Origin of the sequence: Planotetraspora phitsanulokensis, assembly GCF_016863295.1 — a bacterium.
Lineage (GTDB): Bacteria > Actinomycetota > Actinomycetes > Streptosporangiales > Streptosporangiaceae > Planotetraspora > Planotetraspora phitsanulokensis.
The window spans coordinates 164,904-221,412 of the sequence record NZ_BOOP01000011.1 but is presented as its reverse complement, the minus strand read 5'-3'; the positions used below and the strand labels follow the sequence as shown (position 1 = coordinate 221,412).

The window sequence follows — 56,509 nt, the reverse complement described above, 5'->3', positions numbered from 1 at the left end:
ACCACCGCAAGGTCGACCGGGAGGTCTACGCGATCCGGGGCAAGGTCCAGCCGGGCAACTCGGGAGGCCCGCTGCTCAGCCCGGACGGCAAGGTGTTCGGCGTGATCTTCGCGGCGGCCACCGACCAGCCGGAGACGGGGTACGCGCTCACGGCCGAGGAGGTCCTGCCGGACGCCGAGGACGGCAGTGCCGCGATAGCCCGCGTAGGCACCCAAGAATGCGACTGACCCCCTCACCCCCGGCCGTGATCATGCACAAGCTCGTGGAAAGGCCCGGTGACCAGCGCCGACCTCGGGCGTGATCATGCACAAGCTCGTGGAAAGGCCCGGTGACCAGCGCCGACCTCGGGCGTGATCATGCACAGCCGTCCAGCTCGGGGATCACTTGAGATGTCCCACGATGCGAGATATCGCGCTGTTCGCGTCGGGGCTTCCCGAGTCGATCTCAACGATGATCTGGTCGGCGGCCAGGGTCATCGCCCGGAGATCCAGGTCGAACGGTCTGCGAGAGCCGTACGAGCCGAGACGGGCGGCTCCACGGGTCAGGAGCGCGACGGCGCCGGACGGGTTGCCACGCTGAACATGGGTGAGGCCAACGCATATCTGGGCAAGCCCCTGCCAAAGTTCCCGCTCGTCGGAGGGGCCGGTCTTCCAGCGGGCCTCCAGGACCTCGTGCGCATGGAACGGGTGGCCGCTCTCAAGATAGCGGCGCGCCTCGTCGATCGCCTGCCGGGCGTCCGGGGCGTAGTCGTCCGGAACGCGCGGCACGCCTTCGGTGCCGTACGGCAGGGGCCTGCCGAAGTCGTCCCGGGGACGGGAACTACGTGGTCTGCCTGCTTCATCACGGTCGCGCATGTCTTCTCCGCATCGCATGATCACGAACAGTGGAAAGCCTGTTCATGGTTATTGATCGAGAACTCTTGCATGATCACGAAGGGGGTTTTCGCAGGTCGGGCCGGCTCTTGCCGAACCTGTGCATGATCACGATCGGAGGGCGGTCAGGTCAGGTGGCCTTTCCATGAACTTGTGCATGATCACGCCCAAGGGGGAGGCGGGCTTGGGCACAGTCATCGGTCGGGTTCTGGGTCGGTGAGCCAGGAGATCAACTCGGTGTCGAACTGGTCCGGCCGCTCCTCGTGCGGGAAGTGCCCGGTCCTGTCGATCTGCCGCCACCGGTACGGCGCGGCGACGTACCGGCTGGAACCCTGGGCGGTCCGGGGGAGCACGCACGTGTCGAGCGCCCCGTGCAGTTGCAGGGTGGGCGCCTCGATCTCCTTTCGCATCTGCCTGGCGTAGCGCAGCCCGTCGGGCCGGAGCTGGGAGCGCCCGAACCAGCGGTGGTACTCCAGCGCCGAGTGGGCGACTCCCGGCACGCGGAACGCGTCCTGGTACGTGCGCCGCACGTCGCCGGGAGGCCACTCCGGCCCCGCCCACGCCTCGAGCAGACGCCCTACGAACGCGCCTCCGTCGGCCGTCAGCCGGCGTTCCGGCATTATCGGGACCTGGAACGCCAGGGCGTGCCCGCTGGCCCGTATCTGCCCGAAGATGTCGGTCAGCAGGGCCGCGCGCATCCGCAGGGGATGGGGAGCCCCCACGGGCACCAGGCGGCGAACGACCTTCGGGTCGAGCACGCTCATCGTCCAGGCGAGCAGCCCGCCCCAGTCGTGGCCGACCACGACGGCCCCCGTCTCGCCGAGGGCGCGGATCAGCCCGGCGGCGTCCACGGCGAGCGTGGGCAGGTCGTAGCCGCGGGGAGGCTTGTCGCTCGCGCCGTACCCCCGGAGATCGACCGCGACGGCGCGGTATCCGGCGGCGGGGAGGGACACGAGTTGGTGCCGCCAGGTCCACCAGAACTGGGGGAAGCCGTGGAGCAGCAGCACCAGCGGCCCCTCACCCGCCTCCACGACGTGGAACCGGGTGCCCCCGGCGTGGACGTCGCGATGGGTCCACGGGCCCTCGATCCGGACCACGGACTCGTCAAGTGCCATCGCTGATGGACTCCCGGTGTGCGCCGACCTGCCCGGCGGTGGGGCCGGTGTACGGCGGCGGGGTGGACGTGGACGTCGCGGGGGCGGCCGCCGGGGCCTCGTCCTCCTCCGGGCCACTCGCGAGGGTCTTCAGCGACCGGGCGGTGCGCTTCATCCCCGACAGGCCCTTCAGACGGCGGTACCCGATGAGGCTCATCACCGCGGCGACCACGAGGTAGAAGACCGTGACGATGAGGAACGCCACCCATGTCCACAACCCGAGCGCGACCAGCCCGTACGCGATGGTGAACGAGGCCAGGATGAGGCACAGATGCGCGATGAAGGCGGCGGCCCCGAACAGACCGGCGGCCGTGCCGACTCGCTTCGCGTCGAACCTGAGCTCGGCCTTGGCCAGCTCGATCTCCGAACGGACGAGGGTCGAGATTTGATTGCTGGCCTGGGCGACCAGGGCACCGAGCGATTCGTCCTCGGGCATCTGCGATCTCCTATCTGCGTCTACGGGACATCATGTCGTGTTCGCGCCTGTACGCGCACGTGAAGAAGGGCGGACGCGAGGGCCGCGGCGATCAGGCTGGAGGTCAGCACCGCCGTCGTCACACGATCGGAGCCCGGGTAGGCCCGGTCGCCGATGAGCAGGGAGACCGTGAAACCGATCCCGGCGAGGACCGACACCGCCGCGAGGTCGCGCCAGCGCAGGTCGTCGCTGATCCGCGCGAACCCGAGGCGGACCGACAGCCAGGCCCCTCCGAACACCCCGGCGAACTTGCCGGCGACCAGCCCGACCACGACGCCCAAGGCGATCCTGTCAGTGAAGACCGAGCCGAGCGACGCCGGGTCCAGTCTCACCCCCGCCGCGAGGAACGCGAACACGGGCACCGCCAGCCCGGCGGAGAGGGGGCGCGCGAAGTGGGCGGCACGTCCCGCGGGCGAGGGTGAGCCGTCCGTTTCGCCGCCGGTCCTGGTCAGCAGCCCGCACACCACCCCGGCGACCGTCGCGTGGACGCCGCTCTCGTGCATGAGGCTCCAGGCGGCGAGGCCGAGCGCCACGTAGACGGCCACGTTGCGGAACCGCCGCCGCTGGAGGAACCCGTACACGGCCAGGAGGGCCGCCGATCCGAGCAACGGCAGGACGTGGACCTTCTCGCTGTAGAACAGGGCGATCACCGTGATCGCGCCGAGATCGTCCACGACGGCCAGCGTGAGGAGGAAGACGCGCAGCGCGGCGGGCATGGCCGAGGCCGTCACGGCGAGGACGGCGAGGGCGAACGCGATGTCGGTGGCCATCGGGATCGCCCAGCCTCGGGCGGCTCCGGGAACGCCCCAGCTCACCGCCAGGTAGAACAGCGCCGGTACGGCCATGCCCGCGAAGGCGGCGAGCACCGGCAGCGCGGCTCTTTTGAGGGTTCTCAGCTCGCCGTGTACGAACTCTTCCTTGACCTCGATACCGGCGACGAAGAAGAAGATCGCGAGCAGGCCCTCAGCCGACCACTGGTAGAGCGTCAGGTCCATCGGACCGACGACGGCGTTCCTGAGCGCGTCGTACGACGGACCCCAGGGGGAGTTCGCCCAGATCAGCGCCATGGCGGTGGCGACGAGGACCACGACTCCGCCGATGGTCTCCGTTCGCAGCGCCTCGGCCATCCGCTGGGCGTAGGCGACCGCGGACCTGGGCGGCCGTCCCTGGGTGGGTCGGTCCATCGTCTCCCCCGCGGATCGGCTGCTGTCAGTTCGCCGACCAGACTTCCCGGCACACCTGGGGACAAGGCTACCCAAGCACGCGAAGGGGCGCGGGTGCCGTGCACCCGCGCCCCCGACTGGCCGACCGGCTCAGTCCTCGCTCTTGGCGCTCGGCAACTTCTCGGAGATGAGGTTCATCACCGAGCTGTCGGTGAGCGTGGTGACGTCACCGAGCGAACGGTTCTCGGCCACGTCGCGGAGCAGGCGACGCATGATCTTGCCGGACCGGGTCTTGGGCAGCTCGGGCACGACCAGGATCTGACGCGGCTTGGCGATGGGCCCGAGCTCCTTGGCCACGTGGGCGCGCAACTCGGCCGCGATGTGGTCGCTCTCCTCCACGTTGCCGCGCAGGATCACGAACGAGACGATCGCCTGCCCGGTGACCGGGTCGGTCGCCCCCACGACGGCCGCCTCGGCGACCTTCGGGTGGCTGACCAGTGCGCTTTCGACCTCGGTCGTCGAGATGTTGTGGCCGGAGACCAGCATGACGTCGTCGACCCGGCCGAGCAGCCACAGGTCGCCGTCCGCGTCGCGCTTGGCGCCGTCGCCGGGGAAGTACATCCCGTCGAAGCGCGACCAGTAGGTGTCGATGTACCGCTTGTCGTCGCCCCAGATCGTGCGGAGCATGGACGGCCAGGGCTCGCGGACGACGAGGAAGCCGCCGCCGCCGTCGGGCACGGAAACGCCCTGGTCGTCGACGACGTCGGCCGAGATGCCGGGCAGCGGACGCATCGCCGCGCCGGGCTTGGCGGCGGTGACGCCGGGCAGCGGGCTGATCATGATGGCGCCCGTCTCGGTCTGCCACCACGTGTCGACGACCGGGCAGCGGTCGCCGCCGATGTGCTCGCGGTACCACACATACGCCTCGGGGTTGATCGGCTCGCCGACCGACCCGAGCACCCGCAGCGAGGACATGTCGTACTTGGCGGGGATGTCGTCGCCCCACTTCATGAACGTCCTGATCGCCGTCGGCGCGGTGTAGAGGATCGTCACGTCGTACTTCTGGACGATCTCCCAGAACCGGCCCCGGTGCGGAGTGTCAGGGGTGCCCTCGTAGATCACGCTGGTCGCGCCGTTGGCGAGCGGGCCGTACACGATGTAGGAGTGCCCGGTCACCCAGCCGATGTCGGCGGTGCACCAGTAGATGTCGCTGTCGGGCTTGAGGTCGAAGACCGCGTGATGCGTCCAGGCGACCTGCGTGAGGTAGCCGCCGGTGGTGTGCAGAATCCCCTTGGGCTTCCCGGTGGTGCCGCTCGTGTACAGGATGTACAGCGGGTCCTCGGCGTCGTGCGGCACGGCCTCGTGCTCGGACGGCTGGCGGTCGACGATGTCGTGCCACCACACGTCCTTGTCGGTGGTCGCGACGTCCTGGCCGGTCCTGCGGACGACGAGCACGTGCTCGATGCTCGGGCACTGCTCCACCGCCTCGTCGACGGTCGGCTTGAGCGCGCTCGGCGCCCCGCGCCGGTAGCCGCCGTCGGCCGTGATGACGACCTTGGCGTCGGCGTCGTCGATGCGGCTCTTCAGCGCCGCGGCCGAGAAGCCGCCGAAGACGACCGAGTGGATCGCGCCGATGCGCGCGCAGGCGAGCAGCGAGATCGGCAGCTCGGGGATCATCGGCATGTAGATGGCGACCCGGTCGCCCTTGCGGACGCCCAGCTCCTCGAGGGCGTTCGCCGCCTTCGAGACCTCCTGCTGGAGGTCCGCGTACGTGATCGTACGGCTGTCGCCGTCGGGCTCGCCCTCCCAGTAGTAGGCGACCTTGTCGCCCCTGCCGGCCTCGACGTGGCGGTCGACGCAGTTGTAGGCGACGTTCAGCTTGCCGCCGATGAACCACTTGGCGAAGGGGGGATTCCACTCCAGGGTGGTCTCCCAGGGCTGGGCCCAGGTCAGCCGCTCGGCCGCGCGCTCCCAGAAGGCGAGCCGGTCCTCGGCGGCCTCCTCGTATGCGCTCGCCGTGATGTTCGCTGCCGCTGCCAGGTCGGCCGGTGGGGCGAACCGCCGCGTCTCACTCAGCAGGTTCGACAGCGTCTCCTGGGTCTCGTGACCGGGGGTCTCGGGGGCCACTCCGTACTCCTTCACAGCGTTGTGGAATCACTTTCGTTCGGCCGCCTCGGCCAAGCCGTGGATGTCGTGTCCCACTTCACCAGGCCAGGGGCGCAAAGTACAAGTAATCCGGGTAGGTCCACAGGCAGCCTACGGCTACCCGGTGTGACCATCTCTTGTCCTCGTTAATAGCGCTGTCGCTGATAAAACAGTCGTTTAGAGGGATATAAGAGCATTTCATGCGCTCAGCGGCTCAACCGGCTCGCCGAACGACCCCTACTGGCCGGTAGGGTCGGTCCCTGTGAAGGACCCATTGGCCGCCATCGCCGAGCTGCCCGGCGTGCCCCAGGCCGTCCAGGAGGCTCGGGAGGCGGTCGACCGCCTCTACGGACACCGGCTGCTCCGTCGCAGGAGCCCCGAGGTGTCGGCGGAGTCCGCGCTCCGCGGCGCTCGGGCCTCCGCGTCGCTGGAAGGCGTCGAGGTGGAGCTGGACCCGCTCCGGCGGGGCGAGGTCGCCGACCCCGTCGTGCAGGGCGCGCTGCGGGCCTCCGCCGAGCTCGGACGGCTCGGCAAGACGTGGCGGTCCGCCCCTCCTCAGGTCCTCGCCCGGCTGCACACTCTCGCGGCGACCGGTCTGACCGCGGATCCCGGCCGGCCGAGGATTGCGCCGACCTCCGCCGACCCGCTCGGAATCGGCGCCGCGCCGGGTCCCGAGGAGACCGCGGCGCGGATGAGCGCGCTGGCGGAGCTGGTCTCGGCCGCCTCGCAGGCGCCGGCGCTCGTCCTGTCGGCGATCGTGCACGCCGAATTGGTCGTGCTCCGGCCGTTCGGAGTGGTGGACGGTGTGGTCGCCAGAGCGGCCGCGCGGCTGACGCTCGTGGAGCACGGGCTCGACCCCAAGTCGCTCGTGGCCGTCGAGGTGGGCCACGCCGACCTCGGCGACGCGTACGGCGAGAGCCTGCGGGCCTATCTCACGGGCACCGCCGACGGCGTGGGGACGTGGGTGCGGCACTGCGCCGAGGCCACGGTCCTGGGAGCCCGCGAGACCACCGCAGTCTGCGAGGCATTGTCGCGCTGACTGAGATCGAGGGTCGGGGAACGGTGGGGCGGGAGGTGCGGGGAGGTGGTGGAGATGATCAGCCGGAGACAAAGCGGACGGCGTCCCTGTGATGGAACGCCGTCCCTGGTACGTCACGCTGGGTTACCAAGCGTGCACCTCGAATCTGCCGGACCGGGTCAAGCCCGTCTCGGCACGCCTCCCGCGGCTGGTCGCGCGTGGGTGCCCTGCGGCCGTACGCGGACCCTCAGGTCCGTAAGCCCTTTCTACGTCCGATTGCTTCGGTTGGAAACCCCGAGACCAAGACCTTTACGAGGATCACAGTCTTCCGGAAACAGGTATTTGTATGGTCTTATGGCGGTAAGGATGAGTCTCCACCGTTGGAGCTCGCTTGGGCTGTCGATTTCACTCGGTGTGACGGGCGGCCCTACCGGAACCGGCCGCGGATGTCCACAGTCGAGACTGACTCAGTGAAAAAAACTGACTCAGTTTAGAGAGGATGCTCGACGAACCTCATATTGATCGGGCAGCATACGGTGTGTCTCTTCCGAAGGAGGCCTAGCATGTGCGACTTGCCACGCGGTGGCCCCCTTCCAATGACTTTCCTCTAAAACGGAACCGGCTCTACCCCCCCAGAGCCGGACCGGTTGGCGACCCCCGCTATCCCCCCCAGCGGGGGTCGCCTGCTTTCTCTTCCGTCCTGGATTCCCTGTGCGGTACGGCCTGCCTGCGCGTGCCGCCGTCGTCCACAGGCCGGGTGCTCGTCCACAGAGCGGCGTTCGGGCATCGGCCGGGGATGCGGGACAGAGCACGGTGGTCTCCCCGACCGACAGGGAGAGACCGATGCACCGGCCCTTGGCCATCACCGACGACCAGGAACTGCTCGACGATCTGCTGCGCGTCGCCGCGGCCGCCGGAGTGGAGATGGACGTCGCCCATGCGGCGGGCCACGCCCGGCCGTACTGGACCCAGGCTCCGCTCGTGGTCGTCGGAGGTGACCTCGCCGACGCTCTGGCCGCGGTCGCGCCGCCGCCACGACAGAACGTCCTGCTCGTGACCCGGGTCCACGACGACCCGGACATGTGGCGCAGATGTGTGGCCGTGGGGGCGCAGGCGGTGCTCGAACTGCCTCAGGAGGAGCGGCTTCTCGTCGAGGAACTGGGGGAGCTCGCCGACCCGGTGACCAGGTCGGGCACCGTGTTGTGCGTCGTGGGCGGCAGCGGAGGCGCGGGGGCCACGGTCCTGTCGGCCTCGCTGGCCCTCACGTCCTCCCGGACGGGAGCGAGGACGTTGCTCGTCGACGCCGACCCAGTTACATCTCCCTTGAGTTCGCCTGAAGGCCCTCGCCCTACCTAACCCCTTCACTACCTCTGACCTCAGTTGATGAAGCCATCCCCTTGCTTCTCAACGGTTTGCTAAAGTCTCATGATTCCTGAGACTTTCATAGCTTCAGGCGGAAGACTGCTGTCCAAGTGAGCTTGGAGGTGGATGGCTGCATGGCTCTTGCCGCAGTGCGAGATCTCCGAGAGTCGCGAGTACCCGCGACCGCTGAGGAACTGGCCGACTTCGAGACGGACGTTTTCGCAGGGTTCGTGCTCGCGCGAGCCTCCAGCGGGTTGTCGGACCTCACTATCCAGCGCGACGGGTCCAACCTGGAGCAGATCCGGCGCTGGTTCGGGCGGCCACTATGGGAACTCGAACCAGCGGATGTCGATCGCTACTTAGGTGCCGTCCACCGCGGGGCCGCCCCGAGCACCCGTTCTGGCAAGGCCCAGACTCTGTCGATCTTCTTCGAATACCTTGAACTACGCCACAAGGTTGAGCTGTACAACCTCACCGGCCGTGCGATCGAGTCGCCCCTGGACGAGATGAACAGGCCGAGAGGAGGCCACCAGGGACGGATACGCATCCCACCCACTGCCGAGGAGGTCGAACGGCTCTTCGCCGGCTGGCGTGAAGATCTCGTCAGCTGCCGAAAGTTCGCCACTTCAGCTCGGAACTACACCGCTCTCAGGCTGATCACGGACGTTGGACTACGCATCAACGAAACCCGTCACCTGGACATCCATGACGTGAAGTGGAAGCTCGGCCGCTTCGGCAAGCTACATGTCCGCAAGGGTAAGGGAGCCCATGGCAGCGGCCCCAAAGAACGCGTCGTCCCCCTCATCAACGACGCCGACACATCCTTGCGGTGGTACGTCGAGGACGTCTGGGGCGCCTTCGGTGACGATCACACCCGGCACGGCGCACCCCTGTTCCCTTCGGAGCGGAAGAATGCCGCAGGAGGGAACAGGCGAATCAGCGATGACCGGCTACGCGCCTCCCTCGAGGAAGTCGTCGAACGGCACCTTCCAGCTTGGGCTGGGCGGCTATCCCCGCACGTCCTGCGCCACTTCTGCGCGTCTCAGCTCTACACCACTGGAATGGACCTGATGGCCGTGCAGGAACTACTCGGACACCAATGGGTGGTCACGACCATGAGGTACATACACCCACATCGCACCCACGTCGAAGACGCCTGGGTGGCCGCCGACAAACGCGCCCAACGTCGACTTGAAGGACTCTTCCGATGACCGGCATCAAGTGGAACTTGCGCCTGGCGGCAGCACAACGTGACATCTGGAAGGCCAGTCACCTGCAGCGCATGCTGGCTGAACGAGGCCTCGAGATCAGCTCCGGCAAGATGTCCAACCTCTGGTCGGGCCAGCCGGCCAGCATCAAGCTCAGCGACCTCGCGGTCATCTGCGCCGTGCTGAACTGCACCCCCTCAGACCTTCTGGTCGTAGAACCCGACAAACTCCCTCAGCCGATTCCTCACGCCCCGGCCAAGGCCGTCGGCCAGGACAGCGACGTCACTCCAAGGCCTCGAAGTGGCCGCACTTTGCCACCCCGATGATCATGCGGGACTGGCGGAACCGGAAGCCGCCCACCAGTTGCCCCTACTGCCACAGCTGGGGACCATCCCCGCAGACCCTGTGCGGGGGCTGTCACAACTGGCGAAGCAACCACGAGATGGGCCAGTGCACCGGATGCGGTCGCACAGTTCCGATCTTCAAGGGAGACCGGTACCGCGGCTACTGCCGCCTGTGTCGCCACCAGGCCCGTCTCGAAGCCGGCGACTATCACACGCCGCTGATGCCGTATCTGCAGGCCCTCTCGGGGCACCACCAGTTGTTCCTGGCCAACATGGACCGAGCGCTCAGCGTGATGCGTCCACACGGCAACCGCCGCGGACAGCCGCGGTCCAAGCCAGCAGCCGTACGGCTCACACTCCCCGAAGACGAACAACTCGAACTCTTCGAGCCTCCAGCACGCGACTTCACCAGGTTTCGCACCAAGGAACACGCGGAGTACACGGCACCGTGGGTGCTCTACACCACCCAGATAGCTGCTCGCCTGAGCGAGGCCCGCGGGTGGTCCGCCGAGGTCACCCAGCGCACCCGCCGGGGCCTGGTCATCCTCATGTCGTCATACCCCGGCTTCGGCCGGCTCCGCCGATCAGAAGTCATGCCGCTCCACGCCCGCCAGCTCCCCGTAGAGCGCGTCTGTGACGTCCTCGAGGAGATTGGACTGCTGATCGACGATCGGGCCGCAGCGCTCGATCTGTGGCTTGATCGCGCACTCTCTGGTCTCGCGTCGGGCATCCGCAGCGACGTATTGATCTGGATCAACGAACTCCGCCACGGAACGCCCCGTCGGCGGCCACGACAAGAGCGGACCATCCACGCAGCCGTGCCCTACGTCCGCCCGCTTCTCGAGCACTGGTCACAGAGCTACGACCACCTTCGGGAGGTGACAAAGGATGACCTCCACGAGTCCATCAAGCCACTCACAGGGACACCGCGTAGGCACACCATCCTGGCCTTGCGCTCGCTGTTCGGGTGCCTGAAGCGCCGCAAAGTGATCTTCCGCAACCCAGCCGCACGCCTACGTCCTGGAGGCACGCTTGACCGCGCTCGCGTGCCACTCGACCAGGCCGAGCTCGATCTCGCGATCAAACGAGCAGGCACACCGACTCACCGGATCATCCTCGTCCTCGCCGCTATTCACGCGCTGCGCAGGAAGGCGATCTGCCTGCTGACATTGGAAGATGTCGATCTCGCCAACCGACGCATGACTGTCAACGATCACACTCGGCCACTCGATCACGTGACCGCACGCGCGATACAGGAATACCTGGATTACCGACGTCAACGCTGGCCGAACACCGCTAATCCGCATCTGCTCATCACCCAGCAGACTGCCCACGAGACCCAGCCCGTGAGCCTGTTCTGGGTGGGAAAGCATTTCCGGGGCCTGCCAGCGACCCTGGAGCGACTCCGGGTCGACCGGCACCTAGACGAGGCCCTCGCGAACGGCGCCGACCCGCTACATCTGGCCATCGTCTTCGGCATGAGCGACACCACTGCCGTCCGGTACGCGACCGCAGCCCGGCGGATCATGGAAGAATCCGCATCCCGACTTGGAGGCGAACTCGAGGCCTGACGAGCCCAAATTGAGCTCTCAGGTCCCCAAGTTCCCGTTGACAGACCTTCAGAAATCCTGAACATAAGCACTGCCCTGGGCGGGGGCATCGACGTCGTCCTCGGCCAGGAGGAGGCGACCGGAGCCCGCTGGCCGGACGTCGTCGGGCGGGAGGGCCGGGTCAGCTTCGCCGCGCTTCAGGACGCGCTGCCGACGTTCGGGGAGCTCACGGTGTTGTCCTGGCATCGTGGCGAGCCGGCGGACATTCCACGAGAGGCGATGCGGGCCGTGCTCGACGCCGCCAGGCGCGGGTGCGACCTGGTGGTCGTCGACCTCCCGCGCGCGGTGGGCGAGGGAGCGGCGGAGGCGCTGTCCAGGGCGACGGCGACGCTGGTGGTGGTCCAGGCGGATGTCAGGGGCACCCTCGCCGCCGCCCAGACGCTCGCGCTGCTGCGTCGTCACACCGGCGACCTGCGGATGGTCGTCCGGGAGGGGAGCATCGAGCCGGATGTCATCGCCGCGACCCTGGGCCTTCCCTGCGCGGGGCTCGTCCCCGAGTCGCGCGGCCTCGTCGAGACGCTGGATCGCGGCGATCCGCCTCCGCTCGGCCGATCACCGCTCGGCCGGTTCTGTTCCGATCTGCTGTCGGGCCTCACCTCGTGACCACGGTGAACGCCGTTCCGGCGGAGCTGGCGGAGGCCGTCAGAGTACGGCTGTCGCGAGCGGGCGTCCCGCCCACCGCGGCGCAGGTGGCCGCCGCCCTGCGGGCCGAGCGCGCGGTCCTGGGAGACGCGGAGGTCCTTGCGATCGCCCGCGTCCTGAAGGCGGAGCTCATCGGCGCAGGCCCTCTCGAGAGCCTGTTGTCCGAGCCGGGCGTGACAGACGTCCTGGTCAACGGGCCGCGCGAGGTGTGGGTCGACGACGGCCTCGGGTTGCGCCGCACGGCGGTCACCTTTCCCGGCGATGAGGAGGTCCGGCGGCTGGCCCAGCGTCTCGCGGCCGCTGCCGGTCGGAGGCTCGACGACGCCTGCCCCTACGTGGACGCGCGACTGGCAGGCGGGGTGCGCCTGCACGCGGTGTTGCCGCCCATCGCGCCCGACGGCACCTGCCTGTCGCTCCGCCTGCCCTCACGCCGCGTCTTCACTATCGAGGAACTCGTCACGGGGGCGGGGGCGGCGGTGTTGCGGGCGGTCGTGGCGGCACGGCAGGCGTTCCTCATCACGGGCGGCACCGGCACCGGGAAGACGACGCTGCTGTCGAGCCTGCTCTCCCTCGCCGACCCGGGAGAGAGGCTGATCCTCGTCGAGGACTCCGCTGAGCTGCGGCCCCACCATCCGCACGTCGTGCGGCTCGAGGCCCGGCCGCCCAACCTCGAAGGCGCCGGGGGTGTCGGTCTTCGCGATCTGGTACGGCAGGCCCTTCGCATGCGGCCCGACCGTCTGGTCGTGGGAGAGGTTCGCGGATCCGAAGTAGTCGATCTCCTGGCCGCTCTCAACACCGGTCACGAGGGCGGTTGCGGCACACTCCACGCCAACAGGGCGACGGATGTCCCCGCCCGGCTGGAAGCGCTCGCGTGCGCGGCCCGTCTCTCCCGTGAGGCCGTGCACAGTCAGATCGCGGCCGCTCTCGACATCGTCGTCCATCTCGTTCGCGATCCCGGCGGGGGCCGCCGCAGGGTGGCGGAGGTCTGCCTGCTCGAACGTCAGGACTCCGGGCTGGTGGTCGCCGTGCCCGCTCTGACGTTCGGGGGCGACGGCCGGGTCGCCCCCGGCCCGTCCCTGGACGCGCTGCGCCGGCGTTGTCCGGAGCTCCCGTGGCCGTCGTAGCCGTACTGGCTGCCGTGCTCGCCGCCTGGGTGAGCACAGGGCCGAGCGTGCCGGAGGCCAGGCTGGCCGCGGTCATCGGTGTGCGTGAACCGAGACCGGGCCGTCGTGTGTGGAAGGCGCTGGTCGACCGCCGGCGTCCGATGGCAGAGGAGGCGGCCTGGCGGGCGGCGTGCATCGAGCTGTGCGAGGCCGTGGCCGCCGAGCTGGCCGCGGGAAAACAGGCGGGTGAGGCCCTGGTGAGGGCGGTCGCCGCCGTGACCGTGTCCGACGCGGCCGCCCTGTTGCCGGTGGCCGCCGCGGCGCGTGACGGGGGCGACGTTCCGGCTGCCCTCACCGGAGCCGCATCCGTGCCGGGCGGGGAGGGTCTCCTGCGGCTCGCCGCCTGCTGGCGTGTGAGCGCGAGCGCGGGTGGCGATCTCATGGCGCTCGTCGAGCGCTTGGCGATGTCGCTGCGCGCCGCGGAGTCGCATCGGCAGGACGTGACCGCGCAGTTGGCGGGTCCGCGGGCGACCGCCCGCATGCTGGCGGGCCTTCCCCTGCTGGGATTGCTCATGGCGGCCGGCCTCGGAATGAGTCCCGTGTCGTTCCTCCTCGGCAGCCCGGCAGGAGTCGGCTGCCTGGTTCTGGGCCTCGCGCTCGATGCGACAGGCGTCTGGTGGACCGGTCGCCTTGTCGCGCGAGCACAGGGACGGTCCCCACGAGGGCGTGAACGAGGGCGAGAACGAGGGCGAGGGCGAGCGCAGGAACGGGTGCCGGGCGATCGGGGGCCTGGCACCTGGAACGCGGGTAGTCGGGGGCCTGGCACCCGGGAACCGGGTGTTCGTGGGCAGGGTCGGGGATCGGGTGCTCGGGAGCCGCGTATTCGCGGAAGCCGAGGGCTGGAGCCGGGAGGGCGCGCGACATGATCGTGTTCGCCGCGATGGCTCTCACCGCGCTCGCGGTGCTGGTCTGGCCGGCTCCCGTGTCCCCGGAAGGACGGCTCCGCGCGATCCGGAGTTCGCCGAGCGGCCCCGGCAGAGGCGACGGCGCTGGAGGGGACGTCCCGCGGCCGGGACTCGTGGTCGCCGTACCGGCGGGGTTCCTCGTGTTCCTGCTCGTGGGCGGCGTTCCAGGAGTGGCGGCGGGCGTGCTCGTCGCCGGTGGCGTGTTCGCGATCGTCAGCAGACGTGAGCCGGCCGATGTCCGCCGGCGGCGCGAGAGGATGGCCGCGGATCTGCCGTTCGCCGCCGATCTCGTGGCGGCCTGCCTGCGGGCCGGCCAGCCGTTGAGTGGCGCGATCGAGACCACGGCCGGAGCCCTCGGCGGCCCGCTCGGCGAGCGGCTCTCCTGGGTGGCGGCTCAGGTGAGGCTCGGGGCCGACCCGGAGGACGTGTGGGCGGTCGTCGCGAGCGAACCGCCACTGGGCGCGCTGGCCCGGACGATGATCAGGGCCGCGCAGAACGGGGCGCCCGTCGCGGACGCGCTTACGAGGCTGGCCGACGATGCGCGCGATGCCGCACGGGCGGCCTCCGCGGCAGTGGCTCGCAAGGCCGGAGTCCAGGCGGTGGCTCCGTTGGGGCTGTGTTTCCTGCCCGCGTTCGTGTTCCTGGGGATCGTGCCCGTGGTCGCGGGCCTGGCAGCGCAAATCCTCCTGCCGTGACTCCGCTGAGGACTGCCCGTGGGTCGGTGGCCGCCAGCCACGAGCCGGCCGTCCGCTGGTTCCCGCAGGCATGACCTTGTGGATGCGACCGTCCACACCTGTGGACAGTGGATGTGGTCGACCGGCGGGAAACGCCGCTTCACCTCGGTCTTTCCGTAATCCACAGGTGTCGGCCGGGGAGTCGCTCATCCACAGCAGCCGATTCGCCCAGAAGGCGGCGGCGCGAAATCCAGCAACGTGGCTCCGGTCGCGGGCGGGTGGTCCGCCCCACGGTGTCAGGAGGTCCGATGGTCAGTCGGAGAGCGGAGCCCACACTCCCCGGAGTCGAGCAGACGCCGGTTCAGGGAGGCGGCGGGAGGGCCCTTCCAGTCCGCTCGCGTGTGCGGGGGTGGCTCGCCGCCCTGGCGAGGCCGTTCGGACGGGAAGCCGGCTGTCCCGTTGCCGGGGCATGGACGTCCGGAGTCCGGAGTGCGGTCGGCGCCGCCCGGGCTGTGGGGCGCTGGGCGGGGGTCCAGTGGACGCTTCTCGCCTGCGGGGGAGGTTGCGTGGGAGACCTGCCCACAGGCCAGGCGAGGGCGCGCGCGGACGCATCATCGGCCGAGGCCCGGCCCGCCGTCCGTCCAGTCACCCGTCCGCGGGCCGAGGAAGGACCACTCACGAGAGCCCGCGCGAGAGCCGAAGCCGGTATGTCGACGGCGGAGTACGCCGTGGGGACGATCGCCGCCTGCGGGTTCGCCGCGCTGCTGTTCAAGATCGTGACAAGTGCGGAGGTCAGGTCGATGCTCTCCGCGCTCATTCAGAAGGCGCTCAAGCTGGCCGGCTGATCGGGTGCGTGGCGAATTCCAGGAAGCGCAAGGGAGGAGTTGAGCGTGCCGAGCATTGTGGCTGAGACGAGCTCCACGGGGCCCGGGAGTCCGGCGGGCGCCGGCCGGACGAGGCGGGAGCGGGGTTCGGTGACGGCGGAGACGGCCGTCGCGCTTCCCGCACTGGTGGTCGTGCTGGCCGCTTCGCTGTGGGCGGTCGCCGTCGTCGGCGCACAACTCCAATGTGTGGACGCGGCCCGGGCGGGTGCCCGGGCCGCCGCACGGGGCGAGTCGGCCGGTGCGGTCCGCGAGGCCGTCGCACGGTCGGCTCCGGCGAACGCGAGGGTCGACGTCACCTCTGACGCGGAGGTGGCTCGCGTCCAGGTCGCCGTCCGGGTCCAGCCCCGATGGGGCCTGGTTTCGCCTGCCGTCGAGGTGAGCGCGTCGGCCGTGTCCGCTCTCGAGCCGGGCGTGGAGCCATGAGGCGGGGACGCCGCGACGAGGGATCGGCGACGGTGTGGATGGTCACGGTTGTGGCCGTGGTGTGGATCACGACGATGGCCGTCGTGGACGTCGGGGTCGCCCGTGTGGCAGCGCTCCGCGCTCAGAGTGCGGCCGATCTCAGCGCGCTGGCCGCGGCGGCCCGGGCGGCGACCGCTCAGGGTGAGGCCTGCGCGCGGGCGCGGACCGTGGCGACCGCCAACGGGGCGCGAGCGAATCGGTGCTCGATTTCGCAGGGGATCGCCACGGTCTCGGTCTCCGTGCGTTTCGCGCTCCCCTTTTTCGGCACGCGTACGGCTGTCGCGGTGGCGAAGGCCGGTCCGGTCGGTCCGAGGCTCTGAGCGGCCGACGGCCCAGCCATATGTCCAGTTATGGAAGGTTTGCACCAAACGTGACCGTGAGTATTCGTCGCAATAGAATCACGACTTCTTGGACGCCGAGTCCAAGAACTGGACGACTGGCTATGGTTTCCCCTACTCCCGGTCATTCTGAAGATTCCTCGGGATCGGGTTCCTGGCCGTTCTTGACGGAGGGATGGGCAGTGATCGCGCTTCGCAGCCTGGCCGTGGCGGCGGGGATCGTGCCGCTCGCGACGATGTCCGTGCTGCTGGTCGGCGCCGCTCCGGCGAGCGCGGCCCCCAGCGGCATCACCTCACCGTCGCCGGGAGCGATCATCAAGACCTCGGGTCCGGTGACGGTCTCGGCCCAGACCGGCCTCCTGCAGCTGAGCATGGGCCTCTACGTCGAAGGGCCGTCCGTATCCCGGAAGAGGGTCGCCCAGGGCGGTCTCAACCAGACGATCAAGGGCTCGTTCGACCCCGGGTCCGCCCCGAACGGCGTCTTCACGGTGTCCCTCCGCGGAGAGATCACGAAGAAGACCTACAAGACGGCCACCTTCACCCTCAGCCGCCCCCCGGCCACTCCTTCGGCCGTCGGCGCCGAGCTCACGGGCCCGTCGAACGTGGTCGTCACGTGGGCCGAGGGTTCCGAACCGGACCTGCGGTCCTACGTGGTCTTCAACATGGCGACGGAGAAGTCGCAGACCATCCCGGTGGGGTCGGCATGCTCGAGCTCGCCCTGCCGCGCCAGCCTCGCGGTTCCCGCGGGGGCGGCCGGCCAGCGGGTCGGGTTCTCCGTCCAGGCGGTGCGTTCCGACGGTCAGGGCGGCACCGTCGCGTCGAGCGGATCCGCGGTCTCTTACGTGAACATCCCGGCCGCGCCGCCGCCGACGCCGACCGCGACGTCTCCGGCGACGTCTCCGGCGACGTCGCCTTCCGCGGCGTCCTCCGGTCCGGCGCAGGGCTCGACGGCCACGGCCGTGTCGCGGCCGCCCCTCCAGCGACTCACCGGGGGCACCTCGAAAGCCGGCCTCACTCTTCCCGAACTGCCCGATGCCGACGACGCGAGCCCACCCGAGGTAGCGCCTCCCGGTTCCACAGCGATCGAACCTGTCCTGGAGCCGTCCGGTTCACTGCTCAGCGGTCCCGGCATCGGCATCCTGCTCGCGCTGGTCGGTGTGCTGTTGCTCCTGGGCGCTCACGTGCGCGGCCGGTTGAAGCGCGGCAAGGCGGCGTACGCCGGCGCCGGTGCTCTGGCGGCGCCGATCGGCGCCGGTGGCGGCGTCGCCCGGTCCGTGGGGGCGGGCGGCCGCGTCTGGACGGGCGGCTTGCGTGCCGTCACGTCGGGTCCCGGCGGGGGTGGGACCGGCGTTCCGGCCCTGACACCGGCCGCGGTCCGTCGGCTCCCGAGTCTCGCGCCGACGACTTCAGGGGCTTCAGCGACGACCACATGGGGGCTGGTCAGAGGCACCGCCGCCACCATCGCCCGGCGCCCCTCCATCGTGCTCGCCGCCAGTGGGGACCGCAGACCGCAGACCGTGCTGGTGGCCTCCGCCGAACCTGTGGACGCCGACGGAACCGGCCCTCTCGAGCGGGTTCCCGCGCGCGAGGGCGACCAGGGGAGGTTCGACCGGCCGGCGGAGGGCGAATGGATCGGCGACGACGACGATCCCTACACCGGACGGCGCCGCCGGGAACCGTGAGCAGGCGTCTCGGAGGCTCGGCTCTCTAGCCCGGCTCGGCTCGGCCTTTGGACCTGGACTCGAGCGTTTTCCCTGAGTCCAGATCGGAGACCAGCCCTGGAGCCCGGCATCTGAGCCAGAGAGCCGATCAGGAGCCCAGCAGCACGCCGAGGAGGCGGAGGGCGCCGGCCTTGTCGAGAGGCTCGTTGCCGTTCCCGCACTTGGGCGACTGGATGCAGGACGGACAGCCTCTCTCGCACTCGCAGGAGGAGATCGCCTCACGGGTGGCCGAGAGCCAGTCGGCCGCCTTGGCGTAGCCGCGCTCGGCGAACCCCGCACCGCCCTCGTGGCCGTCGTAGACGAAGACGGTGAGCAGGCCCGTGTCGGGGTGGAGCTCGGTCGAGACCCCGCCGATGTCCCAGCGGTCGCAGGTGGCGAACAGAGGGAGCAGGCCGATCGACGCGTGCTCGGCCGCGTGGGCCGCGCCGCCCAGATCGATCGGTTTGCCGTCCGGGTCCGACACGAGGGGAGTGAGAACGGCGGAAGGCAGAGTCCACCAGACCGCGCGCGTGCGCAGTGTCCGGGGCGGCAGGTCGAGCGGCTCCTCGCCGAGCATCTCGCCGGTCTGGTGACGGCGCTTGAGGTAGGAGACCACCTGGCGGGTGACCTCCACGGAGCCGAAATGCAGCTCCCCGGGGCCGAACGCCTGCGAGCGCAGCGACTCCATCACGCGGATGTCCGTCACGTCCCTGGCGAAGGTCGAGTAGTCGGGCTCGGCCGCGGACACCAGGGCGACGCCGGCGTCGAGCTCCAGTTCCTCGACCACGAACGTCTCACCCTGGTGCAGGTACACCGCCCCGGTGTGCACCGTGGTGTGCGCCGACGACTCGTCGACCGTGCCGAGGAGCCGCCCGGTGCCGGACTCGACCACCTGGATCGGGCTCCCACCGGATCCCCTGATGTCGGCGAGATCGGCGGCCCGGTCCCGGCTCGTCCAGAACCATCCGGTCGTACGGCGGCGCAGCAGCCCGCGGGCGACCAGATCATCCAGCGCGTCCAGGGCGGCCGGGCCGAAGATCTCGAGGTCGTCGTCGGTGATCGGGATCTCCGCGGCGGCGGCGCAGAGATGGGGCGCGAGCACGTACGGATTGTCCGGATCGAGAACGATGGCCTCCACCGGACGGCCGAACAGCGCCTCCGGGTGGTGGACCAGATAGGTGTCCAGCGGGTCGTCGCGCGCGATCAGCACGGCCAGCGCGTCCTGACCCGCGCGCCCGGCCCGGCCCGCCTGCTGCCAGAGGGAGGCGCGGGTGCCCGGCCATCCGGCGATGAGGACGGCGTCGAGGCCGGACACGTCCACACCGAGTTCGAGAGCGTTGGTCGTCGCCAGGCCCACCAGGGCTCCCGAACGCAGTGCCTTCTCCAGCACCCGCCGGTCGTCGGCCAGATAACCCGCTCGATAGGCCGCCACCCGATCGGCCAAGCGGCCCACCGGAGCTCCGCCGGGAAGGCCGCCGCCGTGCTCACGCCCGGTTCGGCTCGGCTGCGTCTCCCTGTGGGAACCGCCGCCGTCCCCGGCGATCGCAGGGAACGCCAGGCCCGGTCCGTACGGCAGGGCGGGCTCCTCGAGTTCCTCACCGGCAGCCAGGGAGGGCTCCTCGAACCCCTCGGCCCGTCGTCCGGCCGGATCGGCGAACCCCTGGTCGTGCGTTGAAGCCGTGAGATCGGCCGCCAGCGGCAGGGCGATCCCGTCGACGGCCTCCATCTCCTCCAGGTTGCGTCTCGCGGTCAGTGCGACCGTTTCGGCGGCGCGCCTCGATCGCACGAACGCTAGTGTGCGGACGTCCTCGATCACGAGATCCGACAGAAGGTCGGCCGCCTCGGCGGTCGCCGTCCGCCGGACGGGTGCGCCGCCCTCGCCCCGCAGATCGGTCAGAGGGGGCTCCCACAACGCGAAGGTGGTCGAACCCCGAGGAGAGGCGTCCGTCGTCACCTCGGCCATCTCAAGGCCTGTCAGGCGCATTCCCGCGAGTGCGGGGTCGCTCGCGGTCGCCGATGCCAGCAGGAAAACGGGACGAGAGCCATATTTGGCGGACACGCGGCGCAACCGGCGCAAGATCTGGGCGACGTGGGAGCCGAAGACCCCCCGGTAGCCGTGGCACTCGTCCACCACGACCAGCCGCAGGCGTCGCCAGAAAGACGACCACGACGCATGCCTGGGCAGGATCGACCGGTGCAACATATCCGGATTTGTCAGGACATAGTTCGCGTGCTGGCGGACCCACTGCCGTTCCTCGGCGGGGGTGTCGCCGTCGAAGGTGGCCGGGCGCACCTGGGCCAGCCGCAACCCTCTGACCGTCCTGAGCTGGTCGGCCGCCAGGGCCTTGGTCGGGGTCAGGTAGAGCACGGTGCCGCCGGAGAAGATCTCCGTCACCGCCGGAACCAGGTAGGCCAGGGATTTTCCCGAGGCCGTCCCTGTGGCGATGATCACGTTTCGGCCACGGTGGACATGCTCGGCGGCCTCGAGCTGGTGCTGCCAGAGGCCGGAGACGCCCTGGTTCTCCAAGCGCGTAATCAGGAGTTCCGGAGCCCAATCCGGCCAACGGGCTTGACCTGCCTGACGTGCTGGAACATGCTCCACATGGGTGACACGCCGCTGGCGTGCGGGAACAGCGAGCAGGCGGCCGAGAAGGGCGCCTGATCGTTCCGAGGGAGAAGTAATCGGAGTCACTGGTTTCCAGTTTGCCATCTGCGGGGAGAGTCGCCCGGAGTCGTGATTTCGTATAGACACGGAGTCGGAGCGTGGTTGAATGCCGCGCGTCAGGGTCATGGTTCTGGGGCTACCAGGATGCACGACCCGCATCGAGACCTACGCAAGTACGGCGCTGGAGGATCTGTGGATCTGAAGTTGGACCACCATTCCGAGGACAGTCTCACCATCGTCGACGTCGAGGGTGAGATCGATGTCTACACCGCGCCCAGACTGCGTGAGCTGCTGATCGACCTGGTCAACAAGGGCAACTTCCACCTGCTCGTCAACATGGAGAAGGTGGACTTCCTCGACTCGACCGGCCTTGGTGTGCTGGTCGGCGGGCTCAAGCGGGTCCGGGCGCACGACGGTTCACTCGAACTCGTCTGCACGCAGGAGCGCATTCTGAAGATCTTCCGGATCACCGGTCTCACGAAGGTCTTCGGCATCTACGCCTCGGTGGAAGAGGCCAAGGAAGCCCACGGCCGGGACAAGTGACGGCCGAGGAGCCAACATGGCCACCGTCGAATTGACGTTCAGCGCCCTGCCGGCTCACGTGCGTACGGCGCGGCTGGTCGCGACGGCCATCGCACGGCGCACCGGGGTGGCAGAGGCGATCTTGGACGAGGTCCGTCTCGCCGTCGGAGAGGCGTGCTCGCGGGCGGTGGAGGCCCATCGCCTTCACTGCCCGAGTGAGCCTGTCCGCATCGAGTTACGCGACGACGCGGGCCGGTTCGAGGTGACCGTCAGCGACGCCGCTCCGAGCGAGGAGCCGAAGCCGTACGTCCTGGAGACCGACGGCGCCTTCGAGCCCGACGAGATGGCGGACCTCGGTGTCGCGGTCATCGCGGGGTTGGCGGACGACGTCGAAGTGGTGCCCGGCCCCAAGGGCATGCGGATCAGGATGAGCTGGCCCGCCTCGGCCAACGGACTCGCAGCGATCTGACCGGTGAGCGGTAAGCCCGTCCCCGGGAGCGGGGGCGGTTTTCCGCACGCCTCCGCCGCTGGACCGGCGGACGCCTCCCCGGGTTTCGACCCCGCACGGGTGCCTTCCCCGCTGCCTGCAACGCTGCCTTCGACCGGGGACCTGCGCCGGGCTCCCGCAGAGCACCCTGCACCGCCCAGCACCCGCACCGCCCGGCAACTGCGGCGCCCAGCACCGCGTCGGCACCGTCCGCCAACCGCAGCGCCCAGCACCGCAGGCACCGCCCGGCAACCTCAGCGCCGGCACCGGCCGGCAGTCGCACTGATGAGGCCGAGCGCCTGGCAGAGGCTCCGGGGGCCGGTCGGAGCACCGTAGGGGCACTGCTGACGGCGCCGAGGAGCACCTGCAGCACTGCGAGGACCGCCCGTAACACAGCGAGAGGTGCCGGTCTGCGCGCCCCGTCGAACCCCTCCAGCGAGGGCTGGGAATCCACCCCCAAAAAGGGCCTGTCCGTAATTGGAGAATCGGTCACTTCTGGTGACAGTGTGGCGGACATCGATGATTGAGCCCATTATGGCCGTCTGAAATCTCGCATTTAAGGCCCGCCGTAACAGGAGTGACGCGCGAGGCAGACATCCTGACTTACCTGGTCAAAAGGACCACCGGCCGGGGCAAAGCTTGCTCCATTACTGGACGTGGTCCTAATTACCGAGGCGAGAGGCCTTCATATCCGTGGCGTCGCTGCGTAGACTCCCCGGCACCGGCCAAGGTATTGCGGATGCAACCGGAAGCGGCACTTGCCAATAACCCGGAAGTGCGTCGCTAGGACCGGCAGGTACACCGCAGCAGCGCCCTCCGGGCAGGATCCAAACCCGTCTGGCCGAGGAGGACGGATGTCTGCCTATCTAGCCGCTGGCGAAAGCACAGCGGTGGCACTTAGTGGTTCCCATCTCACGCTCGTCGTCGTAGTTGCGGCTGTGGCCCTGTTGGCCCTCGCCGTCGCGGGCGGCTTGGTGCGAGAGGTGCTAGCCGCAGGTCAGGGCACCGAACGCATGCAGAACATCGCGCATGCCGTACAGCAGGGTGCCGCCGCATATCTGACACGGCAGTTCCGGACGCTTGCCGTTTTCGTCGTCATCATTCCATTCCTGTTGTTCCTGTTGCCCGCGGATTCGACCAGCGTGGCCATCGGCCGCTCGGTCTTCTTCGTGATCGGCGCGGTCTTCTCCGCGCTGACCGGTTTCATCGGCATGTGGCTGGCGGTCCGCGGAAACGTCCGCGTGGCGGCCGCCGCCCGCGAGTCCGGTGAGAAGGTCGCGATGCGGATCGCGTTCCGCACCGGTGGCGTGGCCGGCATGTTCACCGTCGGCCTCGGCCTGCTCGGCGCCGCGATCGTCGTGATCGTCTACAAGAGCGACGCTCCGAGCGTGCTCGAGGGCTTCGGCTTCGGCGCCGCGCTGCTCGCGATGTTCATGCGTGTCGGCGGCGGCATCTTCACCAAGGCCGCCGACGTCGGCGCCGACCTCGTCGGCAAGGTGGAGCAGGGCATCCCCGAGGACGACCCGCGCAACGCGGCCACCATCGCCGACAACGTGGGCGACAACGTCGGCGACTGCGCCGGCATGGCGGCCGACCTGTTCGAGTCGTACGCCGTCATGCTCGTGGCGAGCCTGATCCTCGGCAAGGCGGCCTTCGGCACCGAGGGCCTGGTCTTCCCGCTGATCGTCCCGATGATCGGCGTCATCACCGCCATCATCGGAATCTTCACGACCGCGCCGCGCAGCGGCGACCGGTCGGGCATGTCGGCGATCAACCGCGGCTTCTTCATCTCGGCGGCGATCTCGGCCGTCCTCGTGGCGGTCGCGGCCTTCGTGTACCTGCCGTCGAGCTTCTCCGAGCTGAGCGGGGTCAGCCCCGCCATCGCCGGACTCAGCTCCGACCCGCGCCTGATCGCCATCGGAGCGGTGCTGATCGGCCTCGTGCTGGCCAGCGCGATCCAGATCCTCACGGGCTACTTCACCGAGACCAACCGCCGTCCCGTGCGGGAGATCGGCGAGAGCTCTCGCACCGGCGCGGCCACCGTGATCCTGTCCGGCATCTCCGTCGGCCTGGAGTCCGCGGTCTACTCGGCGCTGCTGATCGGCGGCGCGGTCTACGGGGCGTTCCTGCTCGGCTTCGGCAACGTGACCGTGGCCCTGTTCGCCGTCGCCCTCGCGGGCACCGGGCTGCTGACCACCGTCGGCGTCATCGTCTCCATGGACACCTTCGGTCCGGTCTCCGACAACGCTCAGGGCATCGCCGAGATGTCCGGCGACGTCGAGGGCGAGGGCGCCCGGGTGCTCACCTCCCTCGACGCGGTCGGCAACACCACCAAGGCCATCACCAAGGGCATCGCGATCGCGACGGCCGTACTGGCCGCGACCGCGCTGTTCGGCTCGTTCCGCACGGCGGTCGAGGGGCAGTTGGCGACGGCCGGCCAGGGCGTCAAGGACGCGCTGGGCCCGTTCGCGAACTTCAACCTGTCGATCGACTCGCCCAACGTCCTCGTCGGTCTGATCATCGGCGCGGCGGTGGTCTTCCTGTTCTCCGGCCTGGCCATCAGCGCCGTCGGACGGGCGGCCGAGCGGGTCGTCTTCGAGGTCCGCGAACAGTTCCGTACCAGACCGGGGATCATGGAAGGCACGGAGCTGCCCGAATACGGCCGCGTGGTCGACATCTGCACCCGTGACTCGCTGCGTGAGCTGGCCACGCCCGGCCTGCTCGCCGTGCTCACCCCGATCGCCGTCGGTTTCGCCTTCGGGTACGCGCCGCTCGGCGCCTACCTCGCGGGCGCGATCGCGGCCGGCACGCTGATGGCGGTGTTCCTGGCCAACTCCGGCGGCGCCTGGGACAACGCCAAGAAGCTGGTCGAGGACGGTCACCACGGAGGCAAGGGTTCCGCCTCCCACGAGGCGACGATCATCGGTGACACGGTGGGCGACCCCTTCAAGGACACCGCCGGCCCGGCGATCAACCCGCTGATCAAGGTGATGAACCTGGTCGCGCTGCTGATCGCTCCGGCAGTCGTCACCTACGCCGACAACGCGGCCGTCCGCATCGGCGCGACCGTGGTCGCCGTCGCGGTCGTCGTGACCGCGGTCGTCGTGTCGAAGCGGAGGACGGTCGTCGCTCCCGCCGCGGACGACAACGACCACGAGAAGCAGGCTCCGCAGCCCGTCGGAAGCTGAGTCGTCCGGCGTCCGGAACCATGACGAGAGGGTCCCCCATGACCATGGGGGACCCTCTCTCCATACACTGGGCTGTTATGGACGAACCCTCCGGAGGCCGGGGTCTGGCGATGGTCCTGCTGGCGATGCTGGTGATGTTCGCTGTGATCGTCGGCCTCGCCGTATGGGCGGCGGGATGACGCTCAGGGGTGTCGCCGCCACCCCGGCGCCATCCGCCGAAGCCTGATCATTACGAACGATCATGACGAACGCGTCGCAGAAGGCGGTCCGGTGAAGACGCTCATCGTGGTGAGGCACGCCAAGGCCGTGCACGTCGCCGGTCTGGCCGACCGGGAGCGCGGGCTCACGGCGCGGGGGGAGCGCAACGCCCGGGAGGCGGGTGACCTGATCAGGCCCCTCGAACCGGAGCTCGTCGTTTCCTCCCCGGCCGTCCGCACCCGCCGGACGGCCGAACTGCTCGGCCTGGACGCCCCCATCGAGTACGAGGGGGGCATCTACGAGGCCTACTCCGACGAACTGCTCGAGCTGCTCCGCCGTGCGGATCCCGAGGTGGACACCCTGGTGCTCGTGGGGCACAACCCCGGAGTCCACGAGCTCGTGCTGAGCCTGACCGGGACCCAGGACGACCGTTTCCCACCGGGGGCCTTCGCCGTGATCGAGCTTCCGGCGCCCTGGGAGGAGGTCGTACCCGGGGCGGGACGTCTGGTCCGCACGCACCATCCCTGATCCCGGCAGGAGGACGATCTGCGCCTACTGCTCGTCAACACCGTCCGAGCGCTGCGGCCGGCGGATACCCGGCTCGCGCTCGGCTTCGGGTTGACCGGGGCCGCCTCCCTGGTGATCCCCCTGGTCGCAGGCGTCGTCACCGGGCATCCGATCGGCGGCGCCACCGTCGGGCTGGGCGCGTGGCTGGTGGCCAGCCGGGCCATTCTCGACCCGGCGCGGGTGAGCAGGACGTTCATGCTCGGCGTGGTGGCGTCGCTCGGGGCGGGCACCGTTCTCGGAATCGTCATCTCGGGCGAGGGCTGGCTCATCGTGCCGACCGCCTCGGCGCTCGCCGGCCTCGGCGTGCTGGTACGGCGCATCGGCATCACGCCCGCGCTCACCCTGCTGCTCACGGCGGCCAACCCGCTGCCCCTCGATCCTCTCCCGCACACGGGCCTCCAGGTGCTCGGCGGCCTGTTCGCCGCGATGTCGCTCACCCTTCCCTGGCCGTGGCGGCGGGCCCGCCCGCTGACCGTCACGTTGTCCCAGACCGCCGAGGCGCTGGCCGACCTGATGGAGGCCGCGGCGGATCCGCGGCTCGATCCCGGCGACTGGGACGCCCTCCGCCGAAAGGCCGGCGACTCGCTCGCCGAGGCCCGGGTCGTCTACGCCCGGCACCGGTGGCAACGCCGGTCACGGCCCGCCGAGAAGGTGGCCATGGCGCTTCGGCGGGTGTTCTACGAGACGGTGGCCGCGCACGGCATGTTCGTCGCGTTTCATGAACGAGCTTCCGCGGCCGTGGAGACGGTCGGTGCGGCGGATCTGACGCACTCCCTCGCCCGGAGCCTGCGCTCCTTCATCGGTGAGGGGCTCGGCGTCGAGGACCCGCTTCCCGACTATGAGGCCCGGGTGAACGTGCTGCGGGCGGACCGCCCGCACGGGGAGCGGGAGCTGCTGGTCCTGGTTCTGCTGCGGCAGATCGGGCACTGCGCCGACCGCGTCAGGAAGTCCCTGACGGAGGCTGAGGGGGCCGCCCGGGAGCTTCATTTCACCCGCATGGTGCTCCCCGCCCTCACGGCGCGGCCCAAACCGCCTCCGGAGGTCCGCCTGTCGTTCGACTTCGACGACCCCCGGGTCAGGCACGCCCTGCGCGCCCTGCTCGGTACGGCGTTCGCCGCCACGATCATCGTGCTGTTCAAGCCGCCCCACCCGCACTGGCTGGTCATCGCCGTCCTCGTGACCCTGCAGCCGACGTACGGCGAGACGCGTGCCCGGGTGTGGGCGCGTATCGGCGGCAGCACGGTGGGCGGGCTCGTCACGGTGGGGATCCTCCATTTCGGCCCGAGCCTCTGGTGGCTGTCCGCGCTGATCGGAGTGTCCGCGGCGCTCGCCTTCGGGCTGGCGTCGGTCCATCAGGCCTACTGGTCGACGTTCATGACCATGTGCGTGTTGTTGCTCATCGACTTCCAGTTGCCGGGGGGCACCGGGGTCGTGGAGTCCCGCATCGTGCTGACCGTCCTCGGCGGGCTCATCGCCGTCGGCTGTACGCGCCTGCTGTGGCCCCGGGGGGAGACCGTGCGGCTGGCCGACCGGGTCGTCAGGATGCTCAGGGGCCATGCCGCGGCCGCGCGCACCCTGGCGGCGGTGAGCCGGGGCAAGTCGTCCGCTGAGAGGGCCGAGACCAGGATCAGGCAGGCCGGGCTGGACGCGGAGGCCGTGGCCCTGTCCCTGGACTACATCGCGCACGAGCCTGGCGGGACGGCGCCGTACGCCGTCGAGGAGGCCGTGGACGTCGCCCAGCGGGTCAGGGACGACCTGATGTCCGTCACCTCGGTTCTGCGGGACGAGCCGGGCGATCCAGGCCACGTTCCCGGGGTGCTCGAGACGGTGGCGCTGCGGCTGGAGGCGGCGGCGCAGGCCGTCCAGACCAGCGAGCCGTTCGAGTTCACGGGCGACGTGGACTGCGAGCTGGCGGTGATGGCCGCCTCGGTGGGGCGTCTCGCGGAGCGACGGCTCGCGGAGCTGGACGCCGACCCGAGCGACACGCGTACCGAGGTGCGGCGGGCCCTCGTCCGGACGGCCGCGGTCGACCAGGCTCTACGGTCCCTGGGCGCGGACACCGTCCGCCTGTGCGACGCCGCGACGTCCGCGTTCGCTCACGTGACGCCCGAGGCCGCGAGGGCCGCCTGAGAGCCGTACAGGCGCTCCGGGACGGACCTGGCCCCCAGACGGTCGCCCCTGGCGCGGCGGCGGTAAGCGGCGGCGGTAATCCGGGCCCGCGGTGCGTCGCGGAGCTCAGTCCCAGCGCTCAGTCCCAGCGGGAGGCCACGCCGTCCTCGGCGTCGGCGGCCTCCACCTCGTCACGGGAGATTCCGAGGAGGTACAGGATCGAGTCGAGGTAGGGCACGTTGAGCGCGGTGTCGGCCGCCTGCCGTACGACCGGCTTGGCGTTGAAGGCGATGCCGAGGCCGGCGGCGGCGAGCATGTCGAGATCGTTGGCGCCGTCGCCGATCGCCACCGTCTGGCTGAGGGGGACGCCCGCCTGCGCGGCGAAGCGCTCAAGCGCGCGCGCCTTGCCCGGCCGGTCGACGATCTCGCCGACCACCCGGCCGGTGAGCCTGCCGTCCACGACCTCCAGCGTGTTCGCGGCCGAGTAGTCGATGCCCAGGTCGGCGACCAGGGCGTCGGTGATCTGGGTGAAGCCGCCGCTGACGATGGCGAAGCGGTAGTCGAGGCGCTTGAGCGTCCGGACCAGGGTGCGCGCCCCCGGCGTGAGGACCACCTCCTTGACGACCTTCTCGAAGATCTGCTCAGACAGCCCTTCGAGCAGGGCCACGCGCCGGACCAGCGACTCGGCGAAGTCGAGCTCGCCCCGCATGGCCTCCTCGGTGACCCGCGCGACCTCGTCGAGGCAACCGGCGTGCCGGGCGAGCAGCTCGATGACCTCCCCCTGGATCAGGGTGGAGTCGACGTCCATGACGATGAGCCTCTTGGCGCGGCGGTTGAGTCCGCTGCGCTGGACGGCCACGTCGACCTTCTGCAGTGCCGCCTCGGCGGACAGCTCCGCGCGCAGGGCCTGCGGATCGGCGCCGGAGACCGCCATCTCGATGCAGGTGACGGGGTAGCTGGACAACCGCTCGATCCGGTCGATGTTGGCGCCGCTCGCCGCCACCCGCCCGGCGATTCCGGCCATGGCGGCGGGCAGCAGGGGCGCGCCGAGCACGGTGACGTGCAGCCGGCCCCGCCGCCGCTTCTCCTGCGACGCGGTGCCGGTCGCGATCTCCAGGTCCATGTCGAGGTCGGCGGCGACCTGCTCGACGGCGGTCCAGAGCCCGCCGATCGTGCCGCCGGTGCCCGTGGAAGGTCCCCCGGCGTAGGCGACCAGGACGCCGAGCGTCAGGCGCCCGCGGATGACGACCTGTTCCACGTCGGCGACCGTCACGGGAAACCCGGCCAGGACGGTGAAAAGCCGCGAGGTGACACCTGGGCGATCCGGACCGGTGAGCGTGATCAGGAGCGTGCGCTGGTTCACGTTGTTTGAGGTTACTGGGCGAAGCCTCCCGGCTGTGCACGAGGTTCACCATGCGGACGCCTCACTGCCGCACGTGTGAGAGATCACAGTCATTTCGGCATGACGTCATGGTCCCGGAGACCTTGAGGAAGGACGCGCCCATGACGATCTCCATTGAAACCGGTCGTTACACCGTCGGGCTCGCGGAGAGCGCCGCCGACGTGAGAGCCGCCCAGCGCCTGCGGTACGAGGTGTTCGCCCAGGAGATGGGCGCCGTCCTCGATTCCCCGGTGAGCGGGCTCGACGTCGACGGATTCGACGCGTACTGCGATCACCTGCTGGTACGCGAAGGCGACGACGTCGTGGGAACCTACCGTCTCCTGCCGCCGGGACGGTCGGACCGGCTGTACTCGGACGCCGAGTTCGACCTCGGCAATCTCGCGGGCATCCGGGGCAACCTCGTCGAGGTGGGCCGCACCTGCGTGCACCCGGACCACCGCGCGGGCGCGGTCGTCGGCCTCATGTGGGCCGGGATCGCCCGCTACATGGTGGACGGCGGGTACGGCTACCTGACCGGTTGCTGCTCGGTCCCCCTCGACGACGGCGGCGCCGTGGCCGGCGGGGTGCTCGACCGGGTGCCTCTCGGCCCGGAGCAGTACCGCGTCACCCCTCGCAACCCGTGGAAGAGCACCGGCGCGCCGCTGCCCGACCGGTTCGTGCTGCCGCCCCTGCTGCGCGGCTACCTGCGGCTTGGATCCTGGGTCTGCGGTGCCCCCGCCCACGACCCCGACTTCCGCAGCGCGGACTTCCTCATTCTGTTGTCGATGGCCGACGTCGACATGCGCTACCTGCGGCACTTCCTGGGAGACATGCTGTGAGCAACATCGTCCATCTGCCGGTGACCACCTCGCCGTGGTTCCCGGTCTCTCCCTGCACGCCGAGCGAGTGCATGGACCAGCCCGGCGCGGTGGCGGGTCCGCTGCGGCGGGCCGCCCGGGTGCTGGGCGCGCTCGCCGTCATCGTCTCGGGCATCCCGCTGGCCCTCGTCGCCCGCCTGAGCGGTACGGCGGTGCGCAAGCGGTTCACCATGGCGTGGTCGCGGATGCTGATCAGGGCACTGGGGATCAAGATCGAGGCCCGGCGGGGGTTCGCGTTCGTCGGGGGCTCCCTTGAGGCCCGCGCCGTCCCCGAGGGGGAGGGCGGGACGCTGCTCGTCGGCAACCACATCTCCTGGCTCGACCCGATCGTGATCGCCGCCATCACCCCCTGCAGGCTGCTGGCGAAGAGCGAGATCGCCGAGTGGCCGATCATCGGGGCCCTGGCGACGGGCGGCGGTGCGCTGTTCATCGACCGGAACCGCCTGTCCGCCCTGCCTCAGGCGATCGACGCCGTCGCCGCCGCCCTGCGCGACGGTGACACGGTGTGCGCCTTCCCCGAGGGGACCACGTGGTGCGGGCGCGAGATGGGCACGTTCCGGCGTGCCGTGTTCCAGGCGGCCATCGACGCGGGCGTGCCCGTCCGGCCGATGGCGCTGCGGTTCCGGCAGGGTGAGGAGCTGTCGACCGGGCCGTCCTACGTCGGCGATGACTCGCTGATCGCGTCCATCATGCGGGTCGTCGCCATCAAGGGCCTGGTCGTGGAGGTCACGTTCTTCCCCGGCGTCCAGGTGCCCCGCGGCTGCGAGCCGCGCCGCGCGAGGAAGACTCTCGCGAGGATCGCCGAGGCGCAGGTCCGCGCGGGGGTCGTGGAGACGCGCCCGCAGTCACTGGCCGCGTAGCGCCGCCTGAGGGTCAGACGATCAGGTGCGCGTCACCGAACTCGTGCCACAGGTAGCCCTCGTCCAGAGCGGCCCTGTAGGAGCGGGAGAGCAGCGGTTCGCCGGCGATCGCCGACAACATCATCAGGTGGCTCGACCGGGGCTCGTGCAGCCCGGTGATCAGGCCGTCGACCACTCGGACGCCTCCGGCCGGCGTGACGACGTGTGACGTCCATCCCTCGGCCGCTTGGACCGGGCCGTCCAGTGCGGCCGACTCCAGTGCGCGTACGACGGTGGTCCCGACGGCGACGACCCGCCCCCCGGTCTCGCGCGTGAGACGCACCAGGTCGGCCGTACGCCGCGGGACGGAGAACCACTCGGGGTAGGGCGGTTCGTCCTTCTCCGGCGACGCCACGCCCGTGTGGAGGGTGATGGGGGCGACGGCGACGCCCCTGGAGACGAGGCCCGCCACGAGTTCGGCCGTGAACGGGCGTCCGGCGCTCGGCATCTCCGCGCTGCCCGGCTCCACGCCGAACACCGTCTGGTAGTCCGAGATGGGCCAGTCCCGCCTGACGTAGGAGTAGCGGATGGGCACCCCGTGCTCCCGCAGGTACGCCTGGACGTCGCGATCGAGACGGGCCCGCCACAGCCGGGGCGTGTGCTGTGCGATCAGCCGCAGGGTCGCTCCGCCGGGAAGGGGCAGCCACTCCCCGGGAGCGCCGCCGAGGTAGGGCGCGGTGGAGGTGGCCGTCAGGCGCCGGAGCTCGACCAGCCAGTCACCGGACGGCGTCGTGCCGGAGAAGTGGACCGCGAGCCGGTCGAGCCGGACGGCCGCGGCCAGGGTCGCGGAGTTGTTGACGACGATCAGGTCGCCGGGGGAGAGGATTGCCGGCAGGTCGGCGAAGGTGTGATGGGTGATCTCCCCGGTGTCGCGCCGGGAGACGAGCAGGCGCACCCCGTCCCGCCGGAGGCCGCGTGCTTCGGGCGGTTCGTGTGCCTCGCTGACGGGCGGAAGGGCGAAATCGACGGTCCCCGGATTCATTCGCGTGCTCCTGTCGTGACGGCGAGCGCCTCCTTGGTGAAGCGCCCGCTTTCGGGGCGGATCGTGACGAGCCTGGCGAGCGTGGCGGCGACGGAGTCGGGGGACGCGGCCGAGGCGGCCTCCTCGGGGCCGACCGCGTCGGCGAGCATGCGGGTGCTCATCTCGCCCGGATCGACCCACCAGACCGCGAGATCCCGCTCCTCGGCGGCGAGGACGTGGGACATCTGGTCCAGGGCGGCCTTCGTGGCGCCGTAGCCTCCCCAGCCCTCGTATGCCTCTACGGCGGCGTCCGACGAGATGCCGAGCACCGCCCCCTTCCTCCTGCGAAGGACGGGCAGCGTCGCCTGGACGAGCGCGAGAGGCGCGATCACGTTGGTCTCGAAGAGCCGGCGCAGCGCGTCGAGCGGGAGGCAGGACAGCGGAGGCAGGGGGACGGGGCCGAGATCGCTGGCGTTGTTGACCAGCAGGTCCAGCTCCGGTGCGGCGGCCGCCAGCCTGGCGACGTGCGCGGGATCGGTGACGTCTCCGGCGATGGCCTGGGCGTTGAGGTCGAAGGCCGCCGAGAACAGGTCCTCCTCGCCTCTCGCGGTGAGGATCAGGGACCAGCCGTCTTCGGCGAGAGCCTTGGCGAGGGCCAGTCCCAGTCCTCGGGAGGCTCCGGTGATGAGTGCTGTCTTCATGGCCTCACGCTAAAAACGGGGCGCGGGCCGCACATCGGGCCGTGGACCGGGCCCAGGGTCGGCAGATGGGCCTAGGGCCGACGGCCGAGGCCCACGGCGTGCTCACCGCTTAGGGTGGTCGGGTGCCGGAGGAAACCACCGAGACCGCGGCCGCGCCCGGCCGGGACGCCGTGCTGCACGCCGTCAGTTCGGCCGTGCTGGCCGTCACCCGGCACCTGTCCGTCCGTGAGGTGCTCCAGGTCATCGTGCGGTCGGCGGCGCGGCTTCTGGACGCCCGCTACGCGGCGCTGGGCGTGCCGGACGACCAGGGCGCGTTCGCCGAGTTCGTCGCCGAGGGGATCACTGACGAGCAGTGGGAGGCCATCGGTCCGACGCCGCGGCAGCACGGCATGCTCGGGGCGATGCTCCGCGAAGGCGCGCCCGTGCGGCTCCCCGACATCCGCAGGGACCCCAGGTTCGAGTACTGGCCCCGGGCCCATCCCGTGCTCAAGGACTTCCTCGGTGTGCCGATCCGGGACGGCGAGCAGGTGCTGGGGATCATCTTCCTGTCGAACAAGAGGGTGCCGGGAGGGTTCACCGCGGCCGACGAGGAACTCCTCACGATGTTCGCCGCCCACGCCGCCATCGCGCTCATCAACGCCCGCCTGTACGAGCGCGGCCGGGAGCTGACGGTGATCGAGGAGCGGACCCGTGTGGCCCGCGATCTCCATGACTCCGTCAGCCAGAAGTTGTTCTCACTCCGTCTCACGGCGAGGGCGGCCGTGTCGCTGATGCGGTCCGACCCGGAACGCGCGGCGAGGGAGATCGAGCAGGTGGAGCGGATGGCCGGGGAGGCGCTGGCCGAGCTGCGCGCGGTGATCGTCGAGCTCCGCCCGGCCGAGCTCGACAGGCACGGGCTCGTCGAGACCCTCCGCAAGCACGCCGACCTGCTCGGTCGCCTGCATCCCGTCTCGGTCGCGTTCACGTTCGCCGGCGACGAGCCCGGCGACCTGCCGGCGCTGACGGAGATCGCCGTCTTCAGGGTCGCGCAGGAGGCGCTGCACAACGCCCTGCGGCACGCCGCCGCCGAGAGCATCGCCGTACGGCTCTCGCACGACCCGCCGAGGCTGGTGCTCGAGGTGAGCGACGACGGGAAGGGGTTCGACGAGACCGGCGGGCGCGGGCTGGGCCTCGCCTCGATGAACGAGCGCGCCGAGGCCGCCGGCGGGTCGCTCGCCGTGGACTCGCGGCCCGGCCACGGCACGATGATCCGCTTGGAGGTGCCCACGTGATCCGCGTGCTGATCGCCGACGACCACCCCGTCGTACGGCAGGGCCTGCGCACGTTCCTGGACGTCCAGGACGACCTGACTGTGATCGGGGAGGCCGCCGACGGGGAGGAGGCGGTGGCGATGGCCGAGTCCCTCACGCCCGACGTGCTGCTGCTCGACCTCAGGATGCCCGTCCTCGACGGCCTCGGGGCCCTGGGGCGGCTGGGCGGCCTCGGCGTCCGGGTGATCGTCCTGACCTCGGTGAGCGACCCGGTCGACGTGGCTCCTGCGATGCGGGCGGGCGCGTCGGGCTTCCTCTACAAGGACGTCGACCCGGCCGCGCTCGTCCAGGCCATCAGGGCCGTACACGGCGGGCAGGTCCTCCTGGCTCCGGAGGCCGCCGTGGCCATGCTGACCGGCCAGGCCCCCGCGACGGACGCCGTGGCCGTCCTGACGGAGCGGGAGCTCGAGGTACTCCGGTTGATCGCGACGGGCTGTTCCAACCGGGAGATCGCCCGCCACCTCGTCGTGGCCGAGAAGACCGTGAAGACCCACGTGTCCAACGTCCTGATGAAGCTCGGCGTCCAGGACAGGACCCAGGCCGCCCTCTACGCCGTCAGGCACGGCCTCGCGTAGCTAGGTCTGCGGCTGGCCGGACTCGACGATGGCGTGGTGGGCGGCCACCCGGGCCCGCCGTACGGCCCTGTCGAGCTCGCGGAGGGCATCACCGCGCGTCGCGAGCTGCCCCGACGTGAGGCCGCGCTCGTCGGCCAGGCGCAGGGCGAGGGCGAGCCGGGCGGAGAGGGCGCCGACCCGGTGCGCCCGGCCCGGATATCCGGGGGCGAGGGCGTCGTCGACCGTGTCGAGCGCCGGGAAGCCCTGGGCCGGCCCGTCGACGCCGAGCAGCGCCTCGGTGGCCGACCGCATGGCCGCCGACAACGCCTGCTCGGCCTCGGCGAGCGACGGAAGGCTCGGCACGGCGGCCGAGGCCTCGCACGCGGTCCAGCGGATGCCCGAGTAGGACGATCCCCTTCTGTCTTCGGCGGGCACGAGACCGAGGCAGCGCCCTGGGTAGACGGCCACCACGGCCTGGCCGGCGTCGATGGCGGAGCCGTTGAAAGCGGGGGGTCCGGTCAGTCCGAGGGGGTCTCCGGGGATCGGGAGGGCCAGCCGGAAGGAGCCGAGCCCCTCTATCCGCTGGTCCACGAGGAAGGCGCGGAGCGTGGTCTCGCCCGCGTCGTCGGCCACCACTTGGGGGCCCGCCGCCCGCTCGACGCGGTCGGCGGCCTCGTCGAGACCGACGTGGCCGGCCAGCCAGGCGTTGCCCCACGAAACGAGGGTGGCGGAGATCGGTGAATCGATGCGCACCCGATCCACGATAAGTGTTCGGGCCTGTCATAGTTGGTGGAGCATTCACGGGAGGGGGTCCACATGGGCGGTCAGGTGCTTCGGTTTCAGGACGTGGCCGTCCGCCGAGATGGAGCGGCGCTGCTGCGCGGAATCGACTGGACCGTGCGCGAGGACGAGCGCTGGGTGATCATCGGTCCCAACGGTGCGGGCAAGACCACGTTGCTCCAGGTGGCGGGTGCGCTGATGTACCCCACAGAGGGCTCGGTGGACGTTCTCGGCGAACGGCTCGGCCAGGTGGACGTCTTCGAACTGCGGACGAGGATCGGACTGGCCAGCTCCGCGCTCGCCGAGCGGGTGCCGCCGGACGAGAAGGTCATCGACCTCGTGCTCACCGCCTCCTACGCGATCCTCGGCCGGTGGACGGAGGAGTACGACTCCAACGACGTGACCCGGGCGGTCGAGCTGATCGACCAGTTCGGCTGCGCCCACCTGATCCGCCGCCGCTTCGCGACCCTCTCCGAGGGGGAACGCAAGCGTGTCCAGATCGCCAGGGCCCTCATGCCCGACCCCGAGTTACTGCTGCTGGACGAGCCCGCGGCCGGGCTCGACGTGGCCGGCCGGGAGGATCTGGTACGCCGGCTCGGCACCCTGGCCCAGGACTCCAAGGCACCGACGATGGTCCTGGTCACCCACCACGTCGAGGAGATCCCCGCCGGGTTCACCCATGCGATGCTGCTCCGCCACGGCTCCGCGGTCGCCCAGGGCCCGATCGAGTCCGTGATGACGTCCGACAACCTCTCCCACACGTTCGGCGTGCCCCTGGCGCTGGAGCGGAGCATGACGGGCCGCTGGTACGCCCGGACGTACTGAGATCCCCCAACTCTCCGACATCGCCGCTTAATCCACGCGTAAAGCCAAAACGACATATCCTCCAGTCAGGGTTCACAGACTGGAGTGTCGGATGGGTCTGCTCATCTTCGGCGTAGTCGCGGTGGCCGTCATTGGACTCGCGCTGGTCAGGACGATCCGGATCGTTCCCCAGGCGACCGCCTGCATCGTGGAACGTTTCGGCCGCTATCACCGGACCCTCCAGGCGGGCCTCACGTTGGTGATCCCCTTCATCGATCGGATCAAGGTCGAGGTGGATCTGCGTGAACAGGTCGTCACGTTCCCGCCCCAACCGGTGATCACCTCGGACAACCTGGTCGTCTCGATCGACACGGTCATCTACTTCCAGGTCACCGACCCGAAGGCGGCGACCTACGAGATCGCGAGCTTCATCGTCGCCGTCGAGCAGCTGACCGTGACGACCCTGCGCAACGTCGTCGGCGGGATGGACCTGGAGCGCACGCTGACCTCCCGTGAGGAGATCAACACCGAGTTGCGCGGCGTGCTCGACGACGCCACCGGCAAGTGGGGCATCCGGGTCAACCGCGTGGAGCTCAAGGCCATCGACCCACCGGCCTCGATCCAGGACTCGATGGAGAAGCAGATGCGGGCCGACCGCGACAAGCGGGCCGCGATCCTGTCCGCCGAGGGCCAGAAGCAGTCCGCCATCCTCACCGCGCAGGGGCAGCGCGAATCGGCCGTGCTCAAGGCCAAGGGGGAGGCGGAGGCCGTCGTGCTCCGCGCCCAGGCCGACGCGGAGGCCCAGGCCATGCGGGCCAAGGGGCAGGCGGACGCCATCGCGATGGTCTTCCGCGCCATCCATGAGGGCAAGCCCGACCAGCGGCTGCTGGCCTACCAGTACCTCCAGACGCTCCCCGAGATCGCCAAGGGCGACGCCAACAAGGTCTGGATCGTCCCCTCGGAGATGAACAAGGTCATCGAGAACCTCGGCGGCCTGTTCTCCGCGCCGAAGGACCAGACGCATACCGACCAGAACGGCTCGACCCCCGCCGGCTGAGGCGGCGATCAGGGGGCGCGCGCGATCCCGTGCGGCTTGACGCCTACGATCAGGCGTTAGCCGTACGAGGGAGTAGTGCTTTTGACGCCGTTGGACGCCGCCGCCGTGTTCGCGGCCGGCATTGGGGCCGGTGCGATCAACGCAGTGGTGGGGTCGGGGTCACTGATCACATTTCCGACATTGCTGGCCGTGGGCGTTCCGCCCATTGTGGCCAACGTGTCCAACAACATCGGGCTGGTACCCGGGGGCGTCACCGGTGTGCTGGGCTACCGCGCCGAACTGAAGGGCCAGCGGAGCCGGCTGATCCGGCTGGGCGCCGCTTCCGTGCTGGGATCGCTGACGGGCGGGCTGCTGCTCCTCAACCTGCCCGAGGCCGCCTTCCCCGTCATCGTGACCGTCCTCATCGCGGTGGCCTGCGTCCTGGTGCTGCTTCAGCCGAAGCTGAGCGGGTGGCTGACCGGCCGGCGGACGCCGCATCCCCACGGAGGGCCCTGGTTGTGGCTCGGCGTCCTGCTCGCGGGCGTCTACGGGGGCTATTTCGGCGCCGCGCAGGGGATCGTGCTGATCGGACTGCTCGGCGTGTTCCTGGACGAGCACCTGCAGCGGATCAACGCCGCCAAGAACCTGCTGTCCCTGCTGGTCAACACGACCGCCGCGGCGCTGTTCATCCTGGTGGCGGACGTGAACTGGCTCGCGGTGGTGCTGGTGGCGGTCGGCTCGGCCGTGGGCGGGTTCTTCGGCGCCCGCGTGGGACGCAGGCTCCCCCCGGCCCTGCTTCGCGGCTTCATCGTGTGCGTCGGCGCTGTCGCGATAGTGAAGCTGTTGTCGTAAAAGGGTATGTATGCCCTTATGAAGGGCGACTGGGTGGAGATCGTCATTGATGCGGGGGGCACCCCGCGCACCTACGAAGTGATCGCGACCAGGGCGGGCCGCCGCGTCGAGATCAGCACGGGCCGGGGCATCGTCGAGGTCAGTGAGGTGACCAGGACGGGCACGCAGGTACGCACGGCGCGATTCATGTCCTCCAGGATCCTCGCACTGGTCGAGCACCCCGCGGACGGCCCGAAGCCGGACGAGGTCTGAGGGCGGCTCGGCAGCTGGGCGAGGGTCGGCGTACAACGCCGCACAGATGTCCGGGGTCAACCGCTGACGATCGGGAGCCGCGTGTCGCGCGTGCGTTCAGTCGGCCGGGCGGACCTGGACGACGCCGTCCTGCCGTAACCGGGTCCTGAACGCGGGCTGCCTGGCCGTCGCCGGGCCGTGCACGACCGAGCCGTCCGAGATGCGGAAGACGCTGCTGTGCCAGGGGCAGACGATGCAGGGCTCCCCGCCCTCGAGGGTGACGCGGCCCTGGTGGAGCGGCCCGGCCAGATGGGAACAGCCGTCCGCGAGCACGCTCACACCGTCGCCCAGGCGGAGCACGAACAACTCGATGTAGCCGAGGCGCCTTCTGACCGGACGTCCGTTGGGCAGATCCTTGAGCGAGCAGAGGTCGTGCCAGCCGAGCGGCACCAGATGGCTGACCGACTCGGCGTGGTTGGCCCCGGCGGCCTGGCGGTAGGCCATGTGCCCGCCGAGGTAGGCGCCGACGGAGGCGGCCCCGAGGCCGGTGAACGCCAGCGCCCGGCCGGTCCGCTCGCGCCCCGCCATCCGCATCAGCAGCGAGCCGGTGTAGAGGCCGGTGGCGGTGACGTTCATGATCGCGTGGACGAACCCCACCCGTTGCTGTTCCCGGTGCAACGTCGACCAGTCGGTCAGTCCGGCGGTCGCCGTGGGCAGGGCCATGCCGACGCCGGTCGCGATCAGGGTCCGCGCCGCCCGGGGGTCGGACCTGGTCGCGTCGAGCACCGCCGACGCGATCCAGCACCCCGCGCTCACCATCGCCATCGCGGGATGCAACGGGTGTCCCAGGGGCACCCCGTGCAGCACGTCCCGGAGCCTGCTCGGGCCCAGTCTGCGGCGTACGGCCTTGGACAGCGCGTTGACCGGCCGATCCATGGCCGTCGTCCGTTCGAGCCCGTCGAGGAGGTTTGCCGATGGGACAATTCGTGGCAGGCGGCCCGTCCGTCGCGGCCTTGTCGTCTTCTCCATCATTCGCCCCCTTAACAGGGTCCACGTACCCGCCCGCCACGGCCACGAACATGGGGCGGCACGCCTCAGCAGGGCTTCGGCGAGGGTGGCGGAGTCTCAGGGGGCGAGGTGGCCGCTGGCCACGGACTCCTCGATCAGCCGGGTCGCGAACTTGCCGAGGGCAGGCGAACCCTCCGCGATGATCTGCACCTTCTCCAGCACCTGCCGGGCGGTCACCTTGTTCAGCGCCCAGGATCCACCCTCGTTGTGGTGGTTGGCCAGGATGGGCGCCAGCCGGTCGAGCGCCTTGGCGAAGCGCGCCTCACGCGTGCGGCGCTCCTCGAACTCGTCCCAGAGGGCCCGAAGCCGCCCGCACTGGTCCTCGGGGAGCATTCCGAAGATCCGGTCGGCCGCCGCCCGCTCCCGTGCGGCCTGGTGTTCGACCGCCACGCGGTCGTAGATGAAGGTGTCGCCCGCGTCGATCTCCACGATGTCGTGCACCAGCAACATGGCGACGACCTTGTCGAGATCGGTTCCCGGTGGAGCGTGCTCGGCCATGACCATGGCCATCATGCCGAGATGCCAGGAATGCTCGGCGTCGTTCTCCCGCCGCGAGCCGTCGATCAGCGTGTTGCGGCGGATGATGCGCTTGAGCTTGTCGATCTCCATGGCGAAGGTGATCTGGGCGTCGAGTCGTTCCTGGAGAGCGATCGTCACGCGCGAAAGCCTAACGCCCTGTGATCACCACTCGCCCGCGAGTCCGGCGATTACGGGGATACCGGTGCTCAGGGGCACACGATCACGACGGGCACCCCGTTGAAGACGGCGTTCCCCGACAGGGGGTCGACGACCGTCTCGTCGGTGAGGGCGTTGACGCTGAACCCGGCGTTCCTGGCCGCGACGGCCTGGGTGCTCCCGTCGTGACCCCAGCCGTGCGGCAGGCTCACCACGCCCGGCATGATCGAGTCGGTCGGTTCCACGGGCACGGCCAGTTCACCGGCCGCCGAGCGGACCAGCGCCTTGTCGCCGAGCCCGAGCCGGGTGACGTCGGCGGGGTTGATCTGGAGCGTGCAGCGGTTGCTGCCGCCGACCAGCGGTCCGACGTTGTGCAGCCAGCTGTTGTTCGACCGCAGGTGGCGCCGCCCGATCAGCACGAACTCGGGCGCTTTGCGGCCGAGCCCGGCGCGCAGCCGTACGAGATCGTCGAGGACGGGGGCCGGCGCGAGCTCCACGAGGCCGGAAGCGGTGCGCAGAAGCCCGGGAAGGCGGGGCTCCAGCGGACCCAGGTCGAGCCCGTTCGGGTGCCCGCGCAGCTCGGAGAGCGACAGCTGGCCGCCGTTCCACTCGCCGTAGGGGCCGAGCCGCACCATCGCGTCGAGCCGCAGCTCGGCGCCGTTCGCCCCTTCGAGCAGGCCGCGTAGCTCGGCGGGGTCGCGGGAGGGGAGCGTGCCGGCACCGGAGTCGGCCACCGCCCGCACCGTCTGGTCGAGGATCAGCTCGTCGAGCAGCGCGGGATCGGCGTCCGCGCCCTGCCCGGACGCGATCATCGCCAGGCGGGCGAGGATCTCCGCCTCCGACGGCCGCCCGTCCAGGGGCAGCGCCGGAGGCGAGTACCGCGCGTAGTTGCGGACGGCGAAGCCGAGGAGCGCGAAGTCGTAGTGCCCCGACTGCAGGATTCTCGGCGGCGGAAGGATCACGTCGGCGTGGCGGGTGGTCTCGTTGAGATACGGGTCCACGCTGACCATGAACTCCAGGCCCGGCAGCGCCCGGTCCAGCCGTGTCCCGTTCGGCGCGGACAGCACGGGGTTGCCCGCCACCGTGATCAACGCTCTGACCTGGCCTTCGCCGGGGGTCTCGATCTCGTCGGCGAGAGTCGCCACCGGCAGTTCGCCGTTCGCCTCGGGCAGCCCGCGCACCCGGCTGTGCCACCGCCCGGTCCGGTACGGCCGGCGCCGCCCGGGCCCCTCCGTGGCCGGCCGGGGGAACATCACCCCGCCGGGACGGTCGAGGTTGCCGGTCAGCACGTTGATCACGTCGACCAGCCACTGGGCAAGTGTCCCGAACTCCGCCGTGCACGTGCCGATGCGGCCGTAGACGGCGGCAGTGGGGGCGGAGGCGAGTTCCCGCGCGAGCCGTACGATCACTGCGGCGTCGACGCCGCAGGCCTCCGCGCAGGCGGCGGGCGGGAAGTCGGCGAGGGCGCCGGCCACCTCGGTGAGACCGGCCGCGGGAACCGTGACCGTGACGAGGTCTTCGGCGAGGAGCGTGTGGGCGATGCCCGCGAGCAGGTAGGCGTCGGTGCCCGGGCGGATGAAGACGTGCTCGTCGGCCAGGGAGGCCGTCCGGGTCCGCCGGGGATCGACCACGACGAACCTGCCGCCGCGCCCGCGCAGCGCCTTCAACCGGCCGGGGAAGTCGGGTGCCGTGCACAGCGAGCCGTTCGACTCCAGCGGGTTGGCGCCCAGCATGAGCAGGTAGTCGGTGCGGTCGAGGTCGGGGACGGGGATCGACAGCGGGTGGCCGAACATCAGGCCGCACGACACGTGCTTGGGCATCTGGTCGGCTGTGCTCGCCGAGAAGACGTTCCTGGTTCCGAGCGCCCGGACGAGAGGTGCGCCGTACAGGGCGCCCGCCATCGTGTGGGCGTTCGGGTTGCCGAGGTAGATCGCCCTGCTGGGGCCGGGAATGCGGGACAGTCCACGCTCGACGGCCGCGAACGCCTCCTCCCAGGAGACCTCCCGCCATCCGCCGTCGGCCCGGACGAGGGGCGCGCTCAGGCGGTCGGGATCCTCGTCGAGACGGCCGAGCGAGGCGCCCTTGGGGCAGATGAATCCCTTGCTGAAGGGATCCTTCCTGTCGCCGCGGACATCGGTCACCCGGCCCGAGTCGTCGAGGGTGATCGTCAGTCCGCAGACGGCCTCGCACAACGGGCAGGTCCGGTGGACGGTCGACATGCGCGGCCTCCTGGGTCCGGGAGTCGAACCCATCCTTCACCGGCGCCGCCACTGAGGGAAGCCCCAGAACCGAATTAAGTTCTAGGGCTTCCCGGCGCCCTGACGCCCCCGCGGTGCGCCTGGGCGCGCCCGTGGGACACGCGGACGGCGGGCGGGCGTCGTCACGCGGTGAAGGCGCGGCCGACCTCCTCGAGTTCGCGCACGAGGTCGAACCGCGGGTCGCGATACTGGCGGGCGCCGAAACCGGTCCGGTTGACCGTCCAGCGGAGTTCGTGCGCCCAGCCGTCCTGGTCGGCGCAGAGAGCTTGATCCGCCATGTTCATGTGGGTCTTGATTAGTAATAACCAATTGGTACCGTGGGGATGCATGGAGACTCCTTTTCGGGTGGCTTCGAGGTGGAGTTCTCGTTTGTGCTCGCCGGGTCGGCAGGTGGCAGCCTTTCGGCCCGGCTTTAACATGGCCCGCGAACGGGCACGTCGTGATGCGAGCGACCTGGTCGCCGTCGCTAGGCACGTGATGATTCCCGGTGGCCGGACGCCTCCCCGTCGTCTCGATATCCGAGAGAGGCCATGCCGTCGTCGGATACGGATGTCGCCCATGTGAAAGAAGCGGTCCACCGAGCCGTCCGCCGCTTTTTCATCGGCGCCTCCCCGAAATTCCGGGAACCCCTCCCGCCTCGATCGTGACCCAGGAGAGATATCGCTGCAATACTTGGCGAAAGGAAACTTGCAAGGATCTTTTAGGCGTACGGTGCATGTGTCGGTGCAATTTGCACCGCACCGCGAAGCGGCCCGACGAAGGCGCGCGCCCGCTCGGCGTGACCAAGGAGGACGGCCGGGGTGCCGGATCATGGCAGTCCCACTGTTCGCCGGCGAAGGCTCGGTCAGGAGCTTCGCCGGCTGAGAGAGCGCGCCGAGCTCACCGGCGACCAGGTCGCCGCGCAGCTGGGGTGGTCGGCGGCGAAGGTGAGCCGGATCGAGACGGCGAGAACCTCGCCGCGCGAGGCCGACATCGAGGCCCTGCTGGTGATCTACGTGGTAGATTCGCGCCAGCGCCATGAGCTGCTCGCCCTGCATCGGGATGCCACCCGAAAGGGCTGGTGGGAGGAGTATCGGGACTCTCTGCCGAAGGAATACACCACATTCCTTGGGCTGGAGGCCGAAGCCACGGCGGCACGAGACTGGGAACCCCAGGTGGTGCCGGGTCTGTTCCAGACGGAGACATACGTCCGAGCCATGATGGAAAGCGGCCAGCGGAGCACGCTCGAGGCACCAGGTGGGGTCCGGAGCCGGATCGAGGTCCGGATGGCCCGCCAGGAGTCCGTCCTCGGTACACGGAGCCCGCTGAACCTCTCTGTCGTGCTCGAGGAGTCGGTGCTGCTTCGCCGTTTCGGGGACGACGAAGTGATGAGAGAGCAACTCGGACGGCTGATCGAAGTCTCGGAACTCCCCAACGTCCAGTTGAGGATCCTCCCCCTGGATGCCGAGCACCCGATCAACACGGGAGCCTTCAGCCATCTCAAGCTGCCCGAATTCCATGACGTGGTGTATCTGGAGGCGCTCCTCGGCGGCCGCCTGGTCGAGGACGAGACCATCGTGTACCGCTATGAGGTCGCCTTCGATTACCTGGAAAGCAAGGCGCTCGGCGTCGAGGCTTCTCGGAAATGCGTGGAAAAAAGTCTTAGTCGCTGGCGATGAGCCATCCTGAGCCGCCTCGGAAGCCCCGACGAGGGATCACCCCGGGGGGAGAGACCAATAAATGAACTCTACGGATCTGCCCGGCGCCGTCTGGTGGAAGAGCACTCGCAGTGCCAACAACTGCGCCTGCGTCGAAATAGCCGTTTTGTCGGACGGCCAGGTCGGCGTTCGTGACAGTAAGAACCAGGAGGGCCCCGTCCTCGTATTCACGCCGGTCGAATGGGACGCATTCATCGGTGGAGTCAAGGACGGCGAGTTCGACATATAAGCGGGCCGCCGCATGCCGTCCGGGCGAATGCGGCGACACGCCGCGTGTGCGAGTGCGGCGACATGCCGCGTGTGCGAGTGCGGCGACATGCCGTGTGTGCGACAGGCAGCCGCACGCGTGCGACACGCGCGTGCGGCTTGCGCCCAAGAGGAAGGGAGCAAGCCGCACGCTGAGGGGACGGGGGTCAGGCGAGACCCAGGCCCTGGGCGACGCCCTGGCCGAGGTCCTTGTGCACGTTGGTCCAGTAGTCGACCACGCGCTTCTTCATGTCGCCCGTGACCTCGGGAGCCGAGGCGTGGCCGACGATGTTGCCCACCAGGTGCGCCCGGTCGGTGTCCGACAGGACGTTCTCCCACAGGGCCCGCGGCTGGACGAAGTCGTCGTCCTCCGCGTGCTTCACGTACGCGCTGCGGATGATCTCGCCCGAGACGTGGTAGCCCTCGCCCTCGAAGATCGACGGGTCCGCGGCCGGGCCGCCGACGCTGTTCGGCGCGTAGACCGGGTCGCTGGAGTTGCTGAACCGCATCGCGCCGTCCTTGTTGTAGCTGTGGACGGGCGACTTCGGCTGGTTGACCGGAAGCTGCAGGTAGTTGGGCCCGATGCGGTAGCGGTGCGTGTCGGGGTAGGAGAACAGCCGGCCCTGGAGCATCTTGTCCGGTGACGGTCCGATGCCGGGGACGAGGTTGGCCGGCTCGAAGGCGGCCTGTTCGACCTCCGCGAAGTAGTTCTCCGGGTTGCGGTTGAGGGTGAACCTGCCGATCGTGATCTCGGGGTAGTCGCCGTGCGGCCACACCTTGGTCAGGTCGAACGGGTTGAAGCGGTAGTCCGCCGCGGCCTCGAACGGCATGATCTGGACGTTCACCGTCCAGGACGGGTGGTCGCCGTTCTTGATCGCGGTGTACAGGTCGCGGATGTGGTGGTCGGCGTCCTTCGCGACGAGCGCCGCGGCCTCGTCGGCGGTGTAGTTCTCGATGCCCTGGTCGGTCTTGAAGTGGTACTTGACCCAGAACTTGTCGCCGTTCGCGTTGTACCAGAGGAACGTGTGGGAGCCGAAGCCGTGCATGTGCCGCCAGCTCTTCGGCGTGCCGCGGTCGGTCATCAGGAACGTCACCTGGTGCGCGGACTCCGGTGACAACGTCCAGAAGTCCCACTGCATGTTGTTGTCACGCAGGTGGTTGTCCGCGCGGCGCTTCTGGCTGTGGATGAAGTCGGAGAACTTCGAGGGGTCGCGGATGAAGAAGACCGGCGTGTTGTTGCCGACGAGGTCGTAGTTGCCCTCTTCGGTGTAGAACTTGATCGCGAAACCACGGGGGTCGCGTGCGGTGTCCGCGCTGCCCAGCTCGCCGGCCACCGTGGAGAAGCGCAGGAACATGTCGGTCTCCCTGCCCTTCTGGAACAGGTCGGCCTTGGTGAACTGGCTGACGTCCTCGGTGATCTGCAGGAGGCCGTAGGCGCCGCCGCCCTTGGCGTGCACGACGCGCTCGGGCACGCGCTCCCGGTTGAACTGGGCCATCTTCTGTATGACGTAGTGGTCCTGCATCAGCAGGGGCCCGTTGGGGCCGACGGACAGCGAGAACTCGTCGCTGGGAGCGGGAATCCCTGCGTCGGTGGTGGTTATCGGCCTGTCGGTCATCGGTTCCTCCGGGATTGCTCTTCGGAAGACGCGGAGCCAGACGTGAGCGCGTGGATCAGTCGAGGCCCGCGACTTCGGCGGTGACGGGGTGACAGTCGGGACAGATCCCCCAATAGATGACGTCGGCCTCGTCGACCACGAATCCGGCGTTGGACACGGGTTCCAGGCAGGGGGCGTGCCCGATGGCACAGTCGACGTCTGTGACCCTTCCGCAACCGCGGCAGACGAGGTGGTGGTGGTTGTCGCCCACCCTGGCCTCGTAGCGAGTGGGGCTTCCCGCGGGCTCGATGCGACGGAGGAGCCCGCCGCGATGGAGCGCGTTCAGCGAGTCGTAGACGGCTTGCAGGGAGACCTGACCGACCCGCTCGCAGACACCACGGTGAATGGCCTCCACGTCGAGATGGTCGCCGCTCCGCACGGTCTGCATGATGGCCAGCCGGGCGGCGGTTACCCGCAGCCCTGCCTGGCGAAGTCGGATGGCGTCTCCCACACCCACCACGCTAGCTCACTAAAGCTGAATGACTCAAGTAAAGGAACTCTCCCAGTCTTTTCTGACGAAACCTTTGCCCCCTGCCGGTGTCGCTCTACCTCTGTCGGCAGGAGATGGCATGCTCTGGAGGCGTGAGACGTCTCCTCCCCGCCCTCCTCCTTCTCGCCGCCACCGCCGCCACTGCCGCCTGCTCGGCCGCGCAGGGCGATCCGGCACCCAGCCCGGTGGAGCAGGAGGCGACCGCCCGCCCCGCCACGTCGCCCCCGGCCAAGCCGGCGCGACGCCCGTACACGATCTCCTTCGCCGGCGACGTGCACTTCGAGGGGGTCCTGCGCGGCCGCCTCGACGCCGATCCGCGTACGGCCTTAGGCCCGATCGCGAGCGTGCTGCGCAAGTCCGACCTCACGGCTCTCAACCTCGAGACGGCCATCACCACCGGCGGTTCGCCCGCGCCGGGCAAGCAGTTCACCTTCCGGGCTCCGGCCACGGCGTTCACGGCGCTGAAGGCGGCCGGGGTCGACGTGGTCACGATGGCCAACAACCACGGCATGGACTACATGGAGGGCGGTCTGCAGGACACCCTCGGCGCGATCAAGCGGAGCAAGTTCCCCGTGGTCGGCATCGGCAAGGACGAGGCGGCGGCCTACCGTCCGTACCGCGTCACCGTCAAGGGCAACCGGGTGTCGGTGATCGGTGCGACGCAGGTCCTCGACGACGAGTTCGTCCAGGCGTGGACGGCCACCGCGGACAAGGGCGGCCTCGCCTCGGCGAAGAACGAGCCGCGCCTGATCAAGGCCGTACGGGACGCCAGGAAGAACTCCGACACCGTGATCGTCTTCCTGCACTGGGGCACCGAACTCGCCGCCTGCCCCACGTCCGTCCAGCGATCCCTGGCGGATGAGCTCGAGAAGGCGGGCGCCGACGTCATCGTGGGCAGCCACGCCCACGTGCTGCTCGGCGGCGGATATCACGACGGCGCCTACATCCATTACGGTCTGGGCAATTTCGCGTTCTACAACTCCGGTCCCGAGACCGGCAGGACGGGTGTGCTGACGTTGACGATCAACGGCAGGAAGGTCCTCAAGGATCAGTGGACCCCCGCGCGGATCAGCGGCGGAATCCCCATCCCGGATACCGGGGCGGCCAAGCAGCAGAGCATCGCCGACTACCGGAAGCTGCGCGGTTGCGCCGGCCTCGACGCCACTCCGTGAGGCGACGCCCCGGCTTTTCCATGCGACTCATGAGTAAGACCTGACCTCGGCGGCATCCGCGTGCAAGATGGGTATGTGTCCAGCCAGCGCGTACAGGATGTGGAACGTTCTTCTGGCGGTGGCGGGGAGCAGGCGCTCGGCGCCACACCCCTGCGCAGGCGTCCGTCGCAACGCCGGAGTGCCCGCAGGGTCGAGCGGATGCTCGACGCCTGCGCGGAGTTGCTGGACGAGGGCGGCTACGACGCGCTCTCGACCACCCGTGTCGCCGAGCGGGCCGGTGTCGCGATCGGGTCGGTCTACCAGTTCTTCCCCGACAAGCGGGCCCTGAGCCAGGCGCTCACCCGGAGGAATCTCGAACTGTTCGTGACCAGGATCGGCCGCCGCTTCATCACCGACGACTACAGCGGGTGGTGGGAGGCGGTGGACGCGATCATCGACGAGTACGTCGACCTGCACAGAACGGTCCCCGGCTTCCGCTCGCTCCACTTCGGCGACGTCGTGGGGCTCGACGTTCCCGAGTCGGTAGCGGACAACAACACCGTGATCTCCGGGCGGCTGCGCGCGCTGCTGCTGGAGGAGTTCGGGCTGCTCGACAGCGAGGACGTGGACCGTGCCATCCTCGTGGCCGCCGAGGCGGGGGACGCCGTGCTCAAGCTCGCCTTCCGGCATGACCCCTCGGGCGCGCCGGAGATCGTCGCCGAGGCGAGACAACTGGTCCGCGGTTACCTCTCGCGCCAGTTGCGCTCGGCCCAGCCGGAATGATCATGGGGCCAGTCGCGGGGCGCCCGGGCGCTGCGCTCGAAGCGCAGCGGTTGGTGGGCGATCTCGCGAGGCCAGGGGGTCACCGCCGGCCGTGAGATGTCCGGCACCACGAGGGAGCTCCATATCGAGGGCGGCATCGCCTCCATGTAGGCGGAGTTGTGCCACGGCCGTACGTGCGTGTGCCGGGGAGCCTGCAGTTCCCGCATGTTGTCGTTGGAGGATGTCCCAGGACCGCAGGGGACGGCCGCGGCGGGCTCGACGTTCAGTTCGACCATGCGCAGCTGGGTCTGCAGTCGTGCGAGTTCCTTGCGTGCCTGGTTGAGAGCCTCGAACTGAGCCGTCACATACCCGGCGATACCGGGGACGACTGCGGACAGGACAGCGGCGGACGCAAGAGTGACCATCACCCGCTTGGACATGACCTGCCGCCCCCCGCCAGCTCCGATTACGACAGCGCGGGCAATATGCCCGGTCAGCTGTACTGAGACACGATTCGTAGGCGAACGTGTACTAATCGTTGCTTCGTGAATGCCTGCCGTTGTCCCTGCAAAGGCAGTCCGAGGTCGGTAGCCTCGGGTCTGTGGCACATGTGACACATGAGCAGCTGGATCGACTGCTCGAACAGGCGCTCCTGCTCGATGACCACGGTGCTCTCGCATCCCAACTCGACGCGCTGGCCCAGGGCTACGAGTCCGGCGAGGTGTCGAGGGCGGCGATTCTCGTGCTGGCCGCGGAGGAGTGGCGTCAGGCGGGCCACCCCGTGACCGCTCTCGAGCGGTTCAGGAGCGCGGTCGACGACGGCGGCGAGGTGCTGATCGATCCCCGTTCGGGCATCGCCGACACGCTCTTCGAGCTAGACCGTTCCGACGAGGCCCGGGACGTCATCGCGGACATCAAGGCGGGCCCCTGGAATCCGGCCACGGCGCTCACCGTGGCCGAGACGCTGGTGGCGTACGGGGATCTGCAGGAGGCGCATGAGTGGGCCACCGAGGGGGTCCGCGCCTGCGCGTCGGGCACCACGATGCGGGAGGTGCTGCTGCGCACCCGTTACCGCATCCGGGTCGACCTCGGACTGCCTGAGGACGATCTCGACGCCCTGCTCGACGTCACCCGCTGAATCCGCGCCCGGACCTCCGCGTCTGGGGCTGCCGGGAACGTCGTGACGCCCGCTGAGGCGCCGGCATGAAAAAGGGGCCGTGCGGCATACGGCCCCTTCTGTCCCGGCCGCTACGAAGGCGTACGGCCGGGATGTCCTCTGTGCTCTGGGTCAGGGCAGGATCGTGCTGTCGGTCGCGTTGTTCGCGAGCCTGGTCACCGAGCGCGCGTCCGCGGCCTTGGCCAGTGCGGGGGCGGTGAGGTCGTTCGGGACGGCGCCGTTCGGGTGCGCCGGCGCCTTCGGGTGCACCACACCGGTCCGGGTGTCGGCGCCTTCGGTGGAACGGGTCTTGGCGTCCGCGTCGTGGTGGCGTCCCTGATCCGCGTGCTTGGCCTTGGCGCCGGCGTTCTCCTGGGTGTCGGAGTCACGCCCGGCCTTGCCGGGACCGGCCGGCTTCGTCTCGCTCTGCCCGCCCTGCTGCCTGTCGCCCGGCTGGGTGACGGTCGGGGGCACCTTGTGGTGGGGACGGCCGTTCGGATGAGCCGGAAGGAATTCCGCGCCCGTACGGGAGGACGACTTGGCGTCCTTGCTGTGCCCCTCCGCGTGCCGGCCCTTGGGGTTGTGCTGGTTGCCGGCGACCGCGGCCTCCGGCGTGCACGCCTGGTGCATCACGCTCGGCTTCGCCGGAGCGATGGCCATGAGCGGGACGGCGGGCGTCTTCGCCGCCGGCTGGGCGGCCGCGGTCGCGGCGGAGGCCCCCATCGCGGCCTGCTTGGCCACGGACTGTGCCGCGTCCACCGCCGGAGCGGGGTTCGGCATCTCGGCCGGCACACCCTTGGCCATGGACTGCGCGGTCTCCGCCGCCGACTGGGCGCCCGCGGGAGCCTTCTTGCCGTCCGGGAGGGCGGGCAGCACCGTCGACGCGTCGGGCGCGGCCGGAAGCGTCCTCGGGCGGCCCGGGGCGGACTTGCCCGACGCGCCCTGAACACCCTGCGCAGTGCCGCCCTTGACCGGGGTGGAAGGCCGTCCGGGCATGGACGTGAGGCCCTGCCCGGCGGCGGCTCCGGCGGTGTCGGCGATGCTGAGCACCCCGTTCGGCGGCGTGAGCGTGCTCAGGTTCGCCGGCGAGCTCTGCTTCTGCGGCTTGCACGGGCCGGCCACGGTCGCGCCGTCGGCCATCGCGTGACCGGTCGCGAGCCAGCTCACCCCTGCGGTGACCGCCGCCAGAACGACGCACCGCCCCCGCATACTTCGTGATGTCCTGGACATCCACGTCCCCCTGGTTGCTTACGGTATTCCGACGAACGCCGAACGTAGCAGCGAGGGAAAACACGGGGGTCGGCTTGCCTCAATGGTGGGGAAGACCTTACCGAGAGGGCCGGATGCTTAGCGTGTCACCGGCTTCGTCAAGGTCGACGATTACCTCGTCCCCGTCGCGGACCTCGCCGGACAGCAGCTCCTTGGCGAGCTTGTCACCGATCGCCGACTGCACCAGCCGCCGCAGCGGGCGGGCGCCGTACAGCGGGTCGTAGCCGGTGAGCGCGAGCCAGTCGCGTGCCGCCGGGGTCACCGTGAGCGTCAGGCGGCGGTCGGCCAGCCTTCGGGCGAGCCGCGCCACCTGGAGGTCGACGATCTGCGAGAGCTCCTCGGTGCCGAGGGCGTCGAAGACGATGACGTCGTCGAGCCGGTTGAGGAACTCCGGCTTGAACGCACCCCGCACCGCGTTCAGCACGGCCTCCCGCTTCGCCCCGTTCTCCAGGTTGGGATCGACCAGGAAGTGCGAGCCGATGTTGGAGGTGAGGATCAGGATCGTGTTGCGGAAGTCGACCGTCCGTCCCTGCCCGTCGGTGAGCCTGCCGTCGTCGAGCACCTGGAGCAGGATGTCGAAGACCTCCGGGTGCGCCTTCTCCACCTCGTCGAGCAGCACGACGGTGTACGGCCGGCGGCGCACGGCCTCGGTCAGCTGGCCGCCCTCCTCGTAGCCGACGTAACCGGGAGGCGCTCCCACCAGCCGGGCCACGCTGTGCTTCTCGCCGTACTCGCTCATGTCGATGCGGGTCATGGCGCGCTCGTCGTCGAAGAGGAACTCCGCGAGCGCCTTGGCCAGCTCGGTCTTGCCGACACCCGTCGGGCCGAGGAACAGGAACGAACCGGTGGGCCGGTCGGGGTCGGAGATGCCGGCGCGGGCCCGCCGTACCGCGTCGGAGACGGCCTGTACCGCCTGGCGCTGGCCGATGAGGCGCCGGCCCAGCTCGTCCTCCATCCGGAGGAGCTTGGCGGTCTCACCTTCCAGCAGCCGCCCGGCGGGGATGCCGGTCCAGGACGAGATGACCTCGGCGATGTCGTCGGGGCCGACCTCTTCCTTGACCATCGGCTCGGCCTCGGCCTCCTCCGCCACCCGGGTGGCCTCGGCGAGATCCTTCTCCAGCCGGGGCACGTCGCCGTACATCAGCCGGGAGGCGGCCTCGAAGTCGCCGTCACGCTGGGCCCGCTCGGCTGCGCCGCGCGCCTCGTCGAGCTGCTTCTTCAGCTCGCCGACCCGGTTGAGCCCGGCCTTCTCACGTTCCCAACGCCCGACCAGGCCGCTGAGCTCCTCCTGGCGGTTGGCCAGCTCCTCGCGGAGCTTGTCCAGGCGTTGCCGGCTCGCGTCGTCGGTCTCCTTGGCGAGCGCGAGCTCCTCCATCTTCAGGCGGTCGACGATGCGCTGAAGCTCGTCGATCTCCACGGGCCTGGAGTCGATCTCCATGCGGAGGCGGGACATCGACTCGTCGACCAGGTCGATGGCCTTGTCGGGGAGGTAGCGGGCGGTGATGTAGCGATCGGACAACGTGGCTGCGGCGACGAGCGCGCTGTCGGAGATCTGCACCTTGTGGTGTGCCTCGTAGCGGCCCTTGAGCCCGCGCAGGATCGCGATCGTGTCCTCGACCGTCGGCTCGCCGACGTAGACCTGCTGGAAGCGGCGCTCCAGCGCGGGGTCCTTCTCGATGCGCTCGCGATACTCGTCGAGGGTGGTGGCGCCGATCATCCGCAGCTCGCCGCGGGCCAGCATGGGCTTGAGCATGTTGCCCGCGTCCATCGCGCCCTCGGCCGCGCCCGCGCCGACCATGGTGTGCAGTTCGTCGATGAACGTGACGATCTGGCCGTCGCTCTCCTTGATCTCGTTGAGCACGGCCTTGAGGCGCTCCTCGAACTCGCCGCGGTACTTCGCGCCCGCGACCATCGCGCCGAGGTCGAGGGCGACCAGGCGCTTGTTCTTCAGGCTTTCGGGCACGTCGCCCGCGATGATCCGCTGGGCGAGGCCCTCGACGACGGCGGTCTTGCCGACGCCGGGCTCGCCGATCAGCACGGGGTTGTTCTTGGTGCGGCGGGACAACACCTGGACCACACGCCGGATCTCGGTGTCCCGGCCGATGACGGGGTCGAGCTTGCCGGCCCGCGCCTGCTCGGTGAGGTCGACGCCGTACTTCTCGAGCGCCTGGTAGGTGTCCTCGGGCGTCTCGCTCGTCACCCTGGCGTGCCCGCGGACCTTCTCGAAGACGTCGAGCAGGGCGTTGGGGGTGGCCCCCTCGGCCTTGAGCAGGTCGGCCACCTGGCCGCCGTCCGCCGCGAGTCCGACGAGCAGGTGCTCGGTCGAGACGTAGTCGTCCTCGAGCCGCTTGGCCCGCTGCGCGGCGGTGTTCAGCACGGTGAGCAGCTGCCGGGAGGTCGACGGCGCGCTCACCGTGGAGCCCTGTGCCTTGGGGAGCCGGGCGAGCAGCTCCTCGGCCTGCGTCCGCAGCCGCTTCCAGTCCGCGCCGACCGCCTCCAGGAGCGGTACGGCGGTGCCGCCCGTCTGGGCCAGCAACGTGGTGAGCAGGTGGGCGGGCGAGACCTCGGGGTTCCCCTCGGTGGCCGCCCGCCGGACCGCTGCGGACAGGGCTTCCTGGCTCTTCTGAGTCAGCTTGTAGTCCATATGTGTTCGATGCCCTCGCTTCGGAAGATCAGGCAGGAGGCAGTTCGTAGCGGATCAGCGCCCGCATCATGGCCAGCTCTCCCCTGAGCCGGGCCACCTCGTCGCGCAGGCGCATGGACTCGGTTTCGAGCTCGAGGATGCGCTTGATGCCGGCCAGGTTGATGCCGTCTTCCTGGGAGAGCCTCTGGACCTCGCGCAGCAGCACGATGTCCCTGGTGGAGTAGAGACGCCCGCGCCCCGCCGAGCGGCCCGGGCTCACGAGCCCGAGCCGGTCGTACTGGCGCAGGGTCTGCGGATGCAGCCCCGACAGCTGGGCGGCCACCGAGATCACGTAGACCGGGGTGTCGTCGGACAAGTTGAAGAAGTTGGCATCCATCGGCTCACTCGCTTCTGGCCTGCTTGATCAGCTCGTCACGGAGGTCGGCGCCCTCCGTCGCGTTCCGGAACTCCTCGAGCGCCGCACGGGCCTTGTCGTCGAGGTCCTGCGGCACCGCCACCTGGACGGTGACCAGCAGGTCGCCCTTGGTGCCGTCCTTGCGGGCGGCTCCGCGGCCGCGGACGCGGAACGTGCGCCCGTTGGGCGTGCCCTCCGGAATGCGAAGCGTCACCGGCATCCCGCGAAGGGTCGGAACCTTGATCTCGGCTCCGAGCGCGGCCTCGGGGAAGGTGACGGGAACGTTGATCGTGAGGTTCTCCCCGCTCCGCCCGAAGACCGCGTGCGGCTTCACGTGGACCTGCACGTAGAGGTCGCCCGCGGGGCCGCCGTTCTCGCCCGGCGCGCCCTTTCCCTTGAGCCGGATCCGCTGGGCGTCTCCGACGCCCGCGGGGATCCGGGCCTGGATGGTGCGAGTGCTCTTGCCGCGCCCGCTTCCCTCGCAGACCGGGCAGGGGTCGTCGACCAGGAGCCCGCGGCCGCGGCAGTCGCGGCAGGGCTCGGAGAAGGCGAAGTTGCCGAGGTTGCGGCTGGCCGCCCCGGTGCCCTCACACGTGGGGCACACCCGGGGGGTCGTGCCCGCCTTGGCGCCGGTTCCGCCGCACGCCGTGCAGGCGGACGAACTGGTCAGCCGGAGGGACACCGTCGTGCCGTCGACCGCCTCGCTGAAGGAGAGGGTGACCTCCGACTCGATGTCCTGGCCTCGGCGGGGCCGCTGCGTGGTCGTGCGCGTCGTGCCGCCGCCGCGGTTGAACAGGCCGCCGAACAGGTCGCCCAGCCGGTCGCCCGCGCCGGCCTGCTGGCCGTGACCCGAGCCGCTGCCGGAGAACAGGTCGCCGAAGTCGAAGTTGAAGCCTCCCCGCTGGCCACCGGCGCCGGTGTAGCCGCCGACCCCCGAGCCGAACAGGGTGCGGGCCTCGTCGTACTCCTTGCGCCGCTTGGTGTCGGACAGGACGTCGTAGGCCTCGGAGACCTCCTTGAACTTCTCCTCGGTCTGGGTGTCGCCCTGGTTGGCGTCGGGGTGGTACTTGCGAGCGAGCTTCCGATAGGCCTTCTTGATGTCCTCGCCGGTCGCGCTCTTGGGCACACCAAGGACGGCGTAGTAGTCCTTCTCCAAGTAGTCCTTGGTGCTCATCTATCGCTTCCTTCGTACGAAAGGGGATGCTGGTCGCCTCTCCCGATCTTGCCTGATCGGGAGAGGCTTCCGGAGATTCAGTTCTCGCCGGATTCGTCGGATCCGCCGTCGGCGTCGATCCGGCCGTCTCCGCCGGTGAACTCCACCCGCTCCTCGCCCTCCTCGGGCTCGGCGACCGCCACCCGGGCGGGACGCAGGATGCGCTCGCCGATCCGGTAGCCGGGCTGGAGGATCTCGATACAGGTGGGCTCGGTGACGTCGGCCGAGTAGCTGTGCAGGAGCGCCTCGTGCACGGTCGGGTCGAACGGGTCGCCCTTCACGCCGTAGGTGCTCAGGCCCAGCTTGCCGACGGCCGCTTCGAGTGACTCGCTGACCTTGGCGAAACCACCGGTCAGCTCGCCGTGGTCCCGTGCCCGGCCGATGTCGTCGAGCACGGGCAGGAACTCTGACAGCACGCTCGCCACGGCGTGCTCCTTGACGGCGATCCGGTCGCGCTCGACCCGCTTGCGGTAGTTGCTGTACTCGGCCTGAAGGCGCTGCAGGTCGGCCGTGCGCTCCGCGAGAAGGTCAGCCGCGGAGCCCTCGGCCGGGGCCTGTGACGTCCCCCTGCCGGCGGGAGCGGCGCCGTCGGCCGGCTCGCCGGCGTTCTGACGGACCGTCCCGGTCTCTGGGTCGATCTTGCGATTGTCGCGGATCACCGGCTCCTCCTCGGAACCGTTCTCGCGCGGGGTCACTTGTTGCCGCCCTCCTGCTTCGGCTCGTCGTCGACGATCTCGGCCTCGACGACGTCGTCATCGGCCTTGGCCTGCTGCTCGGCACCCGGGGCCGCCGCGCCGGCGGCGTCGCCGCCCTGCGCCTGGGCGTAGATCGCCGAGCCCATCTTCTGGCTGACCGTCGCCAGCTTCTCCGCGGAGTCGCGGATCGTCGCCGTGTCGGTGCCCTCGAGGGCCTTCTTCAGGTCGGCGAGCGCGGTCTCCACCTCGGTCTTGACGTCGGCGGGGACCTTGTCCTCGTTGTCCCGGAGGAACTTCTCGGTCTGGTAGGCCAGCGAGTCGGCGTTGTTGCGGACCTCGGCATCCTCGCGCCGCTGCTTGTCCTCCTCGGCGTAGGACTCCGCCTCGCGCATCATGCGCTCGATGTCGTCCTTCTGGAGGGCGGAGCCGCCGGTGATGGTCATCGACTGCTCCTTGCCGGTGCCGAGGTCCTTGGCGCCGACGTTGACGATGCCGTTCGCGTCGATGTCGAAGGTGACCTCGATCTGCGGGACGCCGCGGGGCGCCGGGGCGATGCCGGTCAGCTCGAAGGTCGCCAGCTTCTTGTTGTAGGCCGCGATCTCGCGCTCACCCTGGTAGACCTGGATCTGCACCGACGGCTGGTTGTCCTCGGCCGTGGTGAAGACCTCCGACCGCTTGGTCGGGATCGTGGTGTTGCGCTCGATGATCTTGGTGAAGATGCCGCCCTTGGTCTCGATGCCGAGGCTCAGCGGGGTGACGTCGAGCAGAAGGACGTCCTTGACCTCGCCCTTGAGCACACCGGCCTGGAGCGCGGCGCCGATCGCGACGACCTCGTCCGGGTTGACGCCCTTGTTGGGCTCCTTGCCCCCGGTCAGCTCCTTGACCAGCTCGGAG

At 69.9% G+C, this 56,509-nt stretch carries 54 protein-coding genes and 1 pseudogene (2 of these 55 only partly in view); 32 read left to right on the top strand and 23 right to left on the bottom strand.

The window, feature by feature from the left end; all coding sequences use genetic code 11:
- Positions 1-227, top strand: partial view of a MarP family serine protease gene (locus Pph01_RS15300; protein ID WP_204073729.1) — the 3' portion only. The gene continues 958 nt to the left of window position 1, outside the view; 227 of the gene's 1,185 nt are visible here — the last part of the coding sequence; the start codon falls outside the window, past its left edge; its stop codon occupies positions 225-227.
- A 153-nt stretch (positions 228-380) separates the two neighbouring features.
- Here Pph01_RS15300 and Pph01_RS15295 read toward each other — a convergent pair whose 3' ends face one another.
- The 5 genes from Pph01_RS15295 to acs form a co-directional block, all read right to left on the bottom strand.
- Entirely contained in the window at positions 381-854 is a 474-nt protein-coding gene (locus Pph01_RS15295) for a DUF309 domain-containing protein (RefSeq protein WP_204073728.1), read from the bottom strand.
- A gap of 212 nt (positions 855-1,066) precedes the next feature.
- Positions 1,067-1,987 carry an alpha/beta fold hydrolase gene (locus tag Pph01_RS15290; protein ID WP_204073727.1) on the bottom strand — a complete coding sequence of 307 codons (921 nt, stop codon included), beginning with the start codon at positions 1,985-1,987 and terminating at the stop codon, positions 1,067-1,069.
- Entirely contained in the window at positions 1,977-2,462 is a 486-nt protein-coding gene (locus tag Pph01_RS15285) for a phage holin family protein (protein WP_204073726.1), read from the bottom strand. Before Pph01_RS15285 ends, Pph01_RS15290 begins: the two co-directional genes overlap by 11 nt.
- A 20-nt stretch (positions 2,463-2,482) precedes the next feature.
- Positions 2,483-3,685: a Na+/H+ antiporter NhaA gene (nhaA, locus tag Pph01_RS15280; RefSeq protein ID WP_204073725.1), complete on the bottom strand. Its 1,203-nt coding sequence runs from the start codon at positions 3,683-3,685 to the stop codon at positions 2,483-2,485.
- Positions 3,686-3,814: 129 nt separating this feature from the next.
- Positions 3,815-5,791, bottom strand: coding sequence for an acetate--CoA ligase (gene acs / locus Pph01_RS15275; RefSeq protein ID WP_204073724.1), 1,977 nt, complete (start codon positions 5,789-5,791; stop codon positions 3,815-3,817).
- Positions 5,792-6,071: 280 nt separating this feature from the next.
- Between acs and Pph01_RS15270 the strand changes: the two genes are divergently transcribed.
- The 13 genes from Pph01_RS15270 (at position 6,072) to Pph01_RS15210 (ending at position 18,101) form a co-directional block, all read left to right on the top strand.
- On the top strand, positions 6,072-6,848 hold the full coding sequence (locus Pph01_RS15270) for a Fic family protein (RefSeq protein WP_204073723.1): 777 nt from the start codon (positions 6,072-6,074) through the stop codon (positions 6,846-6,848).
- 822 nt (positions 6,849-7,670) lie between these two features.
- On the top strand, positions 7,671-8,183 hold the full coding sequence (gene ssd / locus Pph01_RS15265; protein ID WP_204073722.1) for a septum site-determining protein Ssd: 513 nt from the start codon (positions 7,671-7,673) through the stop codon (positions 8,181-8,183).
- Positions 8,184-8,323: 140 nt separating this feature from the next.
- Positions 8,324-9,400 (top strand): tyrosine-type recombinase/integrase, encoded by a 1,077-nt coding sequence (locus Pph01_RS15260; protein WP_204073721.1) that lies wholly within the window; start codon positions 8,324-8,326, stop codon positions 9,398-9,400.
- Complete coding sequence (locus Pph01_RS15255) at positions 9,397-9,723, top strand: helix-turn-helix domain-containing protein (RefSeq protein ID WP_239116710.1); 327 nt, start codon at positions 9,397-9,399, stop codon at positions 9,721-9,723. The genes Pph01_RS15260 and Pph01_RS15255 overlap by 4 nt, the downstream gene beginning before the upstream one ends.
- 116 nt (positions 9,724-9,839) lie before the next feature.
- Entirely contained in the window at positions 9,840-11,312 is a 1,473-nt protein-coding gene (locus Pph01_RS15250) for a site-specific integrase (RefSeq protein WP_204073720.1), read from the top strand.
- Positions 11,313-11,321: 9 nt separating this feature from the next.
- The gene (ssd, locus tag Pph01_RS15245) at positions 11,322-11,954 is read left to right on the top strand and encodes a septum site-determining protein Ssd (RefSeq protein ID WP_204073801.1); all 633 of its coding nucleotides are present in this window, start codon (positions 11,322-11,324) and stop codon (positions 11,952-11,954) included.
- Positions 11,951-13,117 carry a TadA family conjugal transfer-associated ATPase gene (locus Pph01_RS15240; RefSeq protein ID WP_373315662.1) on the top strand — a complete coding sequence of 389 codons (1,167 nt, stop codon included), beginning with the start codon at positions 11,951-11,953 and terminating at the stop codon, positions 13,115-13,117. The genes ssd (Pph01_RS15245) and Pph01_RS15240 overlap by 4 nt, the downstream gene beginning before the upstream one ends.
- Positions 13,105-14,022 carry a type II secretion system F family protein gene (locus Pph01_RS15235; protein ID WP_204073719.1) on the top strand — a complete coding sequence of 306 codons (918 nt, stop codon included), beginning with the start codon at positions 13,105-13,107 and terminating at the stop codon, positions 14,020-14,022. The genes Pph01_RS15240 and Pph01_RS15235 overlap by 13 nt, the downstream gene beginning before the upstream one ends.
- Positions 14,019-14,756 (top strand): type II secretion system F family protein, encoded by a 738-nt coding sequence (locus tag Pph01_RS15230; RefSeq protein WP_239116709.1) that lies wholly within the window; start codon positions 14,019-14,021, stop codon positions 14,754-14,756. The genes Pph01_RS15235 and Pph01_RS15230 overlap by 4 nt, the downstream gene beginning before the upstream one ends.
- Before the next feature lie 287 nt (positions 14,757-15,043).
- Positions 15,044-15,580 (top strand): DUF4244 domain-containing protein, encoded by a 537-nt coding sequence (locus Pph01_RS43320; RefSeq protein WP_204073718.1) that lies wholly within the window; start codon positions 15,044-15,046, stop codon positions 15,578-15,580.
- 45 nt (positions 15,581-15,625) lie between these two features.
- Positions 15,626-16,042: a TadE family type IV pilus minor pilin gene (locus tag Pph01_RS15220; RefSeq protein WP_239116708.1), complete on the top strand. Its 417-nt coding sequence runs from the start codon at positions 15,626-15,628 to the stop codon at positions 16,040-16,042.
- Positions 16,039-16,401: an Rv3654c family TadE-like protein gene (locus Pph01_RS15215; RefSeq protein WP_204073717.1), complete on the top strand. Its 363-nt coding sequence runs from the start codon at positions 16,039-16,041 to the stop codon at positions 16,399-16,401. Before Pph01_RS15220 ends, Pph01_RS15215 begins: the two co-directional genes overlap by 4 nt.
- A 200-nt stretch (positions 16,402-16,601) precedes the next feature.
- Positions 16,602-18,101 carry a hypothetical protein gene (locus Pph01_RS15210; protein WP_204073716.1) on the top strand — a complete coding sequence of 500 codons (1,500 nt, stop codon included), beginning with the start codon at positions 16,602-16,604 and terminating at the stop codon, positions 18,099-18,101.
- A 127-nt stretch (positions 18,102-18,228) separates the two neighbouring features.
- Here Pph01_RS15210 and Pph01_RS42765 read toward each other — a convergent pair whose 3' ends face one another.
- The gene (locus tag Pph01_RS42765; protein ID WP_239116707.1) at positions 18,229-20,829 is read right to left on the bottom strand and encodes a DEAD/DEAH box helicase; all 2,601 of its coding nucleotides are present in this window, start codon (positions 20,827-20,829) and stop codon (positions 18,229-18,231) included.
- Between the two features lie 147 nt (positions 20,830-20,976).
- Here Pph01_RS42765 and Pph01_RS15195 point away from each other — a divergent pair, with 147 nt between their 5' ends.
- The 5 genes from Pph01_RS15195 to Pph01_RS15175 all read left to right on the top strand — a co-directional run bounded on the left by Pph01_RS15195 (position 20,977) and on the right by Pph01_RS15175 (position 27,876).
- Positions 20,977-21,327, top strand: coding sequence for an STAS domain-containing protein (locus Pph01_RS15195; protein WP_203881757.1), 351 nt, complete (start codon positions 20,977-20,979; stop codon positions 21,325-21,327).
- Between the two features lie 16 nt (positions 21,328-21,343).
- Positions 21,344-21,775, top strand: coding sequence for an ATP-binding protein (locus tag Pph01_RS15190; protein WP_204073715.1), 432 nt, complete (start codon positions 21,344-21,346; stop codon positions 21,773-21,775).
- A gap of 872 nt (positions 21,776-22,647) precedes the next feature.
- A complete protein-coding gene (locus Pph01_RS15185) occupies positions 22,648-24,981 on the top strand; it encodes a sodium-translocating pyrophosphatase (protein WP_204073714.1) in 2,334 nt (777 codons plus the stop codon).
- 270 nt (positions 24,982-25,251) lie between these two features.
- A complete protein-coding gene (locus Pph01_RS15180; RefSeq protein WP_239116706.1) occupies positions 25,252-25,707 on the top strand; it encodes a SixA phosphatase family protein in 456 nt (151 codons plus the stop codon).
- A 90-nt stretch (positions 25,708-25,797) separates the two neighbouring features.
- Complete coding sequence (locus Pph01_RS15175) at positions 25,798-27,876, top strand: FUSC family protein (RefSeq protein ID WP_204073713.1); 2,079 nt, start codon at positions 25,798-25,800, stop codon at positions 27,874-27,876.
- A 118-nt stretch (positions 27,877-27,994) separates the two neighbouring features.
- Here the strand turns inward: Pph01_RS15175 and serB are convergent, their stop codons facing one another.
- Positions 27,995-29,218, bottom strand: a complete 1,224-nt coding sequence (serB, locus tag Pph01_RS15170; RefSeq protein WP_204073712.1) for a phosphoserine phosphatase SerB — start codon at positions 29,216-29,218, stop codon at positions 27,995-27,997.
- Positions 29,219-29,358: 140 nt separating this feature from the next.
- Between serB and Pph01_RS15165 the strand changes: the two genes are divergently transcribed.
- Both Pph01_RS15165 and Pph01_RS15160 read left to right on the top strand, forming a co-directional pair.
- The gene (locus Pph01_RS15165) at positions 29,359-30,075 is read left to right on the top strand and encodes a GNAT family N-acetyltransferase (protein WP_239116705.1); all 717 of its coding nucleotides are present in this window, start codon (positions 29,359-29,361) and stop codon (positions 30,073-30,075) included.
- Positions 30,072-30,974 (top strand): lysophospholipid acyltransferase family protein, encoded by a 903-nt coding sequence (locus Pph01_RS15160; protein WP_204073710.1) that lies wholly within the window; start codon positions 30,072-30,074, stop codon positions 30,972-30,974. Before Pph01_RS15165 ends, Pph01_RS15160 begins: the two co-directional genes overlap by 4 nt.
- Before the next feature lie 13 nt (positions 30,975-30,987).
- Here Pph01_RS15160 and Pph01_RS15155 read toward each other — a convergent pair whose 3' ends face one another.
- Positions 30,988-31,995: an S-adenosylmethionine:tRNA ribosyltransferase-isomerase gene (locus tag Pph01_RS15155; protein ID WP_204073709.1), complete on the bottom strand. Its 1,008-nt coding sequence runs from the start codon at positions 31,993-31,995 to the stop codon at positions 30,988-30,990.
- Positions 31,992-32,675: an SDR family NAD(P)-dependent oxidoreductase gene (locus Pph01_RS15150; RefSeq protein WP_204073708.1), complete on the bottom strand. Its 684-nt coding sequence runs from the start codon at positions 32,673-32,675 to the stop codon at positions 31,992-31,994. The genes Pph01_RS15155 and Pph01_RS15150 overlap by 4 nt, the downstream gene beginning before the upstream one ends.
- Before the next feature lie 122 nt (positions 32,676-32,797).
- Between Pph01_RS15150 and Pph01_RS15145 the strand changes: the two genes are divergently transcribed.
- Positions 32,798-33,946 (top strand): GAF domain-containing sensor histidine kinase, encoded by a 1,149-nt coding sequence (locus Pph01_RS15145; protein WP_204073707.1) that lies wholly within the window; start codon positions 32,798-32,800, stop codon positions 33,944-33,946.
- Positions 33,943-34,560 (top strand): response regulator, encoded by a 618-nt coding sequence (locus tag Pph01_RS15140; RefSeq protein ID WP_204073706.1) that lies wholly within the window; start codon positions 33,943-33,945, stop codon positions 34,558-34,560. Before Pph01_RS15145 ends, Pph01_RS15140 begins: the two co-directional genes overlap by 4 nt.
- On the opposite strand, the gene Pph01_RS15135 is transcribed toward Pph01_RS15140, so the two are convergent.
- Positions 34,561-35,292: an Rv1486c family protein gene (locus tag Pph01_RS15135; protein ID WP_239116704.1), complete on the bottom strand. Its 732-nt coding sequence runs from the start codon at positions 35,290-35,292 to the stop codon at positions 34,561-34,563.
- Positions 35,293-35,355: 63 nt separating this feature from the next.
- Here Pph01_RS15135 and Pph01_RS15130 point away from each other — a divergent pair, with 63 nt between their 5' ends.
- From Pph01_RS15130 to Pph01_RS15115, 4 genes are all read left to right on the top strand, one after another.
- Positions 35,356-36,144 carry an ABC transporter ATP-binding protein gene (locus tag Pph01_RS15130; protein ID WP_204073705.1) on the top strand — a complete coding sequence of 263 codons (789 nt, stop codon included), beginning with the start codon at positions 35,356-35,358 and terminating at the stop codon, positions 36,142-36,144.
- Positions 36,145-36,235: 91 nt separating this feature from the next.
- The gene (locus Pph01_RS15125; protein ID WP_204073704.1) at positions 36,236-37,180 is read left to right on the top strand and encodes an SPFH domain-containing protein; all 945 of its coding nucleotides are present in this window, start codon (positions 36,236-36,238) and stop codon (positions 37,178-37,180) included.
- Positions 37,181-37,261: 81 nt separating this feature from the next.
- Positions 37,262-38,011: a sulfite exporter TauE/SafE family protein gene (locus tag Pph01_RS15120; protein ID WP_204073703.1), complete on the top strand. Its 750-nt coding sequence runs from the start codon at positions 37,262-37,264 to the stop codon at positions 38,009-38,011.
- Positions 38,012-38,029: 18 nt separating this feature from the next.
- Positions 38,030-38,263, top strand: coding sequence for a DUF8836 family protein (locus Pph01_RS15115; protein WP_203882018.1), 234 nt, complete (start codon positions 38,030-38,032; stop codon positions 38,261-38,263).
- Positions 38,264-38,359: 96 nt separating this feature from the next.
- Here the strand turns inward: Pph01_RS15115 and Pph01_RS15110 are convergent, their stop codons facing one another.
- The 4 genes from Pph01_RS15110 to Pph01_RS15095 form a co-directional block, all read right to left on the bottom strand.
- On the bottom strand, positions 38,360-39,178 hold the full coding sequence (locus tag Pph01_RS15110; protein ID WP_239116703.1) for a Rieske (2Fe-2S) protein: 819 nt from the start codon (positions 39,176-39,178) through the stop codon (positions 38,360-38,362).
- A 189-nt stretch (positions 39,179-39,367) separates the two neighbouring features.
- Positions 39,368-39,919 (bottom strand): HD domain-containing protein, encoded by a 552-nt coding sequence (locus Pph01_RS15105; RefSeq protein WP_204073795.1) that lies wholly within the window; start codon positions 39,917-39,919, stop codon positions 39,368-39,370.
- A 116-nt stretch (positions 39,920-40,035) separates the two neighbouring features.
- Complete coding sequence (locus Pph01_RS15100; RefSeq protein ID WP_204073701.1) at positions 40,036-42,204, bottom strand: molybdopterin-dependent oxidoreductase; 2,169 nt, start codon at positions 42,202-42,204, stop codon at positions 40,036-40,038.
- Positions 42,205-42,365: 161 nt separating this feature from the next.
- A complete protein-coding gene (locus Pph01_RS15095) occupies positions 42,366-42,521 on the bottom strand; it encodes a hypothetical protein (RefSeq protein ID WP_204073700.1) in 156 nt (51 codons plus the stop codon).
- Between the two features lie 522 nt (positions 42,522-43,043).
- Between Pph01_RS15095 and Pph01_RS15090 the strand changes: the two genes are divergently transcribed.
- Both Pph01_RS15090 and Pph01_RS15085 read left to right on the top strand, forming a co-directional pair.
- On the top strand, positions 43,044-43,901 hold the full coding sequence (locus Pph01_RS15090) for a helix-turn-helix domain-containing protein (RefSeq protein ID WP_204073699.1): 858 nt from the start codon (positions 43,044-43,046) through the stop codon (positions 43,899-43,901).
- Positions 43,902-43,962: 61 nt separating this feature from the next.
- Positions 43,963-44,169, top strand: a complete 207-nt coding sequence (locus Pph01_RS15085) for a DUF397 domain-containing protein (RefSeq protein ID WP_203954692.1) — start codon at positions 43,963-43,965, stop codon at positions 44,167-44,169.
- 184 nt (positions 44,170-44,353) lie between these two features.
- Here the strand turns inward: Pph01_RS15085 and Pph01_RS15080 are convergent, their stop codons facing one another.
- Complete coding sequence (locus Pph01_RS15080) at positions 44,354-45,802, bottom strand: catalase (RefSeq protein WP_204073698.1); 1,449 nt, start codon at positions 45,800-45,802, stop codon at positions 44,354-44,356.
- Positions 45,803-45,857: 55 nt separating this feature from the next.
- On the bottom strand, positions 45,858-46,292 hold the full coding sequence (locus Pph01_RS15075; RefSeq protein ID WP_204073697.1) for a Fur family transcriptional regulator: 435 nt from the start codon (positions 46,290-46,292) through the stop codon (positions 45,858-45,860).
- A 131-nt stretch (positions 46,293-46,423) separates the two neighbouring features.
- Between Pph01_RS15075 and Pph01_RS15070 the strand changes: the two genes are divergently transcribed.
- Both Pph01_RS15070 and Pph01_RS15065 read left to right on the top strand, forming a co-directional pair.
- Positions 46,424-47,503, top strand: coding sequence for a CapA family protein (locus tag Pph01_RS15070; RefSeq protein ID WP_239116702.1), 1,080 nt, complete (start codon positions 46,424-46,426; stop codon positions 47,501-47,503).
- Positions 47,504-47,701: 198 nt separating this feature from the next.
- The gene (locus Pph01_RS15065; RefSeq protein ID WP_204073794.1) at positions 47,702-48,265 is read left to right on the top strand and encodes a TetR/AcrR family transcriptional regulator; all 564 of its coding nucleotides are present in this window, start codon (positions 47,702-47,704) and stop codon (positions 48,263-48,265) included.
- Here the strand turns inward: Pph01_RS15065 and Pph01_RS15060 are convergent.
- Positions 48,226-48,684 carry a hypothetical protein gene (locus Pph01_RS15060; protein WP_204073695.1) on the bottom strand — a complete coding sequence of 153 codons (459 nt, stop codon included), beginning with the start codon at positions 48,682-48,684 and terminating at the stop codon, positions 48,226-48,228. The two genes, Pph01_RS15065 and Pph01_RS15060, sit on opposite strands and share 40 nt — an antisense overlap.
- Positions 48,685-48,845: 161 nt before the next feature.
- On the opposite strand from Pph01_RS15060, the gene Pph01_RS15055 reads away from it, so the two are divergent.
- A complete protein-coding gene (locus Pph01_RS15055) occupies positions 48,846-49,382 on the top strand; it encodes a YfgM family protein (RefSeq protein ID WP_204073694.1) in 537 nt (178 codons plus the stop codon).
- A 150-nt stretch (positions 49,383-49,532) separates the two neighbouring features.
- Here Pph01_RS15055 and Pph01_RS15050 read toward each other — a convergent pair whose 3' ends face one another.
- From Pph01_RS15050 to dnaK, 6 genes and pseudogenes are all read right to left on the bottom strand, one after another.
- The gene (locus Pph01_RS15050; protein ID WP_204073693.1) at positions 49,533-50,630 is read right to left on the bottom strand and encodes a hypothetical protein; all 1,098 of its coding nucleotides are present in this window, start codon (positions 50,628-50,630) and stop codon (positions 49,533-49,535) included.
- Between the two features lie 97 nt (positions 50,631-50,727).
- Positions 50,728-53,313, bottom strand: a complete 2,586-nt coding sequence (gene clpB, locus Pph01_RS15045; protein WP_204073692.1) for an ATP-dependent chaperone ClpB — start codon at positions 53,311-53,313, stop codon at positions 50,728-50,730.
- Between the two features lie 88 nt (positions 53,314-53,401).
- Positions 53,402-53,689 (bottom strand): annotated as a pseudogene (locus Pph01_RS15040) (heat shock protein transcriptional repressor HspR); the annotation flags it as partial.
- A 4-nt stretch (positions 53,690-53,693) separates the two neighbouring features.
- Positions 53,694-54,881, bottom strand: coding sequence for a molecular chaperone DnaJ (gene dnaJ / locus Pph01_RS15035; RefSeq protein ID WP_204073690.1), 1,188 nt, complete (start codon positions 54,879-54,881; stop codon positions 53,694-53,696).
- Between the two features lie 77 nt (positions 54,882-54,958).
- Complete coding sequence (grpE, locus tag Pph01_RS15030) at positions 54,959-55,615, bottom strand: nucleotide exchange factor GrpE (protein WP_204073689.1); 657 nt, start codon at positions 55,613-55,615, stop codon at positions 54,959-54,961.
- On the bottom strand, positions 55,612-56,509 hold the end of the coding sequence (gene dnaK / locus Pph01_RS15025) for a molecular chaperone DnaK (RefSeq protein ID WP_204073688.1). The gene runs 971 nt beyond the window's last position; only the last 898 of its 1,869 coding nucleotides appear in the window; its start codon lies beyond the right edge, outside the window — the gene reads right to left on this strand; it ends in the stop codon at positions 55,612-55,614. The genes grpE and dnaK overlap by 4 nt, the downstream gene beginning before the upstream one ends.

Bases quoted from the DNA above. Each gene is read 5' to 3' on its own strand.
- Pph01_RS15080 (WP_204073698.1), bottom strand. From the start codon at position 45,802: ATGACCGACAGGCCGATAACCACCACCGACGCAGGGATTCCCGCTCCC.
- Pph01_RS15065 (WP_204073794.1), top strand. From the start codon at position 47,702: ATGCTCGACGCCTGCGCGGAGTTGCTGGACGAGGGCGGCTACGACGCG.
- nhaA (WP_204073725.1), bottom strand. From the start codon at position 3,685: ATGGACCGACCCACCCAGGGACGGCCGCCCAGGTCCGCGGTCGCCTAC.
- Pph01_RS15260 (WP_204073721.1), top strand. From the start codon at position 8,324: ATGGCTCTTGCCGCAGTGCGAGATCTCCGAGAGTCGCGAGTACCCGCG.
- Pph01_RS15125 (WP_204073704.1), top strand. From the start codon at position 36,236: ATGGGTCTGCTCATCTTCGGCGTAGTCGCGGTGGCCGTCATTGGACTC.
- Pph01_RS43320 (WP_204073718.1), top strand. From the start codon at position 15,044: ATGGTCAGTCGGAGAGCGGAGCCCACACTCCCCGGAGTCGAGCAGACG.
- Pph01_RS15050 (WP_204073693.1), bottom strand. From the start codon at position 50,630: ATGTCCAGGACATCACGAAGTATGCGGGGGCGGTGCGTCGTTCTGGCG.
- Pph01_RS15110 (WP_239116703.1), bottom strand. From the start codon at position 39,178: ATGGATCGGCCGGTCAACGCGCTGTCCAAGGCCGTACGCCGCAGACTG.
- Pph01_RS15295 (WP_204073728.1), bottom strand. From the start codon at position 854: ATGCGCGACCGTGATGAAGCAGGCAGACCACGTAGTTCCCGTCCCCGG.
- Pph01_RS15105 (WP_204073795.1), bottom strand. From the start codon at position 39,919: ATGGAGATCGACAAGCTCAAGCGCATCATCCGCCGCAACACGCTGATC.
- Pph01_RS15285 (WP_204073726.1), bottom strand. From the start codon at position 2,462: ATGCCCGAGGACGAATCGCTCGGTGCCCTGGTCGCCCAGGCCAGCAAT.
- Pph01_RS15255 (WP_239116710.1), top strand. From the start codon at position 9,397: ATGACCGGCATCAAGTGGAACTTGCGCCTGGCGGCAGCACAACGTGAC.
- dnaJ (WP_204073690.1), bottom strand. From the start codon at position 54,881: ATGAGCACCAAGGACTACTTGGAGAAGGACTACTACGCCGTCCTTGGT.
- Pph01_RS15095 (WP_204073700.1), bottom strand. From the start codon at position 42,521: ATGGCGGATCAAGCTCTCTGCGCCGACCAGGACGGCTGGGCGCACGAA.
- Pph01_RS15130 (WP_204073705.1), top strand. From the start codon at position 35,356: ATGGGCGGTCAGGTGCTTCGGTTTCAGGACGTGGCCGTCCGCCGAGAT.
- Pph01_RS15230 (WP_239116709.1), top strand. From the start codon at position 14,019: ATGATCGTGTTCGCCGCGATGGCTCTCACCGCGCTCGCGGTGCTGGTC.
- Pph01_RS15250 (WP_204073720.1), top strand. From the start codon at position 9,840: ATGGGCCAGTGCACCGGATGCGGTCGCACAGTTCCGATCTTCAAGGGA.
- Pph01_RS15190 (WP_204073715.1), top strand. From the start codon at position 21,344: ATGGCCACCGTCGAATTGACGTTCAGCGCCCTGCCGGCTCACGTGCGT.
- Pph01_RS15150 (WP_204073708.1), bottom strand. From the start codon at position 32,675: ATGAAGACAGCACTCATCACCGGAGCCTCCCGAGGACTGGGACTGGCC.
- Pph01_RS15215 (WP_204073717.1), top strand. From the start codon at position 16,039: ATGAGGCGGGGACGCCGCGACGAGGGATCGGCGACGGTGTGGATGGTC.
- Pph01_RS15060 (WP_204073695.1), bottom strand. From the start codon at position 48,684: ATGTCCAAGCGGGTGATGGTCACTCTTGCGTCCGCCGCTGTCCTGTCC.
- clpB (WP_204073692.1), bottom strand. From the start codon at position 53,313: ATGGACTACAAGCTGACTCAGAAGAGCCAGGAAGCCCTGTCCGCAGCG.
- Pph01_RS15085 (WP_203954692.1), top strand. From the start codon at position 43,963: ATGAACTCTACGGATCTGCCCGGCGCCGTCTGGTGGAAGAGCACTCGC.
- Pph01_RS15155 (WP_204073709.1), bottom strand. From the start codon at position 31,995: ATGAATCCGGGGACCGTCGATTTCGCCCTTCCGCCCGTCAGCGAGGCA.
- Pph01_RS42765 (WP_239116707.1), bottom strand. From the start codon at position 20,829: ATGGCAAACTGGAAACCAGTGACTCCGATTACTTCTCCCTCGGAACGA.
- Pph01_RS15115 (WP_203882018.1), top strand. From the start codon at position 38,030: ATGAAGGGCGACTGGGTGGAGATCGTCATTGATGCGGGGGGCACCCCG.
- Pph01_RS15185 (WP_204073714.1), top strand. From the start codon at position 22,648: ATGTCTGCCTATCTAGCCGCTGGCGAAAGCACAGCGGTGGCACTTAGT.
- Pph01_RS15165 (WP_239116705.1), top strand. From the start codon at position 29,359: ATGACGATCTCCATTGAAACCGGTCGTTACACCGTCGGGCTCGCGGAG.
- ssd (WP_204073722.1), top strand. From the start codon at position 7,671: ATGCACCGGCCCTTGGCCATCACCGACGACCAGGAACTGCTCGACGAT.
- Pph01_RS15290 (WP_204073727.1), bottom strand. From the start codon at position 1,987: ATGGCACTTGACGAGTCCGTGGTCCGGATCGAGGGCCCGTGGACCCAT.
- Pph01_RS15100 (WP_204073701.1), bottom strand. From the start codon at position 42,204: ATGTCGACCGTCCACCGGACCTGCCCGTTGTGCGAGGCCGTCTGCGGA.